The sequence below is a fragment of the Sulfitobacter sp. PM12 genome (assembly GCF_045586035.1).
GTDB lineage: Bacteria > Pseudomonadota > Alphaproteobacteria > Rhodobacterales > Rhodobacteraceae > Sulfitobacter > Sulfitobacter pontiacus.
Window position 1 is genome coordinate 1180388 of the sequence record NZ_CP151529.1, and the last position, 57671, is coordinate 1238058.

Annotated in this window: 50 protein-coding genes (2 of these 50 running past the window's edge); 27 read left to right on the top strand and 23 right to left on the bottom strand. The window is 61.9% G+C overall.

Translation table 11 applies throughout. The features are described from left to right. The 4 genes from AADW22_RS05665 to AADW22_RS05680 all read left to right on the top strand — a co-directional run. Positions 1 to 695, top strand: the 3' portion of a protein-coding gene (locus AADW22_RS05665; protein WP_037954222.1) for a D-glycerate dehydrogenase. The gene continues 292 nt to the left of window position 1, outside the view; 695 of the gene's 987 nt are visible here — the last part of the coding sequence; its start codon lies beyond the left edge, outside the window; it ends in the stop codon at positions 693 to 695. 81 nt (positions 696 to 776) lie between these two features. Next, positions 777 to 2585: a gamma-glutamyltransferase gene (gene ggt / locus AADW22_RS05670; RefSeq protein WP_407474425.1), complete on the top strand. Its 1809-nt coding sequence runs from the start codon at positions 777 to 779 to the stop codon at positions 2583 to 2585. A 30-nt stretch (positions 2586 to 2615) separates the two neighbouring features. Then, positions 2616 to 4028 carry an FAD-binding oxidoreductase gene (locus AADW22_RS05675; protein ID WP_407474426.1) on the top strand — a complete coding sequence of 471 codons (1413 nt, stop codon included), beginning with the start codon at positions 2616 to 2618 and terminating at the stop codon, positions 4026 to 4028. Positions 4029 to 4233: 205 nt separating this feature from the next. Beyond that, positions 4234 to 6726, top strand: a complete 2493-nt coding sequence (locus AADW22_RS05680) for an FAD-dependent oxidoreductase (RefSeq protein WP_407474427.1) — start codon at positions 4234 to 4236, stop codon at positions 6724 to 6726. Between the two features lie 9 nt (positions 6727 to 6735). Here AADW22_RS05680 and AADW22_RS05685 read toward each other — a convergent pair whose 3' ends face one another. From AADW22_RS05685 to xdhA, 14 genes are all read right to left on the bottom strand, one after another. Further along, positions 6736 to 7503 (bottom strand): HNH endonuclease, encoded by a 768-nt coding sequence (locus tag AADW22_RS05685; protein WP_407474428.1) that lies wholly within the window; start codon positions 7501 to 7503, stop codon positions 6736 to 6738. A gap of 90 nt (positions 7504 to 7593) precedes the next feature. After that, positions 7594 to 8376, bottom strand: coding sequence for a GH25 family lysozyme (locus AADW22_RS05690; protein ID WP_407474429.1), 783 nt, complete (start codon positions 8374 to 8376; stop codon positions 7594 to 7596). A 4-nt stretch (positions 8377 to 8380) separates the two neighbouring features. Then, entirely contained in the window at positions 8381 to 9031 is a 651-nt protein-coding gene (locus tag AADW22_RS05695) for a DUF938 domain-containing protein (protein WP_407474430.1), read from the bottom strand. Beyond that, positions 9028 to 10113, bottom strand: a complete 1086-nt coding sequence (locus tag AADW22_RS05700) for an NAD(P)/FAD-dependent oxidoreductase (protein ID WP_407474431.1) — start codon at positions 10111 to 10113, stop codon at positions 9028 to 9030. Before AADW22_RS05700 ends, AADW22_RS05695 begins: the two co-directional genes overlap by 4 nt. 104 nt (positions 10114 to 10217) lie before the next feature. Then, the gene (locus AADW22_RS05705) at positions 10218 to 10832 is read right to left on the bottom strand and encodes a glutathione S-transferase family protein (RefSeq protein WP_005852056.1); all 615 of its coding nucleotides are present in this window, start codon (positions 10830 to 10832) and stop codon (positions 10218 to 10220) included. An 87-nt stretch (positions 10833 to 10919) separates the two neighbouring features. Further along, the gene (locus AADW22_RS05710; RefSeq protein ID WP_407474432.1) at positions 10920 to 12305 is read right to left on the bottom strand and encodes a PepSY-associated TM helix domain-containing protein; all 1386 of its coding nucleotides are present in this window, start codon (positions 12303 to 12305) and stop codon (positions 10920 to 10922) included. Positions 12306 to 12373: 68 nt separating this feature from the next. Next, positions 12374 to 12739 carry a hypothetical protein gene (locus tag AADW22_RS05715; protein WP_005852060.1) on the bottom strand — a complete coding sequence of 122 codons (366 nt, stop codon included), beginning with the start codon at positions 12737 to 12739 and terminating at the stop codon, positions 12374 to 12376. Between the two features lie 132 nt (positions 12740 to 12871). Next, positions 12872 to 13945: a BMP family ABC transporter substrate-binding protein gene (locus AADW22_RS05720; RefSeq protein WP_407474433.1), complete on the bottom strand. Its 1074-nt coding sequence runs from the start codon at positions 13943 to 13945 to the stop codon at positions 12872 to 12874. A gap of 52 nt (positions 13946 to 13997) precedes the next feature. After that, positions 13998 to 14918, bottom strand: coding sequence for an ABC transporter permease (locus AADW22_RS05725; RefSeq protein WP_074635361.1), 921 nt, complete (start codon positions 14916 to 14918; stop codon positions 13998 to 14000). Then, on the bottom strand, positions 14918 to 16000 hold the full coding sequence (locus AADW22_RS05730; protein ID WP_009826323.1) for an ABC transporter permease: 1083 nt from the start codon (positions 15998 to 16000) through the stop codon (positions 14918 to 14920). The genes AADW22_RS05725 and AADW22_RS05730 overlap by 1 nt, the downstream gene beginning before the upstream one ends. A gap of 87 nt (positions 16001 to 16087) precedes the next feature. Beyond that, positions 16088 to 17608 (bottom strand): ABC transporter ATP-binding protein, encoded by a 1521-nt coding sequence (locus AADW22_RS05735; RefSeq protein ID WP_009826324.1) that lies wholly within the window; start codon positions 17606 to 17608, stop codon positions 16088 to 16090. Next, positions 17605 to 18576, bottom strand: a complete 972-nt coding sequence (xdhC, locus tag AADW22_RS05740; protein ID WP_407474434.1) for a xanthine dehydrogenase accessory protein XdhC — start codon at positions 18574 to 18576, stop codon at positions 17605 to 17607. Before xdhC ends, AADW22_RS05735 begins: the two co-directional genes overlap by 4 nt. After that, the gene (gene xdhB, locus AADW22_RS05745) at positions 18566 to 20971 is read right to left on the bottom strand and encodes a xanthine dehydrogenase molybdopterin binding subunit (protein ID WP_407474435.1); all 2406 of its coding nucleotides are present in this window, start codon (positions 20969 to 20971) and stop codon (positions 18566 to 18568) included. The genes xdhC and xdhB overlap by 11 nt, the downstream gene beginning before the upstream one ends. Then, entirely contained in the window at positions 20968 to 22386 is a 1419-nt protein-coding gene (xdhA, locus tag AADW22_RS05750) for a xanthine dehydrogenase small subunit (RefSeq protein WP_407474436.1), read from the bottom strand. The genes xdhB and xdhA overlap by 4 nt, the downstream gene beginning before the upstream one ends. A gap of 224 nt (positions 22387 to 22610) precedes the next feature. Between xdhA and dnaE the strand changes: the two genes are divergently transcribed. Then, complete coding sequence (gene dnaE, locus AADW22_RS05755; RefSeq protein WP_407474437.1) at positions 22611 to 26144, top strand: DNA polymerase III subunit alpha; 3534 nt, start codon at positions 22611 to 22613, stop codon at positions 26142 to 26144. Positions 26145 to 26189: 45 nt separating this feature from the next. Here the strand turns inward: dnaE and AADW22_RS05760 are convergent, their stop codons facing one another. Next, positions 26190 to 26384, bottom strand: coding sequence for a SlyX family protein (locus AADW22_RS05760; RefSeq protein ID WP_037943646.1), 195 nt, complete (start codon positions 26382 to 26384; stop codon positions 26190 to 26192). A gap of 158 nt (positions 26385 to 26542) precedes the next feature. Between AADW22_RS05760 and hisS the strand changes: the two genes are divergently transcribed. The 3 genes from hisS to hisG are packed head-to-tail and all read left to right on the top strand — an operon-like array spanning position 26543 to position 29816. Beyond that, entirely contained in the window at positions 26543 to 28051 is a 1509-nt protein-coding gene (gene hisS / locus AADW22_RS05765) for a histidine--tRNA ligase (protein ID WP_180828885.1), read from the top strand. Further along, positions 28051 to 29130, top strand: a complete 1080-nt coding sequence (locus AADW22_RS05770) for an ATP phosphoribosyltransferase regulatory subunit (RefSeq protein ID WP_180828887.1) — start codon at positions 28051 to 28053, stop codon at positions 29128 to 29130. Before hisS ends, AADW22_RS05770 begins: the two co-directional genes overlap by 1 nt. Continuing rightward, on the top strand, positions 29127 to 29816 hold the full coding sequence (gene hisG, locus AADW22_RS05775) for an ATP phosphoribosyltransferase (RefSeq protein ID WP_064217327.1): 690 nt from the start codon (positions 29127 to 29129) through the stop codon (positions 29814 to 29816). Before AADW22_RS05770 ends, hisG begins: the two co-directional genes overlap by 4 nt. A gap of 135 nt (positions 29817 to 29951) precedes the next feature. On the opposite strand, the gene AADW22_RS05780 is transcribed toward hisG, so the two are convergent. Further along, positions 29952 to 30383 (bottom strand): DUF1489 family protein, encoded by a 432-nt coding sequence (locus tag AADW22_RS05780; protein ID WP_005852088.1) that lies wholly within the window; start codon positions 30381 to 30383, stop codon positions 29952 to 29954. Between the two features lie 123 nt (positions 30384 to 30506). Between AADW22_RS05780 and AADW22_RS05785 the strand changes: the two genes are divergently transcribed. Then, a complete protein-coding gene (locus tag AADW22_RS05785) occupies positions 30507 to 32789 on the top strand; it encodes an adenosylcobalamin-dependent ribonucleoside-diphosphate reductase (protein ID WP_407474438.1) in 2283 nt (760 codons plus the stop codon). 185 nt (positions 32790 to 32974) lie between these two features. Here AADW22_RS05785 and AADW22_RS05790 read toward each other — a convergent pair whose 3' ends face one another. Both AADW22_RS05790 and AADW22_RS05795 read right to left on the bottom strand, forming a co-directional pair. Next, the gene (locus AADW22_RS05790; protein ID WP_407474439.1) at positions 32975 to 33754 is read right to left on the bottom strand and encodes a 3-keto-5-aminohexanoate cleavage protein; all 780 of its coding nucleotides are present in this window, start codon (positions 33752 to 33754) and stop codon (positions 32975 to 32977) included. Next, entirely contained in the window at positions 33751 to 35079 is a 1329-nt protein-coding gene (locus AADW22_RS05795) for an aspartate aminotransferase family protein (protein WP_407474440.1), read from the bottom strand. Before AADW22_RS05795 ends, AADW22_RS05790 begins: the two co-directional genes overlap by 4 nt. Before the next feature lie 174 nt (positions 35080 to 35253). Between AADW22_RS05795 and AADW22_RS05800 the strand changes: the two genes are divergently transcribed. Beyond that, positions 35254 to 36108 (top strand): MurR/RpiR family transcriptional regulator, encoded by an 855-nt coding sequence (locus AADW22_RS05800; protein WP_407474441.1) that lies wholly within the window; start codon positions 35254 to 35256, stop codon positions 36106 to 36108. Positions 36109 to 36299: 191 nt separating this feature from the next. Here the strand turns inward: AADW22_RS05800 and AADW22_RS05805 are convergent, their stop codons facing one another. Beyond that, positions 36300 to 37205 (bottom strand): LysR family transcriptional regulator, encoded by a 906-nt coding sequence (locus AADW22_RS05805; RefSeq protein WP_286699895.1) that lies wholly within the window; start codon positions 37203 to 37205, stop codon positions 36300 to 36302. A 101-nt stretch (positions 37206 to 37306) separates the two neighbouring features. Between AADW22_RS05805 and AADW22_RS05810 the strand changes: the two genes are divergently transcribed. From AADW22_RS05810 to rlmF, 7 genes are all read left to right on the top strand, one after another. Next, the gene (locus tag AADW22_RS05810) at positions 37307 to 38302 is read left to right on the top strand and encodes a zinc-binding alcohol dehydrogenase family protein (RefSeq protein WP_407474442.1); all 996 of its coding nucleotides are present in this window, start codon (positions 37307 to 37309) and stop codon (positions 38300 to 38302) included. Positions 38303 to 38463: 161 nt separating this feature from the next. Further along, entirely contained in the window at positions 38464 to 38796 is a 333-nt protein-coding gene (locus AADW22_RS05815) for a helix-turn-helix transcriptional regulator (RefSeq protein WP_005852102.1), read from the top strand. Between the two features lie 103 nt (positions 38797 to 38899). Further along, entirely contained in the window at positions 38900 to 39967 is a 1068-nt protein-coding gene (gene arsB / locus AADW22_RS05820; RefSeq protein ID WP_407474443.1) for an ACR3 family arsenite efflux transporter, read from the top strand. After that, positions 39964 to 40386, top strand: a complete 423-nt coding sequence (arsC, locus tag AADW22_RS05825; protein WP_407474444.1) for an arsenate reductase (glutaredoxin) — start codon at positions 39964 to 39966, stop codon at positions 40384 to 40386. Before arsB ends, arsC begins: the two co-directional genes overlap by 4 nt. Next, positions 40379 to 41089: an arsenical resistance protein ArsH gene (arsH, locus tag AADW22_RS05830; RefSeq protein WP_407474445.1), complete on the top strand. Its 711-nt coding sequence runs from the start codon at positions 40379 to 40381 to the stop codon at positions 41087 to 41089. The genes arsC and arsH overlap by 8 nt, the downstream gene beginning before the upstream one ends. A 182-nt stretch (positions 41090 to 41271) precedes the next feature. Continuing rightward, a complete protein-coding gene (locus AADW22_RS05835; RefSeq protein WP_081858779.1) occupies positions 41272 to 41814 on the top strand; it encodes a cytochrome b in 543 nt (180 codons plus the stop codon). Positions 41815 to 41947: 133 nt separating this feature from the next. After that, positions 41948 to 42874, top strand: coding sequence for a 23S rRNA (adenine(1618)-N(6))-methyltransferase RlmF (rlmF, locus tag AADW22_RS05840; protein ID WP_132996974.1), 927 nt, complete (start codon positions 41948 to 41950; stop codon positions 42872 to 42874). Positions 42875 to 42907: 33 nt separating this feature from the next. Here the strand turns inward: rlmF and AADW22_RS05845 are convergent, their stop codons facing one another. The 4 genes from AADW22_RS05845 to AADW22_RS05860 all read right to left on the bottom strand — a co-directional run bounded on the left by AADW22_RS05845 (position 42908) and on the right by AADW22_RS05860 (position 46683). Continuing rightward, positions 42908 to 43687: an ion channel gene (locus AADW22_RS05845; protein ID WP_132996973.1), complete on the bottom strand. Its 780-nt coding sequence runs from the start codon at positions 43685 to 43687 to the stop codon at positions 42908 to 42910. A 105-nt stretch (positions 43688 to 43792) separates the two neighbouring features. Continuing rightward, positions 43793 to 44677: a hypothetical protein gene (locus AADW22_RS05850; RefSeq protein ID WP_132996972.1), complete on the bottom strand. Its 885-nt coding sequence runs from the start codon at positions 44675 to 44677 to the stop codon at positions 43793 to 43795. Positions 44678 to 44825: 148 nt separating this feature from the next. Next, positions 44826 to 45884 carry an ABC transporter ATP-binding protein gene (locus tag AADW22_RS05855; RefSeq protein WP_005852113.1) on the bottom strand — a complete coding sequence of 353 codons (1059 nt, stop codon included), beginning with the start codon at positions 45882 to 45884 and terminating at the stop codon, positions 44826 to 44828. A 13-nt stretch (positions 45885 to 45897) separates the two neighbouring features. Continuing rightward, positions 45898 to 46683: an IclR family transcriptional regulator gene (locus AADW22_RS05860; RefSeq protein ID WP_009826389.1), complete on the bottom strand. Its 786-nt coding sequence runs from the start codon at positions 46681 to 46683 to the stop codon at positions 45898 to 45900. 177 nt (positions 46684 to 46860) lie between these two features. Here AADW22_RS05860 and AADW22_RS05865 point away from each other — a divergent pair, with 177 nt between their 5' ends. The 10 genes from AADW22_RS05865 to AADW22_RS05910 all read left to right on the top strand — a co-directional run. Continuing rightward, complete coding sequence (locus tag AADW22_RS05865; RefSeq protein WP_407474446.1) at positions 46861 to 48120, top strand: ABC transporter substrate-binding protein; 1260 nt, start codon at positions 46861 to 46863, stop codon at positions 48118 to 48120. A gap of 113 nt (positions 48121 to 48233) precedes the next feature. Next, a complete protein-coding gene (locus tag AADW22_RS05870; protein ID WP_005852117.1) occupies positions 48234 to 49166 on the top strand; it encodes a carbohydrate ABC transporter permease in 933 nt (310 codons plus the stop codon). Continuing rightward, the gene (locus tag AADW22_RS05875; RefSeq protein ID WP_407474447.1) at positions 49166 to 50014 is read left to right on the top strand and encodes a carbohydrate ABC transporter permease; all 849 of its coding nucleotides are present in this window, start codon (positions 49166 to 49168) and stop codon (positions 50012 to 50014) included. The genes AADW22_RS05870 and AADW22_RS05875 overlap by 1 nt, the downstream gene beginning before the upstream one ends. A 6-nt stretch (positions 50015 to 50020) precedes the next feature. After that, positions 50021 to 52102, top strand: coding sequence for an alpha-galactosidase (locus tag AADW22_RS05880; RefSeq protein ID WP_407474448.1), 2082 nt, complete (start codon positions 50021 to 50023; stop codon positions 52100 to 52102). Continuing rightward, positions 52099 to 53808 carry an IlvD/Edd family dehydratase gene (locus AADW22_RS05885; RefSeq protein WP_407474449.1) on the top strand — a complete coding sequence of 570 codons (1710 nt, stop codon included), beginning with the start codon at positions 52099 to 52101 and terminating at the stop codon, positions 53806 to 53808. Before AADW22_RS05880 ends, AADW22_RS05885 begins: the two co-directional genes overlap by 4 nt. Continuing rightward, complete coding sequence (locus AADW22_RS05890) at positions 53808 to 54578, top strand: SDR family NAD(P)-dependent oxidoreductase (protein WP_037943678.1); 771 nt, start codon at positions 53808 to 53810, stop codon at positions 54576 to 54578. The genes AADW22_RS05885 and AADW22_RS05890 overlap by 1 nt, the downstream gene beginning before the upstream one ends. Before the next feature lie 11 nt (positions 54579 to 54589). Continuing rightward, positions 54590 to 55504, top strand: coding sequence for a 2-dehydro-3-deoxygalactonokinase (locus tag AADW22_RS05895; protein ID WP_407474450.1), 915 nt, complete (start codon positions 54590 to 54592; stop codon positions 55502 to 55504). Continuing rightward, positions 55501 to 56109, top strand: a complete 609-nt coding sequence (locus AADW22_RS05900) for a 2-dehydro-3-deoxy-6-phosphogalactonate aldolase (protein WP_132996968.1) — start codon at positions 55501 to 55503, stop codon at positions 56107 to 56109. Before AADW22_RS05895 ends, AADW22_RS05900 begins: the two co-directional genes overlap by 4 nt. Continuing rightward, positions 56106 to 56951: an SMP-30/gluconolactonase/LRE family protein gene (locus AADW22_RS05905; RefSeq protein ID WP_407474451.1), complete on the top strand. Its 846-nt coding sequence runs from the start codon at positions 56106 to 56108 to the stop codon at positions 56949 to 56951. The genes AADW22_RS05900 and AADW22_RS05905 overlap by 4 nt, the downstream gene beginning before the upstream one ends. Positions 56952 to 56957: 6 nt before the next feature. Next, positions 56958 to 57671 carry the 5' portion of a beta-galactosidase gene (locus AADW22_RS05910; protein WP_407474452.1) on the top strand. 1188 nt of this gene lie beyond the right edge of the window, so only the first 714 of its 1902 coding nucleotides appear in the window; its start codon is at positions 56958 to 56960; the stop codon falls past the right edge of the window.

Sequence of the window (57671 nt, forward strand, 5' to 3'; positions counted from 1 at the left end):
CCAATACCCCCGGCGTGCTGACGGAAGACACCGCCGATATGACGATGGCGCTGATTCTCGCGGTCACACGGCGCATGTCCGAAGGCATGGCACAGATGCAAAAAGGCGATTGGCAGGGCTGGGCCCCGACCGCGCTGCTTGGCGGGCGCGTCAGCGGTCGCCGTTTGGGTATTCTGGGGATGGGCCGCATTGGTCAGGCCGTCGCACGGCGCGCGGCTGCCTTTGGCATGCAGGTCCACTACCACAACCGCCGCCGTCTGCGCCCCGAGATCGAAGAGAGCCTTGGCGCGACCTATTGGGAAAGCCTTGACCAGATGGTGGCCCGCATGGACGTGATGAGCATCAACTGCCCGCACACCCCCAGCACCTTCCATCTGATGAACGCCCGCCGCCTGAAGCTGATGAAGCCCGACGCGGTGATCGTAAACACCTCCCGGGGGGAGGTGATCGACGAAAACGCCCTGACGCGGATGCTGCGCGCGGGCGAGCTGCAAGGCGCAGGGCTGGACGTTTACGAACACGGCACCGACATCAACCCGCGCTTGCGCGAGCTGACCAATGTCGTGCTCTTGCCGCATATGGGGTCTGCGACGCTCGAAGGGCGGGTAGAGATGGGCGAGAAGGTCATCATCAACATCAAGACCTTCGAAGACGGGCACCGTCCGCCGGATCAGGTCGTACCCTCGATGCTTTAGGTGCAGCGCCGGTGCGGTTCAATTTGCGCTGGCGCTAAAAACAAGTAGGTTGACCCCGAGCACCGGAACGGGGAGGGGACCATGCTTGCACATCACATCGTAAAGTACATCGGGCGGACCTGCACAGCCATCGCCATAGGTGGTTTTGTAAGCGGGGCCGCTTTCGCGCAACAGGCCGCCGATAGTGTCGCGCCCGAAGGTGCCAGCCAAGGCAGCTTTACCGGCATGTCGCCGCGGATCACCGCCGCCTTCGAGGCTAAGGATGCGGGTAAACCCGTCATCGCCCGGAACTGGATGGTCGCCGCCGCCAACCCTCATGCGGTTCAGGCAGGGGCGGATGTGCTGGCACGGGGGGGCACCGCTGCCGACGCGCTGGTCGCCGTCCAAGCGATGCTGGGGCTTGTGGAGCCGCAAAGCTCTGGCCTGGGTGGCGGGGCGTTTCTGGTCTGGTATGACGCCGCATCGGGCAGGCTGACCACGCTGGACGGGCGCGAGACTGCGCCGCTGGCGGTCACGCCGCAATTGTTTCAGGACGACCAAGGTGTCCCGCTGGGGTTCTTTGACGCCGTCGTTGGCGGGCGGTCGGTCGGTACGCCGGGCACACCTGCGTTGATGGCCGCAGCGCATGAGAAATGGGGCAACCAGCCCTGGGCCGAGTTGCTGGCCCCCTCTGTCGCATTGGCCGAGAAGGGCTTTGCCGTTTCCCCACGCCTAGCAGGGCTGGTGGCTGATGACGCCGAACGGCTGGCAACGTCGGAAACGACAGCATCCTATTTCATGCCGAACGGCACGCCGGTTCAGGCAGGCGATACGCTCAAGAATCCCGATTATGCCCGCACGGTCGCGGCGATGGCTGAACGCGGGGTGGAGGCTTTCTATACCGGCGACATTGCCCGCGACATCGTGGGGGCTGTCCAAGGGGCCACCAACCCCGGTGTGCTGTCAGAGGTCGATCTTTCGATCTATCGGGTCAAGGAACGCGACGCCCTTTGCGCGCCCTATCACGGGCATGAGGTCTGTGGCATGGGGCCGCCGTCCTCTGGTGCGCTGGCCGTTGGGCAAATACTGGGGCTGCTGGAAAATGCGGACCTGAGTGCCGGACCGGCGGACGCAGATGTGCTGCGGCTGATCGGCGATGCCTCGCGGCTCGCCTTTGCGGATCGGGGGCGCTATGTGGCCGATACCGATTATGTGCCGGTGCCGGTGACCGGTATGCTCGACCCATCCTATCTGGCGGAACGCGCCAAGCTGTTGCAGGGCGACGATGCGCTGCCGGAAGTCACCGCGGGCGCGCCCGCTTTTGACCATGCCCTGAACTTTGCCGATGATATCTCTATCGAGCTGCCGTCGACCTCGCATGTGTCGATCGTGGACAGCATGGGCAATGTCGCGAGCATGACCACCACCATCGAAAACGGCTTTGGGAGCCGACTGATGGTGCGCGGGTTTTTGTTGAACAACGAGCTGACGGATTTCTCTTTCCGGTCGCATACCGATGGCGTGCCGATTGCCAATCGGGTCGAGCCGGGAAAACGCCCGCGCTCGTCGATGGCACCGACGATTGTGATGAAAGATGGCGCGCCGGTTCTGGCCGTGGGCAGCCCCGGTGGCAGCCGCATCATCGGCTATGTCGCGGGCGCAATCATCGCGCATCTGGATTGGGGAATGGATGTGCAACAGGCCACCGCACTGCCCCATGCGATCAACCGTTTCGGCCCCTACGACCTTGAGGAAGGCACCGACGCCGCCGCGATGGCCGATGCGCTGACCGGCCTTGGCTATGAGGTGAACACCCGCGCGCTGACCTCGGGGTTGCATATGATTTCGATTGGCGATGACCTGCGCGGCGGGGCTGACCCGCGCCGCGAAGGCATTGCCCTTGGCGAGTGATCGCCCATTCTGAACCAAAGGAAAGACCATATGGCACAGGCCACCGACATGCCCCGCAACGAGACCGGGATCGACACCGCTTTGGGTATCCTCAAGCAGCAATTCGGCGAACGCTTCCAGACGGGCGACGCGATCCGCGAACAGCACGGGCATACGACGACCTGGATCAGAAATCAGGCTCCCGATGCTGTGGTTTTTGCCCGCTCGACCGACGATGTCGCGGCTGTGGTGAAGGTCTGCGCCGCGCATAAGGTGCCGGTCATCGCCTTCGGCACCGGCACCTCGCTTGAAGGGCATGTGAATGCGCCCGCGGGGGGCGTGTCGATTGACGTCACGCAGATGGACGCTGTGGTCGAGGTCAACGCCGGCGATCTGGATTGCCGCGTGCAACCCGGCGTCACCCGCGAGGCATTGAACACCCATTTGCGCGATCAGGGCCTGTTCTTTCCCATTGATCCCGGGGCCAATGCCTCGCTTGGCGGGATGACGGCGACGCGGGCCTCGGGCACCAATGCGGTGCGCTATGGCACGATGAAGGACAACGTGCTGGCGGTCGAGGCGGTGATGGCCGATGGCACGGTGATCCGCACCGGCGCACGGGCGCGCAAATCATCCGCCGGATACGATCTGACGCGTCTGATGGTGGGCTCTGAAGGGACATTGGGCGTGATCACCGAAATCACGTTGAAGCTGCAAGGCATCCCCGAGGCGATCAGCTCTGCCCGCTGTTCCTTCCCCTCGGTCGAGGCGGCCTGTGAAACCGTGCAAAGCGTGATCCAATACGGGCTGCCCGTCGCACGGATAGAGCTGCTGGACGCGATGGTTGTGCGCGCGGTGAATGGCTATGCCAAACTGTCGCTGCCCGAAACGCCGATGTTGCTGCTGGAGTTTCATGGCTCTGACGCCGGTGTGGTCGAACAAACCGAGACATTCGCCGCACTCGCCGATGAAAACGGCGGCACCGACTATCAGGCGACCACCACGATGGAGGAACGCAACAAGCTGTGGCAAGCGCGCCATGATGCCTATTGGGCGATGCTGGCCCTTCGCCCGGGCTGCAAGGCGGTGGCGACCGACGTTTGTGTGCCGATCTCAAAACTCGCCGAAGCGGTCGGGCGCGCGAACGCCAAAGCAGCAGAGCTGGACCTGATCGCGCCCATCGTCGGCCACGCAGGCGATGGCAATTTCCACGCCTCGCTGCTGCTGGATATGGACGACGCGGATGAAGTCGCCCGCGCCGAAGACTTCATCAGCTGGCTCAACGATCTCGCGATCTCGATGGAGGGGACATGCACGGGGGAGCATGGCATCGGACAGGGCAAACGCCCCTATCTGGTCAAGGAACTGGGAGCGGCAGTGGGCGTCATGGGCGCGATCAAACAGGCGCTCGACCCCGATAACATTATGAACCCGGGCAAGATTCTTCCCGAATCCCTGGCGTAGTCGGGACGGCGCGGGCTGTATATCGATCCCTGCCACCGGCAGGGATGCGATGCCTCCGGCGGGGATTTTAACCATTTGGAAGCGGCCTGCGCGCGAGTTTTTCGACGTTGGTCGCATTTGTGCTGTCTTTGGTCGGCTGGGTTCTGCGTTTTGCGCGGGGACTGCTAAATGTCGCTAAGACCTATTCTGGCGGAGCATTGGATTCATGAAAACTCAAGTCAAAGCACTGGTTGTGGGCGGCGGCGCCGTTGGCACGTCGATTGCCTATCATCTGGCCCGCGCCGGATGGGACGATGTGATGCTGCTTGAGCGGGACGAGCTGACCTCGGGGTCTACATGGCACGCGGCAGGGCTGTTGCCCTATTTCAACATGTCCTATGCGACGACCCACATCCACGACTATTCGATCAAGTTCTACAAGACGCTTGAGGAAGAGACCGGCCTGAACGCGGGCTTTGCCGTGGTGGGGAACCTGCGCATGGCGCAGACGGACGAGCGCATGGACGAATACATGCTCTATGCCTCGACCGCCGAGACCTGCGGCGTGCCCTATACCTTCATGACGCCGGACGAGATCAAGGCGAAATGGCCGCTCATCAAGACCGACGATCTGAAAGGCGCGCTGTACCACCAGACGGATGGCTACATTAACCCCGCCGATGTCACCATGGCGATGGCCAAGGGCGCGCGGCAGCGGGGCGTGGCGATCGAGCGCAAGTGGCAGGCGGATGCCTTTCACTGGAATGGCGCGGCGTGGGAGGTTACCATCACCAAGATGGTCGAGAAGGGCGGGAACCTCGTCCCCTCGGACGAGCAGGTCGTGATCACCGCCGAGCATGTCGTCACCGCCAGCGGCAACCACGCGCAGCGCACCGCCAAGATGCTGGGCATCAAGATGCCTGCCATCCCGGTCGAACATACGTTTATCGTGATGGATCAGGACCCCGAGCTGGTCAAATGGCGCGCCGACGGCAATCCGGAGCATCCGGTGGTGCGCGACGCCGACAATGAATCCTACGCCCGCGAAGAGCGGGGCGGCTGGATTTTGGGCATCTACGAGCGCGGCGCGCCTGCGCGGTTCGAATATGGGGTGCCGGACAGCTTCCGGGCCGATCTGTTTCCGCTGGATCTGGACCGGATTGCGGATCAGTATATGGCGATGGCCGACCGCGTCCCGTCTTGTGCGGACTCCGGCCTCAAGGACGATTTCAACGGGCCGATCTGCTATACGCCCGACGGCAACCCGCTGGTCGGTCCGGCACCCGGCCTGCGCAATATGTGGCTGGCCGAAGGGTTCTCTTTCGGGATCACAGCTGCGGGGGGCACGGGCTACTACCTTGCGCAGATGATGGTCGAGGGCGAGGCCGAGATCGACATGGCGTCGCTGGACCCCAAACGCTATGGCGACTGGATGACCACCGAATATGCCGCGCGCAAGAACGAAGAGGCCTATGAGCACGTCTATATCCTGCACCACCCGGATGAGGAGCGCCCCGCCTGTCGGCCCTTGCGTACCTCGCCTGCCTATGACCGTCAGGCGGCCCGTGGCGCACAGTTCGGCCATGTGAACGGGTGGGAACGCCCGAACTACTTTGCGCCGCTGGGGTTCAATGACCATGACAGCCGGTCCTTCCGGCGCGGCGGCTGGTGGCAGCATGCGGTCGATGAGGCCAAGGCGATCCGCGAGGGCGTGGGCCTGATCGATGCGACCGCCTTTACCAAACATCTGGTCAAGGGGCCGGGGGCCACTGCCTTTCTGGATTGGTTCACCTGCAACAAGCTGCCCTCGGTCGGGCGCATCAACCTGACCTATGCGCTGACGATCAACGGCACCACGCGCACCGAATATACCATCGTGCGGCTCGCTCAGGATGAATACTACCTTGTGTCCGCTGGGGCCTGGACGGCCTATGACAGTGATTTCCTGCGCAAGGCCATCGCCGATAAAGCGCCCGAATTCGGGTATATCGAATGTCATGACGTGACTACGCAATGGGGTGTCTTTGCCATCGCGGGCCCCAAATCGCGCGATGTCCTGAAAGAGGTCATCAAGGATGCGGACCCCGACACGGTGCTGAGCAACAAGCGGTTCCCCTGGCTGACCATGCGCAATATCGAGCTGGGGATGGTCCCTGTCCGTGCCATCCGCGTCGCCTATACCGGAGAGCTCGGCTGGGAGCTGCACCACCCGATAGAGATGCAGAACCACCTGTTCGATCTGCTGGAGAAGGCGGGTGAGAAACACGGGATGAAACTGGTCGGCGCGCGGGCACAGAACTGGCTGCGGCAAGAGAAATCCTACCGCGCTTTCGGCAATGAACTGGGCCGCGATGCCACCCCGCTAGAGGCCGATCTGCCGCGTTTTGTCGACCTGTCCAAGGATTTCCACGGCAAGGACGCAATGCAGGCCCATGGTATCCGCAGCAAATGTGTGACCTTGCTGATCGACGGGCCCGACGACGCCGACCCTTGGGGCCGCGAAGTGCTGTATCACGGCGACACCCGCGTTGGCCGCCTGACCTCGGGCGGGTATTCGGTGGCCTTCGGTAAATCCATCGGCATGGGCTACGTCAAACCCGACATCGCGGTGGTTGGCACAAAGCTGAAGGTCAAGATGTTCGACCAGCTATGGGACGCCGAAGTGGTGGAGGACAGCCCCTATGACCCGAAAAACGCAACGATCCGTGTGGATGGGTGACGCTTGAACCTAATCGAGCGGCGGCCTGTTCTGCCGCTCGGCCATGCGCTGCCGGTGATGCTCCAGATACGCAGGGTCGGGCAGGAACCGTTCTGGTAACTGTAACCTTTCGGAGGTCCCGGTAGCTAGTTTGCGTTTAGATTCGGCGGGCAAATCATCGGCCATGATCATGCGGTAATCATCGTCAAAACTGATCAGATGTCGGTCAAAGGCGCGATCATGAAGGGCGTTCAGGCAAATGCCATTTTCGGGGTAGAATCGTTGAGCATCGTCCTCTTGCCACCCGACGATATGGCTTGCGGTCAGCAGGCGCGTATCGTCGATACTCGTTAGGGCACAGCGAGAGCGATAGTTGTTCAGGATCATCTCGCGGAAGAAGCTTTGTCCGCGCCGCTGCACAACAGTACGTTCAGTGACTTCGCATTGCTTTGCGATCCAGTTTGCCTGCCGCTGCTCGGAAAAACCGGGTGTCTGCTGGGGTGACGGCAAGATCTGCGCTTCATAGGCATTAAATACGATAGAGGGGTCTTGCCGGAACCGCGCCCAGACTTGCCGGTCCATCGCAGAAAGGTTGCCAAGCCCCCTTTGCGGCATCGTGTCATCCAGCGCGGCAAGATTGGACAGTTTCATTGCCACGGCCGATGGCGTGCGTCCGATCCGTTCTGCCATGCGGATGATCTGCGGTGTGCCGGAATGGAACTTGCCAAAAGGAAGCCGCAGATACAGTGACAAAGCCTCAGTGACCTCGTCTTCGGTCCAATTTCGACGTGTCGTCATATACCTGCCGTTTTCGTTCGGAAAACCCTGCCAGGTTCAATTTATAGTTGCAATGTCAAAGGTCTTGCCTTGCTAGATTGTAGCGGCGATCTACCGCACCTGACGCCGCACGAGCCAGTTGTCCCAACTGCTGGGGCTACCGGCATAGACGTTGATGTCGATGTCGCCGGCGGCTCCGGGGACGCGGCCGGTGCTGGTGTATTGCCAGAAGGTCCAGCGCTCGTCGGGGTATTTCTCGGACGGGTGGGCGGCGGTGGAGCGGAGCCAGAATTCAATACCGCGCAGACGTCCCATGTCATTCTGGGCATAGAACTCCGGCGTGGTGTAGACGACGGGCTGCTGCCCGTAATGCGCGCGCAGGATGCTTAGAAAGGTCTGGGCGTTGCGGCGGACGGTATCGGCGGGCGGGCGCAGGGTGCAGGTGGGGGAAAAGGGGTTCCACTCCAGATCCAGCACGGGGGGCAGCATGCCCGGCGCTTTGGGCACGTTTTCGATGAACCAGCGGGCCTGTTTCTCGGGCGTCGTGCAGAAATAATAGAAGTGGTAGGCCCCGCGGGCGACACCGGCGCGGCCGGCACCGTCCCAGTGGTTCTGGAACATCGGGTCCAGCAGATCGCCGCCTTCGGTGGCTTTGATGAAGGCGAAGTTCACGCCGGAGACGCGGGCCTCGCCCCAGTTCAGGGGCTGCTGGAAGCGCGCCACATCAATGCCGTGCACCGCATAGCGGTCGGGGCTTTGGCCGGGCCAGTCGAACGGCTTGCGGTCGCCGAAATTGGCCGCCGTCACATCCCCCACAGGGACAGAGAGTTGCGGCGCACCACAGGCCGAAAGGGTAAGGGCAGAGAGGAGGGCAAGAACGCGAAGTCGGGGCATAGGGTCACGGCTTTCGTGCGATAAAGGCCAGATTATTGGCGGGCATGTCGATCCTGTCGATCGGGCTTAGTGCAGCATCGCTGAGCCAACGCGTGATGTCGACCGTATCCTTGTACCCGATCGCAGGATCGGCGGTGCGCAGCTCGGCGTCGAATTTCGCATCTCCGTCGGAGGTGAGCACACCCTCGCGGCGGAACGGGCCATAAAGGACCAACGTGCCACCGGCGGCGAGCGCAAGCGCGGCTTCGGTGATGAGGATCTGTGCGGCCTCTGTCGGGATCAGATGCAGCAGGTTGGCGAGGAAGATCAGGTCTTGCGGTGGCAATAGCTTGTGCCAACCCGCAGCTGTTGCATCCAGCGGGGCGGCGGGGGCGACGTTGGTCAGCCCGGCCTCGGCGATATAGGCGTCGATGCTAGCGCGGCGGTCGGGGGCGGGCTCGGTCGGCTGCCAGTACAGATCGGGTAGGGCGCGGGCGAAGGCGGCGATATGCTGCCCCGTCCCGCTGGCAATCTCGAGCGCGCGACCTGTCTGAGGTGCATGGTCACGCAGCAGGTCACACAGGGCGTCTTTGTTCCGGTCGGCGGCGGGGGCGTGCAGCATGGCACCGCGGGTGGGCAGAGCGACGCTGGCGCTTGGGGGAAGCTTGGCTGTCATGCGCGCAGCCTATCGGGGCGCAGTGCCTCGACCACCGGATCGGGCAGCGACGGGGCGTTGCCGAGGGTCAGATCGGCCACCAGTTGCGAGGCGGCGGCGCTGGTCTGGAAACCGTAGCCGCCTTGTCCTGCGCTCCAGATGAAGTCGGGCTGGGCGGGATCGGGGCCCAGCACCAACGTGCGGTCCACGGCAAAGCTGCGCAGCCCCGCCCATGTTGCGATGGGTTTCGTCAGCGGCACGGCGACCATATTCTGGTACCGCTCCAGCCCTTCGGCCAGCACCATGTCGTCGGCCCATGCGTCCTGCGGTTCGGTCGCGTCCTCATCAGCGGGCGAGATCAGCAGCGCGCCCGCGTCGGGCTTGGCGTACCATGTTTCGCCCACGCCAAAGAACATCGGCCAGCGCGAGAGGTCATGCCCGCCCGGTGCCGCAATGCGGGCCATGGACCGGCGGTAAGGGGTGATGCCGATGGGGGGCACACCGGCCAGAATGGCAATCTGGTCGGCCCAAGCCCCGGCGGCGTTGACCAGTTTTGCGGCGTGATAGATGTGCGGGCCTGCGGTGACCTTCCACGTAGGGCCCGTACGGGTGATGGATGTGACGGGATGCCCGGTTTCAATCCGCCCGCCATTGCCGCGTAGCTCTTTGGCGAAATCCTGCAGCAGACGGTCGGTATCAATATCATGGGCGTCAGCGTGGTAGCCGGCAAAGGCGATGCGCTCGGCGGCCAGGATCGGCACAAGGCGCAGCGCATCGTCGGGGGTGATCTGTTCGACCCCCATATGGGCGAGATCGCTGTGAAACGCCTCTTCCTCGTGGCGGTCGGCGATGATCATCAGGCCGCGCGGGGACAGGTAGCCGCCGTCGCGCAGGTAGCCGACGGTGGCCTTGTTCAGCGCCTGCACAGAGGGCGCACCGTAATTCTCTTCGATCAGCGCGGCCGACCGGCCAGAGGCGTGATAGCCAAGCGCTTTTTCCCCTTCGATCACCGTGACTTTTGCATCACCAGACAGGCGCGCCGCGGCCGAGATGCCCGCGATGCCGCCGCCGATCACAAGGATATCGGATGTGTTTTCTGTCATAGGTCCCCCCTGTCCCTTGCACTGGTTTCGCGCAGGCCTGTCCCGCCGGCCCCAAGCTCTTTGCTTATGGGTGACATGGGCCGGTGGGACGTGCAACCGCGCGGTTAGGCATCGGTCTTGCCGCGCGCGGTGGCGCGACCATAGGCGGGGCGCGCGTGGATCATCTCGACAAAGCCAGCGAGTGCGGGATAATCCTTGGCGCGGCCCTGCTGCATCGCGATCTCTGCCGGAAAGCTGAGCATGATATCCGCCGCCGACAGCGTATCCTGCACAAAATGCCCCGAGGCCCGCACGCGGCTGTTCATGTAGCTGTAGTGGTTGTCCAGTTCAGACGCGATGCGCGGATGCAGCGGCGCACCGGCGTCGCCCAAACGGCTGACATAGAGGTTCAGCAGGATCGGCGTCATCGCGGACCCTTCGGCGAAATGCATCAGTTCAAGGTGTTGCAGATAGGCGGCGCTGTCACGATCGGGGATCATCTGCGGCGCGAAACGGGTGCAAAGCACCTCGGTGATGGCCGCGCTCTCGGCGATCAGCGTGCCGTCGATCTCGACCATGGGGGATTTGCCCAAGGGGTGCACGAGCTTTAGCTCGGGCGGGGCGAGGTTGGTCTTGGCATCGCGGGTATAGGGAATGACATCATAAGGCGCGCCGATTTCTTCGAGCAGCCACAAAATGCGATGAGAGCGGGACCGGTTAAGGTGGTGGATTTTGATCATGACGCTGATGATAGCGTGTTGCAGGCGGATGGGTAGTGGGCATGCATCCCCCGCGCCGTATTTGACAAGCGACGCGGGGGCTTGAGGTCATGTCAGACGGTGGCGCAGCGCGGGTAGGCGCGACAGGATCAACACATCGACCGCCAGCACGCTCAGCAGCACGGCCCCGGCCATGGGATAGGCCATCGACACGAACAGCCCGACCAGCACGGCACCCTGCCACAACGGCAGCTCTGACGGCATGGGCGGGGCGGAGAGGCGGCCAGCGGCGGTAGGGCGACGCTTCCACCAAAGCACCAGCGCACTGACGCAGAGGAACAGCACCGACAGGCAGACCAGCGTATTGGCCAGCACGCTCAGCAGCCCCAAGGTGCCCATGTGCAGCGCAATCCCCACCGCCATGGCTTTGCCCGCAAGCGAATAATCGGCATAGCGCACATCGGCGAGGATATTGCCGCTGTGCTGGTCGATATGCACGGTGCGGTCCGACATCGGGTCGGTGCTGTCGGTGTTCATGGAATCGCGGCTCAGCGTCCAGACGCCGGTATCGTCCTGCGGCAGGTTCATCTGATAGCGCGCGTCAAAGCCGATCTCGCGCGCCAATGCATCGATGCTGTCAATCGTGACGGCCCCTTCAATGCCCGCCTCCCCAGCCGCGCTCCCAGAGGCAGGCATCGGCGTTTGTTCCAGCGCCCAAGGCACCTCGCGGCGGTGGTGGTTCATGCTGGCATGGATGTCGTCCGAGAGGGGCACGGCATCCCATTTCTCGGCGGGGAACTGGCTCCAGGCTTGCACCATCTTGCCGCCCCAGATGCCCGCCCAGGACAGGCCCGAGATCAGGAACAGCACCAGAAAGGCCGATACCCAGATGCCCACAACGCCATGCAGTGATTTCCACATCGCACGGCCGTTGGTGAAACGTGGCACCAGCGTCCCGCGCCAGCCTGCACCACGCGGCCACCACATATAAAGCCCCGTGGCAATCAGCACCAAGGCGATCGAGGCCGCGGCTTCAATCATGCGATCACCGGTCACCCCCAGCATCAGATCACTGTGGATGCCATCCGCGAAATCATACCAGCCGGACCGACGCGGAAAGCTCTCGATCACCTTGGCCGTATAGGGATCAACCGCAACCATCACCGCATCCCCATCGTGGTCCACGCGGAACAGGGCCGCCAGATCAGGCGCGCGTGGGGCCACATATTGCACCAGCGTGCCGCCGGGCACGGCCTCGACCGCGGCTTGCGACTGTGCCGAGACTGACAGGGCGGTTTCCTGCACGGTCACCGGGGTAAATTCACCGTCGCGCCCGTCAATCCAGGCGATCCACAGCATCGCCATGCCGGTTATGGCGAGAACCGACAGAAAGGGCAGCACGAACAGCCCCGCATAGAAATGCCACCGCCATGCAGCAAAGTAGAGTTTGTTCACGCCGCCGTCGGGTTGCGTGGTTTGGGTAGGGGTCGTCATATGAGGGCTCCAAGCCTAAGGGCCTGCATCATTGGCAGGCGGAAAGAATGAACAGATGGGATAGATGTTCAGACTTGGGGCGGGGCGCGGGTTAGCCGGCTGGGGTCAGGCTTGCGTGTGTGCAGCAGCCGTTTCGCCACAAAGCGCAGGGTTTGCGTTTTCTCAAGCACGGGAACGGGCAGGCCGGTGACCGCTTCGGGCAGCGCCATGGCACCGATCAGGCGGCAGGTCTTGCAATCGGCCATATTGCCTGAGTGCGGGCTATCACCGGTGCCGCATAGGTCCGCCAGCGCGCCGCCATTGGCAACATAGGCTTGCAGCTCGGGCGACAGGTCTACGGGCGCGAAACGATGCGCAAACCCCGATGTCGCAAGCGACAGCAGCACCAGAACGGTGGCAAGCAGTTGGCAGGGGAAGGCGGGCAGAAAGCGCATGTACCTTCTGTAGGCAGCTTGGTCGCCCCGCACCAGATGCGTTTTGTCGCAAGACGGGGCACCGCGGTGATTTCGCAACAAAAAAGGCCCCGCGGATGCGAGGCCTTTGATCGTGTCAGGTCAGTGTCCGGCTTAGTTCGGAATGTCGCCCTTGATGCCTTCGACATAGAAGTTCATGCCCGCCAGCGTGCCGTCATCGGCTGTTTCGTCTTCCGCCAGGAAATCGGAACCGTCCTGCTTTTTCAGCGGGCCGGTGAACGGGTGGTAGGACCCATCCGCGATCGATGCTTTCAGCGCCAGCGCTTCTTCTTTCACGTCGGCAGGCACGGCGTCCGTAATCTCGCCGATACCAACCATGCCGGCACCGATGCCGTCCCATGTGTCTTTGCTTTCCCAGGTGCCATCCATGACCGCTTTGGTGCGGGCGATGTAATAGGGGGCCCAATCGTCAATGATCGACGAGACGCGCGGCTTGGGCGCGTATTGCGCCATGTCGGACGCCTGACCAAAGGTGATAACGTCGCCCGCTTCTTGCGCCGCCGCCTGAGGTGCTGTGGAATCGGTGTGCTGCAGGACAACATCCGCACCCTGTTCGATCAGAACCTTGGCCGCATCTGCTTCTTTGGCGGGGTCAAACCATGTGTAGGCCCAGACGATCTTGAACTCGACATCGGGGTTCACCTTCTTGGCGTGAATATAGGCCGAGTTGATGCCACGGATCACTTCGGGGATCGGGAAGGACCCGATATAGCCGATGATGTTCGATTTGGTCATCTTGCCGGCGATGTGACCCTGAATGGCGCGACCTTCGTAGAAACGCGCGGAATAGGTCGACACGTTATCGGCACGCTTGTAGCCGGTGGCGTGTTCGAATTTCACATCCGGGAATTTGCCCGCGACATTGATGGTCGGGTCCATATAGCCAAAAGACGTGGTAAAGATCAGGTCCGCGCCGTCCAGCGCCATCTGCGTCATCACACGCTCGGAATCGGGGCCCTCGGCCACGTTTTCAACAAAGACGGTTTCGACAGCGTCGCCGAATTCTTTCTCGACAGCCAGACGGCCCTGGTTGTGTTCATAGGTCCAGCCGCCATCGCCGACGGGGCCGACAAAGACAAAGCCGACTTTGGTCTTGTCTTGGGCATATGCGCCGCCCGCAAGCCCAAGCGCCAGTGCCGCGCTGGCCATAAGTGTGGTGAATTTCATAACGTAGTCCCCTGAGTAACGCGCCTTTTATCCGGCGCTTGAAGATAGGCCCCTAGTGAGAGGCGTGGAAAGTGCGGCCCAGCGATGCCGGAGCAGCGCTTTTATCCGCGGAAAGGATCACCAGCACAAGGATGGTGATGATGTAGGGCGACATTGCCAGATACTCGACCGGAATGGCAACGCCCGCGCCTTGCAGATTCAGCTGAAGCTGCGTGATACCGCCAAAAAGATAGGCACCCAGCAACAGCCGCCAGGGCTTCCAGCTGGCAAAAACCACCAGCGCAAGGGCGATCCAGCCCACACCTGCGGTCATGCCTTCTGTCCATTGGGGCACACGGATCAGGCTGATGTAGGCCCCGCCCAGACCGGCACAGGCCCCGCCGAACATGATCGCCAGCGTGCGGATGCGCACCACCTTGTAGCCAAGGGCGTGGGCCGCCTCGTGGCTTTCGCCGACAGCGCGCAGGATCAGCCCCATGCGGGTGAATTTCAGCACTGCCCAAACGGCGACGACCAGCGCAAAGCCCAAGTACAGAATAATGTCATGGGAAAAGAAGATCGGCCCGATGACGGGGATGTCATGCAGCGGGCCAAAGTTCACATCCGGCAGGCGCGGTGGTTTGATCCCGACATAGCTTTGCCCCAGCAACGCCGAAAACCCCAGCCCGAACAGCGTCAGGGCCAAGCCCGATGCGACCTGGTTGGCCAATGTGATCTGCGTCAGGAAGGCGAACAGCAGGCTCAGCAACGCGCCCCCCACGGCCGCGGCGGCAAAGCCCAACAGGGGCGATCCGGTTTCAACGGCAGTGGCAAAGCCGCAGATCGCGCCGATGATCATCATCCCTTCGACCCCAAGGTTCAGCACGCCGGATTTCTCGACCACCAACTCGCCCAAAGCGGCAAAGATCAGTGGCGTCGCCGCCACCAGAAAGCCCGCGACAAAGAGCACCGGATTGATTGCAGACAGATCCATTACGCGACCTCCGTCCGGCCAAGGCGCAGCCGGTAATGGGTGAAAAGATCAAAGGCGAGCAGGAAGAACAGCAACATCCCCTGAAACACCTGAATGGCGGCGGCAGGCAGTCCCAACTGGCTTTGCGCGATGTCGCCCCCGATATAGGTCAGCGCCATCAGCCCACCGGCCAGCAGGATACCCACCGGGTGCAACCGCCCCAGAAAGGCGACGATGATCGCGGTGAACCCGTAGCCCACGTTGAAATCGATGGTGATCTGCCCCGCAGGACCCGCGACCTCGAACATCCCTGCCAGACCGGCCAGCAAACCCGACATGCCCATGCAGAACAACACCAGCCGTGTCGGGTTCACGCCGGAAAACCGCGCCGCCCGCGGTGCCTCCCCGGTCACGCGGATGGCAAAGCCCAACCGGTGCCGCGCCAATAAGACATATGCAAAGATCACCGCGATCAGCGCGGCAACCACCCCCCAATGCATCCCCGATCCCGCGATCAACTCGCCATTATGGGCCGAGGCATATTGCTGCAGGTTGCGGCTGCCCGGAAAGCCGAAGCCTTCGGGGTTTTTCAGCAAACCAAGGCTGACAGAGGCGAGGAATTGTTCCGCAACATAGACCAGCATCAACGACACGAGAATCTCGTTCGTCCCGAATTTGACCTTGAGCACGGCAGGGATCATGGCCCAGACCCATCCGCCAAGCGCGCCTGCAAGCACCATCACCGGAAAGATAAAAACACTCTCTGCGGGGTAGAAGGCCAGACCTGCTCCGGCACCGCAAATGGCCCCCATGATGTACTGGCCCTCGGCCCCGATGTTCCAGATCCCCGCCTTGAACCCCAGCGACAGGCCAATGGCGATCAAGACCAGGGGTGCGCCTTTCACCAGCAGTTGCGGGCGATAGTAAAAGGCGAAATCGCCGAACAGCGGCTCCCAGAAAATCGTCATGATCGACGCCACAGGGTCTTTGCCAAGCACTGCGAACAGCGCGCCGCCAAAAACCATCGTGGCAATCACTGCCAGAACCGGCGTTGCATAGGAAAACGCCCGGCTGGCCTGCGGCCGTTTCTCAAGCCGCATCATGCCGCGCCCCAGTTCTTGTCATCTGCTTCATTTTGCAAGGAAAACTCCACGGGGGTGTGGGGGTGTGAAACCCCCGCAAGCGACGCGTCAAACATGCGCCACCTCCATCCCGTGGGCCCCGCCCATCATCAAGCCGATCTCGTCCACCGTCAGCCCTGCCGCGGCGCGCGGCTCCGACAGGCGGCCCTCGTTCAGCGCGGCGAAGCGGTCCGAGATTTCCATCAGCTCGTCCAGATCCTGACTGATCACGATCACCGCTGTGCCATTTTCGGCCAGATCCAGCAGCGCCTGCCGGATCGCCGCGGCGGCAGAGGCATCGACCCCCCAAGTAGGCTGATTGACCACCAACACCTGCGGATTTTGCAACACCTCGCGGCCGATGACGAATTTTTGCAGGTTCCCGCCCGACAGCGAGCGCGCGGCATTGCCGGGGCCGGGGGTGCGCACGTCGAAATCCGCGATGATACGTTCGGCAAACCGTTTGGCGGCGGGCCAGTTCAACATGCCGCGCCGCTCCAGTTTTTCGCGCACGGCACCGGTCAGCATCGCATTCTCGGTCAGGGACATATCAGGGGCGGCGGCATGGCCAAGCCGTTCCTCGGGCGCGGTCAGGATACCCAGACGGCGGCGCGCGGTGGGGCCAAGCTGGCCCACGTCCTGACCCTCGAACCCGATCATGCCAGCGGCGGTCGGCAGCTCGCCCGACAGGGCCGACAGCAATTCATCCTGCCCGTTGCCCGCCACGCCACCGATGCCCAGAATTTCGCCCGCGCGGACTTGTACCGTGATGTCACGCAGCGGCATCCCGAAGGAACTGGGCGAGGGCGCGGACAGCCCCCTCAGGTCCAGCTTGACCGCGCCGGGGGTCTTGCCTGCGCGGGTCGGCGTCTTGAGCGTGCTGCCCACCATCATTTCCGCCATATCCCGTGCCGTCGTCTCTGACGGGGTGCAATGGCCTACCACTTTACCCAAACGCAGGATCGTGGCGCTGTCACACAGGCTGCGGATCTCTTCGAGCTTGTGCGAGATATAGAGGATCGCGGTGCCCTCGGCGCTGAGCTTGCGCAGGGTTTTGAACAGGATTTCAACCTCTTGCGGGGTCAGAACGCTGGTGGGTTCATCCATGATCAACAGTTTGGGGTCTTGCAGCAGGCAGCGGATGATCTCGACCCGCTGGCGTTCACCGGCAGAAAGGTCGCCGACGATGCGGTCGGGGGCAAGCGGCAGGCCGTAGGCCTCGGACACATCGCGGATCTGCTTGCTGAGGGTGCGCAGCTTGGGCGCGTTCTCCATCCCCAGTGCGATGTTTTCGGCCACGCTCAGCGCGTCAAACAGCGAGAAATGCTGGAACACCATGCCCACACCGGCGGCGCGTGCGGCGCGGGGCTCGTGCGGGGCGAAACTGGCTCCGTGCATCTGCATCGTGCCGCTATCGGGTTTGACCAGCCCATAGATCATCTTGACCAGCGTCGACTTGCCCGCGCCGTTTTCCCCCAGCAACGCGTGGACCTCGCCCGGCGCGATCCGCAATGACACGTCATCATTGGCGACAACACCGGGGTAGGCTTTGGTCAGCCCGGAAAGCGCCAGAAGGGGCGTGTCGGTCATGCGCAGCGTTCCTTTTGTGTCAAACGAACCTGTTTATTCGTGCGGGCGGGTTCAAATTGCAAGAGTTGCGTGGCCACCCCAAGCGCAATCGCTTGAGGATGCTTGCCAAATTGCCGCGCGCCGATGGGGCAGGTGATGCGGGCGATCTGTTCGGGGGCATGGCCAAGGGCCGCCAGACGGCTGCGAAACCGCGCCCATTTCGTGTCTGACCCGATCAACCCGCCAAAGGCGAAATCGCGTTGCAGCAAGCGGTGGCAGAGCTCCAGATCGTCGTCATGGGCCGGTGTCATGATGAAATGCGCAGCGTCATATTCAGCGCTGTGCAGCGCGGCACCCCAAGGGCCATCGACGCCGCTGACTCCCTTCGGCCGATCGTCCAGATACCCGGGGCGCGGGTCGGCGAGTATGACGCGAAACTGCGGCAGCGGGGCAAGAATACGCGCCAGCGCGCTGCCGACATGGCCCGCGCCGTGAATGACCACTTGCCGCGAGGGCTGCCACAGCGGCTCTGCCAACCAGCCACCGTGCAGGGTAATGGCGAGCGGTGTCGCGCTGCCACTGGCACGGTCGATCTTGGCGCGAAAACTGTCTGCAAGGGGCGGGGCCGCCGGATCAACAGCGCGCAGGTAGATGTCGGGGTAGGTGTCGGGCAGGGCTTCGACTGTGGCGGCGTCGAAACGCTCTGTCACCACTGTCACCGCCCCGCCGCAGCATTGGTTCATCGCGGGGCCAAGGGCGGCGCGGGTCAGCTTGCTGCGCGGGCCACCTGCGAGCATAGCGGCGGCGTCGCGCATCGATTGCAGCTCAAGCTGGCCGCCGCCGATTGTACCGGATGTACCGCCCGCCCAGACCAGCATCGACGTTCCCGCCGGACGCGGGGCAGAGCCTTTGACCTGCACCAGAACGATGCGCGCCACCGTGCCATGCGCGGCAACGGCCTGCGCCAGGGCTGCGCGGTCAAAGGGCATTGCGGGCCTTCCCGATGGCGGTCAGCACTGCTTCGGCCGTGGCGGGTGTTTGCAGGTCGCCAAACCCGTCGCCACAGGCGCTCACCGCATCCGACAGCGCCATGAAGGCCGAGATGCCCAGCATCAGCGGCGGCTCCCCCACCGCTTTTGACCGGTAGATCGTCTGCGCGGGGTTGGGTTCGTCCCAAAGCGCCAGGTTGAACACATCGGGCCGATCCGAGATGGCAGGGATCTTGTAGGTCGACGGCGCATGGGTTTTCAGCGTGCCTTTGGCATCCCAGACGAGTTCCTCGGTCGTGAGCCAGCCCGCGCCCTGCACATAGCCGCCTTCGATCTGGCCGATGTCCAGCGCGGGGTTCAGCGATGCGCCCGCATCGTGCAAGATGTCCGCGCGCAAAATGCGGTTTTCGCCCGTCAGCGTGTCGATCACCACTTCGGTGACGGCTGCGCCATAGGCAAAGTAGAAGAACGGGCGGCCGCGGCCCTTGATGCGGTCCCATTCGATTTCGGGTGTCTTGTAGTAACCGGTGGACGACAGCGACACACGGTTTTCATAGGCGGAGGCGGCGGCTTGGGCAAAGCTGATCACCTCTTCCCCGATATGAACCTGACCATCGGCAAAGCGTATCTGGTCTGCGGTGGTCTGATAACGCTCGGCCAGATGGTCGGCGATGCGGTCGCGGATCGTGTCGCAGGCCGCTTGGACCGCCATGCCGTTCAGGTCCGTCCCCGAAGACGCCGCCGTGGCCGAGGTATTGGGCACCTTGCCGGTATCCGTCGCGGTGATCTTGACGACCGAGAGGTCAACGCCAAAGCGACTGGCGGCAACCTGCGCGACCTTCTGGAACAGGCCCTGACCCATTTCAGTGCCGCCGTGGTTCAGGTGGATCGACCCGTCCTGATAGACATGCACCAACGCCCCCGCCTGATTAAGGTGGGTGAGGGTGAAAGAGATGCCGAACTTGACCGGCGTCAGCGCGATGCCGCGTTTCAGAACCGGCTGTGTCGCGTTCCAGTCGGCAATGGCGGCGCGGCGGGCGGCGTAGTCTGATGTCTTGGCCAGCCGGTCGGTCAGCGCGTTGATGATACAGTCCTGCACCGGTTGGTGGTAGGGGGTGGTTTGCAGACCCGTGGGCTGGGGTGGCGTGCTTTCCTGTGGTGCGGGCGGTGCCCCGCGAGAGGCAAGATCAGCCTCGGCATCATGGGGCAGGGCGCGGTGGTCATGGGCCTGTCCGGTAGCGTCAGGCTGCATCACATCGGCGTAGAAATTGGCGCGCCGCACCGCCAGCGGATCAAACCCGAGTGACTGCGCGATATGGTCCATAACCCGTTCGATGCCCACGATCCCCTGTGGCCCGCCAAACCCGCGAAACGCGGTGGCGCTTTGCGTGTTGGTGCGCAAGCGGTGCGAGGTGATGCGGATGTTATCGAGGTGATAGGCATTATCCGCATGCAGCATCGCACGGTCGGCCACGGGCAGGGACAGGTCCATCGCCCAGCCACAGCGGGTATAATGGGTGAAATCCAGCGCCGAGATGCGGCCAGTGGCGTCAAACCCTACGGTATAGTCGATGCGGAAATCATGGCGTTTGCCTGTGACGATCATATCGTCATCACGGTCATATCGCATTTTGCAGGGGCGTCCCGTGCGGGCGGCGGCGACGGCACAGGCCACGGCGAGCGCATTGCCCTGACTTTCCTTACCACCAAAGCCACCGCCCATGCGCCGCGTCTCTACCCGCACGGCGTGCATCGGCGTGCCAAGCGCCTCTGCCACCTTATGCTGGATCTCGGTCGGGTGCTGGGTCGAGGAATGGACGACCATGTCGCCATTATCTTGCGGCAGGGCGAGGGCGGCCTGACCTTCGAGGTAGAAATGCTCTTGCCCGCCGATATTGATCGTCCCGCTCAGAGTTTGGGGGGCGGTGGTCAGCGCGGCTGTGGCATCGCCTTTTTGGTAGATGCGGGGGCCGTCTTCGAACCGAGTATCGGCGGCCAGCGCCTCTTCGATGGTCAGGATCGGGGTGGTCGGGGTGATATCCACCGCCCCAAGCCGCGCGGCGTGGCGAGCGGCAAGGTGGGTTGTAGCGATGACCATGAACACGGGCTGGCCCGCATAATGTACCGCGTCGGTGGCCAGCAGGGGTTCGTCATGGTTTGACGGCGATACGTCATTGTCAAACGGCAGATCTGCCGCCGTCAGCACCGCCACCACCCCGGGGGCAGCAGCGACATCGCGCAGGTCCATGCCGTTGAGCGTGCCCGCGGCCACCGTGCTCAGTCCAAAGGCGATGTGCAGCGTTGTGGCCGGTGTCGGGATGTCGTCAACGTAACGCGCAGCCCCCGTGACATGGAGCTTGGCTGCATCATGGGGGAGGGGTTTGGCAACGCTCATGCTGTCACCTCGTGCAGGTTCGTGGGCAGGCCGTTCACGTCATGCAGATAGCGCAGCAGCAGATTCTGGGCGGTCAGCAGGCGATACTGCGCCGAGGCGCGCATGTCGGTCATTGGCTGATAATCCAGCGCCAAGGCATCCATCGCGCGGCGGATCGTGGCCTCGTCAAAGGGTTGATTGATCAACAGTGCTTCGGTCTGGCTTGCCCGTTTCGGCGTGCCTGCCATGCCGCCAAAGGCGATGCGTGCGTCTGTGATCACATCGCCGGCGCGGGTGATATTGATACAGCCGCACAGCGCCGAGATGTCCTGATCGAAACGTTTGCTGATCTTGTAGCAGCGCAGGCTGTCATCCTTGCCGGAGGGGAGTTTCGGGACGGTGATCGCTTCGACAAATTCTCCGGGGGCGCGGTCCTGTTTGCCGTAGTCGATAAAGAAGTCTTCAAGCGGCAGGCTCCGGCGGGTGTCGCCGTGACGCAGGTGCAATGTTGCCCCCATCGCGATCAGCGCCGGAGGGCCGTCCCCAATGGGCGAGCCATTGGCGATGTTACCCCCGATGGTGGCCGCATTGCGCACCTGCGCAGAGCCATACCGCCGCAGCATCGCGCCCAAGCTGGGGTAGAGCGGGGCAAAATGCGCGGTGAACGTGGCAAGGGTGGTGGCTGCGCCGATGCGCCAGTGATCCCCGCCATCGGTGATGCCGCGCAGGTCGGGGATCTGGTTGAGAAACACGACCGGCCCCAGGTCGCGGAATTGTTTGGTGACCCAGAGGCCGACATCCGTTGCCCCCGCAATCAGGGTCGCGTCGGGGTGATCGGCGTACCAGCGGGCCAGTTCATCCGTGGTCGTGGGGCGCGAGGTCGCAGGGGGCTGTCCGCCCCCGTCCGGCTGCGCCGGCCCCCCCGAGGATTTAGGGCCATCTGGAAGTTTGAGGTTGCGCAGGTGGGCGGGCACGGGGGCGGCCTCGGCGGCTTTGGCGGCGCGGATGATGGGCGCGTAGCCGGTGCAGCGGCACAGGTTGCCGGCGAGCTGCGTGTCGTGATCCGCGGCCCCGTTGAGATGGTCGGTGGCCATGGTGACGGCAAAGCCCGGCGTGCAAAAGCCGCATTGGCTGCCGTGGTGGTCGATCATGGTCTGCTGCACGGGGTGCAGGCTGCCGTCAGACGCCGATAGCCCTTCGACGGTGGTGACGGATTTGCCGTTGATCTGGGGCAGGAACAGGATGCAGCCGTTCAGGGCGCGGTGGCCCTGGTCGTCGCTGATCATGACGGAACAGGCGCCACAATCGCCTTCATTGCAGCCTTCCTTGGTGCCGGTCAGGTGTCGGGTTTCGCGTAGCCAGTCCAGTAGCGTCATGGTGGGGGAGACGCCGGTCAGTGACACGACTTCCCCGTTGAGGAGAAAAGTGATGTCCATAGGGTTCGTTCCGCCGCGGTACCTCAGCCCGTGATCTGCGCGGCGTTCGATGCGACGTAGAACGCGGCGCGGGCAAATGTTGAACGAGGCTAGGCGGGGGCAAGGGGGCTTGGCAAGAGATTTCGTGGCGTCCTGCGCTCTAGGGCGTGTCGTGTTGCTGGAAAAACAGGCGCGGGGTGCCGGTGGGACTGGTGACTGCGGGTGGGCTTGGGTAAGTTGACCCCATGGCACAAGCACCCCGATTCATTCACCTGCGCACGCACTCCGAGTATTCGTTGTTGGAAGGGGCGTTGCGGCTGAAAAAGCTGCCTGATCTGTGCAAGGGGGCCGATATGCCGGCGCTGGCCCTGACGGATACCAACAACATGTTCGCCGCGTTGGAATTCTCGGTCGCCATGGCGGGGGCCGGTGTGCAACCGATCATCGGCTGTCAGGTGGATCTGGCCTATGTGAAGGTGCAACCGGGGGAAAAGCCGCGCGATCCGGCCCCTGTGGTTTTGCTGGCCCAATCCGAGGCCGGGTATGAAAACCTGATGAAGCTGAACTCCTGCCTTTATATCGACAAGGGCGGGGCGTTGCCGCAGGTCACCTTGGAGGAGCTGGAGGCGCTGAACGGTGGGCTGATCTGTCTGACAGGCGGGGCAGGCGGCCCCGTGGGGCAGCTGTTGCAGGGCGGTCAACGCCCCGCGGCAGAGGCATTGATGGCACGGCTGCACGGGGCCTTTGCCGACCGGCTTTACGTCGAGTTGCAGCGCCACCCCGGCGAGGATGGCCAGCCCGTAGCCGAACAGCTGACCGAACGGGGCTTTGTCGAGATGGCCTATGACATGGGCATCCCTTTGGTCGCGACGAATGACGTCTATTTCCCCAAGGCCGATATGTACGAGGCCCATGACGCGCTGATCTGTATCGCGGATGGGGCCTATGTCGATCAGCAGCACGAACGCCGCCGGCTGACCGCGCAGCATTACTTCAAATCGCAGGCTGAGATGGTGACGCTGTTTGCCGATCTGCCCGAAGCCATCGAGAACACGGTCGAGATCGCCAAGCGCTGTGCGTTTATGGCCTATCGCCGTGATCCGATCCTGCCGAAGTTTGCGGATGACGAGATCGAAGAGCTCAAGCGGCAGGCGCATGAGGGGCTCAAAAACCGGCTCAAGGTGATCCCCCATGCCACCACCGTCGAAGAATATGAAAAGCGGCTGGATTTCGAGCTGGGCATCATCGAGGGCATGGGGTTCCCCGGCTATTTTCTGATCGTTGCCGATTTTATCAAATGGGCGAAAGACAATAATATTCCCGTCGGGCCGGGACGGGGCTCGGGCGCGGGTAGTCTGGTGGCCTATGCGCTGACGATTACCGATCTGGACCCGCTACGCTATCAACTGCTGTTTGAACGGTTCCTGAACCCCGAACGGGTATCGATGCCCGACTTTGACATCGACTTTTGCATGGATCGCCGGGAAGAGGTGATCCAGTATGTGCAGCGCAAATATGGGCGCGACAAGGTGGGGCAGATCATCACCTTCGGGGCGCTTTTGTCCAAGGCGGCGGTGCGTGACATCGGGCGGGTGTTGCAGATGCCCTACGGACAGGTGGATCGTCTATCCAAGATGATCCCTGTCGAGGGCGTGAAACCTGTCAGCATCGAAAAGGCACTGGCGGATGAACCACGCCTGCGCGAGGAGGCCAAGAACGAGGAAGTTGTCGCGCGGCTGTTGAACTATGGCCAGCAGGTCGAGGGGCTGTTGCGCAACGCATCGACCCACGCGGCGGGGGTTGTGATCGGGGACCGGCCGCTGGACGCGCTGGTGCCGCTTTATCAAGACCCTCGGTCCGATATGCCCGCGACGCAGTTCAACATGAAATGGGTCGAACAGGCTGGTCTGGTCAAGTTCGACTTTCTGGGCCTCAAGACCCTGACCGTCATCCAGAACGCGGTAGATCAGATCAAATCCTCGGGCCGTCACCTGCATGTGGACGCCGACGGGACAGAGCTGTTCGAGCCGCCCGAGGGGCTGATCGACGATATCGCCACCATCCCGCTGGACGACGAGGCCTCTTACAAGCTTTATGCCAGTGCCAAGACGGTGGCGGTGTTCCAGGTGGAATCCAGCGGCATGATGGATGCGCTCAAACGGATGAAGCCGACCTGTATCGAAGACATCGTCGCCTTGGTCGCGCTGTACCGGCCCGGCCCGATGGAGAATATTCCGGTCTATTGCGAGGTCAAGAACGGCCAGCGCGAACGGGAATCCGTGCATCCCTCGATTGACCACATCCTGGAGGAAACACAGGGGATTATTGTTTACCAGGAACAGGTTATGCAGATCGCGCAGGTCATGGCGGGCTACAGCCTTGGCGGCGCTGACCTGCTGCGCCGTGCGATGGGTAAGAAGATCGCCGAGGAAATGGCCAAGGAACGCCCCAAGTTCGAAAAGGGTGCGATGGCCAACGGGGTCGATAAGAAAAAGGCGTCTGAGGTTTTCGACCTTCTGGAAAAATTCGCCAACTACGGTTTCAACAAATCCCACGCCGCCGCCTATGCGGTGGTCAGCTATCAGACCGCATGGCTCAAGGCGAACCATCCGGTCGAGTTCATGGCCGGCGTGATGAACTGTGATATCCATCTGACCGACAAGCTGGCGGTCTATTTCGAAGAGGTCCGCAAACGGCTGGAACTGCCGTGGGTGCCACCTTGCGTGAACCGCAGTGATGCGACGTTCAAGGTGGTCGAGGGCGCGTTGGTCTATGCTTTGGGCGCGCTGAAAAACGTCGGGGTGGAGGCAATGAAGCTGATCACCGAAGGCCGCAAAGTTGACGGTGTGGACAAGCCCTTTGCCACGCTCTTTGATCTGGCGCGGCGGGTTGATCTGAAACGGGTGGGGAAACGTCCGCTGGAAATGCTGGCCCGCTCCGGTGCGTTCGACCAGCTGGACAACAACCGCCGCCGCGTCTGGCAGTCGCTGGACGGGTTGGTCAGCTATTCCGCCGCAATCCACGAGCAGAAAGCCTCTAATCAGGTGTCGCTGTTTGGCGAGGCGGGGGATGACTTGCCAGAGCCGCGCATCGTGCCTTGCGACGATTGGGAGGCCGCCGAGCGCCTGACCGAAGAGTTCAAGGCCGTAGGCTTCTATCTGTCGGGCCACCCGCTGGACGATTACATGGGGCCGATGAAACGCAAATCCGCTACGGGCGGTGTGCCGTTCCTGACGCTGGACGAGCTGACCGAGAAAGTCTCGGTCAAAGGGGCGATGAACGCCCGTCTGGCAGGGATCGTCGCCGGACGGCAGGAACGTAAATCAGCGCGCGGCAACCGCTTTGCTTTTGCACAACTGTCGGACCCGACGGGCGCTTACGAGGTGACGCTGTTCTCGGATACGCTGGAACTGGCGCGCGACCACCTTGAAACAGGATCTAAGGTCGTGGTCATGGTCGAGGCGACGATGGAAAGCGACCAGTTGAAACTGCTGGGCCGGTCGGTGGTGCCGATCGACACGGTGGTCGAGGATGCGGGCAATATGGGGCTGCGGATCTTTGTGGATGACGCGGGCGCTATTCAGGCGGTCGCCGATGTGTTGGCCGGTGCCCGATCCGCGGCGCGCAGCGCGGGCAAGGGGCCGGTGCAACTGTGCCTGATGGACCCGACCCTGCCCGGCGAGGTGGAGGTCGATCTTTGCGCCGAATACCCTGTCACCCCCAAGATCAAGGGCGCGATCCGGTCCCTGACCGGCGTGATGGAGGTAGAGGAAATCTGACGCGGCCCAATGGGGCGGCGGCAGCTTCCTGGATGAGGCATCCGATCAATAGTGCGGCGGGCGTTCGTTGCCGATGACAACCCCGTCGGAGCCCGCTGCCTCGCGTTCGCCCTCGCGCTGCATCAGCATATGAACCCGCCGTGTCAGGGTCGCGATCTCTGTCTCCTGACGGGCGACGACATCGGACAGGTCATCCACCGTACGGATCAGATGGGCCATTTGTTCTTCGAGCTTATCCATATGGGCACCTTGCAGCTTGCGCGTTTGCCGTCCTCCTAACAGGTTGTATGGCGTTCGATAAGGGGGGATGCGTGCCGCAGCGGGGCCGCGTCGCTTGCCCTTGGCGGGGGGTTGGGCTAGACGCGAAGCGCGATATTCAGCCCACAGGATGTGATCCAATGGCCAAGCCAAAAAAGACCCCCCGCCCCAAGGCCGAAACGCCAAAGGGGTTTCGTGACTATTTCGGTGCAGAAGTAACACAGCGTGCCGAGATGCTGCATAAGATTGCGCAGGTCTATCATCGCTATGGCTTTGACGCGCTGGAAAGCTCCGGGGTCGAGACGGTGCAGGCTTTGGGCAAGTTCCTTCCCGATGTTGATCGCCCCAATGAGGGCGTCTTCGCGTGGCAAGAGGATGCAGAGGCGGACAAGCCCGGCGACTGGCTGGCCCTGCGCTATGACCTGACAGCACCGCTGGCTCGCGTCTATGCTCAACACCGCAACGATCTGCCCACGCCCTATCGGCGCTATGCGATGGGGCCGGTCTGGCGCAACGAAAAGCCGGGGCCAGGGCGTTTCCGCCAGTTCTATCAATGCGATGCCGATACGGTCGGCGCACCGTCGGTCGCGGCGGATGCAGAGATCTGCGCGATGCTGGCCGATTGTCTGGAAGAAGTCGGGATTGACCGCGGGGACTACATCGTGCGGGTAAACAACCGCAAGGTGCTTAACGGTGTGATGGAGGTCGCAGGCGTACTCGACCCTGCCAACCCCGACAATTTCGCCCACGAGCGCGGCATCGTGCTGCGTGCGATTGACAAGCTCGACCGGCTGGGACTGGACGGCGTACGCGCATTGCTGGGCGCGGGCCGCAAGGATGACAGCGGCGACTTTACCGATGGGGCAGGGCTGAGCGATGCTCAGGCCGATGTGGTCATGGGCTTTATGCAAGCCAAACGCGACAGCGGTGCGGAAACCGTCGCGCGGCTGCGTGAACTGGTCGCGGGTTCCGAGACCGGCGCGCAGGGCGTGGACGAGCTGGAAACCATCGCCGATCTGATGGCGGCCGGTGGCTACGGCGCTGACCGCGTGGAGATCGACCCCTCTGTCGTGCGCGGTCTTGGCTATTACACCGGTCCGGTGTTCGAGGCGGAACTGACCTTCGAAATCCAGGACGAAAAAGGCCGGCCCCGCAACTTTGGCTCTGTCGCAGGGGGTGGGCGCTACGACGATCTGGTCAAGCGCTTCACCGGTCAGGAAGTCCCTGCAACGGGCGTCTCTATCGGCGTCGACCGGCTGCTTGCCGCACTGCAGGCCAAGGGCCGGATGTCGGCGCAGGCCGAAGGGCCCGTGGTGGTGACCGTGATGGATAAGGCGCGCATGTCCGACTATCAGGCGATGGTCGCTGAACTGCGTCAGGCAGGCATCCGGGCCGAGGTTTATCTCGGCAACCCAAAGAACTTTGGCAACCAGCTGAAATATGCAGACCGCCGCGCCAGCCCGGTGGCGGTGATCGCGGGCGGGGATGAATTCGACAAGGGTATGATCCAGATCAAGGACCTGATCTTGGGCGCGAAAATCGCTGAAAGCGCCACGCTGGAGGAATGGAAAGACCGCCCCAGCCAATATGAAGTGGCGCGTGGGGATCTTGTCTCTAAAGTGCGCGAGATACTGGAGCTGAACCGCTGATGGCTACACGATCCGACATCCTCGCCAAAGCCGCAAGCCTGCGCGCCTTGTTCGAGGCACAGGGGGCCGCGGTGGTGGAACCCCCGATCCTGCAACCCGCCGAGACCCTGCTGGACCTTTATGGCGAAGACATCCGCGCGCGCGCCTATGTCACCTCGGATGCGATGCGGGGCGAACAGATGCTGCGCCCCGATTATACCTTGCCCGTGGTGCAGATGCATATGGCCCATGGGGCGGACCCGGCACGCTACACCTACGCGGGCGAAGTGTTCCGCCGTCAGGAACGTGATCCCAACCGCGCCAATGAATATATTCAGGCGGGCTACGAAGTCTTTGACCGTGGCGATCCCGCGGCAGCCGATGCCGAAGTCTTTGCCCTGATCCAGGGCGCGTTGGAGGGGCTTCCGGTCACTGCCGTGACGGGGGATATCGGTATCTTGATGGCTGCGGTTGCGGGGCTGGATACATCGGCATCGCGCAAGGCGGCATTGATGCGGCACATCTGGCGGCCCCGCCGGTTCCGTGCGCTGCTTGACCGCTATGCTGGCAAAACGCCGATGCCCGCGACGCGCGCGGCGCTCTTGGCCAGTGACGGTGCGATCACCGCACCACTGATCGGCCTGCGCAGTCTGGACGAGATTGAAACACGCATCGCCGCCTTGCGCGCCGACGCCACCGAACCGGCCCTGTCGCGGACGCAGGTGTCCTTGCTGCTGGCGCTGCTGGATGTGCGTGAAACCATGCCCAATGCGATCAGCCAGTTGCATGACCTTGCCGTCGATATGCCCGCGATCTCTGATGCGGTGGACCGTGTCGCGGCGCGGGAAAAGGCGCTTGCCGCCCGCGGTGTCGATACCGGTAACCTGATGTTCGAAGCCAGCTTTGGCCGCGTGTCGATGGAATATTATGACGGGTTCGTCTTCGGCTTCCGCGCGGCGACACGGCCCGACCTGCCCACCATCGCCACAGGCGGACGCTATGACGCGCTGACACGGCGGCTAGGGCAGGGCGGGGAAATTCCCGCGGTGGGGGGCGTCATGCGCCCCGGGCTGATGCTGGAACTGGAGGCAGGCCAATGACGATCAAACTCGGTGTGCCCTCCAAAGGGCGTCTGATGGAGAAAACCTTTGAATGGTTTGCCGCGCGCGGGATCACCTTGCAGCGCACGGGCTCTGAACGTGAATACGCGGGGGCCGTCGAAGGCATCGACGGCGTGTCGTTGATCCTGCTCTCTGCGGGCGAAATCCCCCGCGAGTTGGCCGCTGGCCGTATCCATCTGGGCGTCACCGGCACCGATCTGGTGCAAGAGAAACTGGCGCTGTGGGATCAGCTTGTCGCCCCGGTAGAAGAGCTCGCCTTCGGGCATGCCGATCTGATCATTGCTGTGCCTCAGGCCTGGATCGATGTTGATACGCTCGATGATCTGGATGCCGCCGCCTCGGCCTTCCGCGACAAGCACGGGTTCCGCCTGCGCATCGCGACGAAATACCACCGGCTGGTGCGGGAATTCCTGCGCAGCACCGGTGTCGCGGATTATGCGCTGGTCGACAGCCAGGGGGCGACCGAAGGCACGATCAAGAATGAAACCGCAGAGGCCATCGCCGACATCACCTCGAGCGGGGAGACATTGCGCGCCAACCACCTCAAGATCCTGTCCGACGGGCTGATCCTGCGGTCACAGGCGACGCTTTGGCGCAGCCGGATGGCAGAGATGGATGATGCGGATCGCGCGACGATGACGGCCCTGCTGGCGCGGCTGTCCTGACGCGCATGCGCGCGGCATCCTGCGGATGCGCCTCCGGCGGGAGTTTAAGGGCAAAATGAAGAGGCACGCGCGGTCCTGCTTCATTTTGCCAAGTAAACTCAAATCCCGCGGGGGATGCGCGCGCAGGGGCTGCTGCTAGAGCACGCCGATCTCGGCCAGCGCGCGGTTCAACTCTATGGGCAGGGGCTCTTCGTGGTCGCGGCCTTCGGGCAGATCGGCAGGAGCATCCTGCGGCGCAAGGTAGCGCCACCCCTGAAACGGGCGTTTGAGGCTGCCTTGCACGCGGATGATCTTGGGGTCCAGCACGATCGCGCAGCGGCGCACACCGTCCGCGCCCGATGTCTCGTCCAGACGCAGGATTTTCTGACGACACTGGATCACACCTTTGATAACCCAGAAGATCGACCCGCCGTTCAGAATCTCGGGTTCGCGTTTGGGCCACATGCGCGTCACGTGACGGGGAAAACCGTCCTCGGTTTGCACGCGTTTTTTTTCCTGCCATGCGGCCAGGTCATCGACGGTTTCCGTGCCGACGGACAACTTGATGAGATGTATATGATTTTTCACAGAATCCTCCGTCGCTGCTACAGCATCATGTATTCTAATACACACTTTCTTCAACCTGTTGTGCTTGCGCTTTGATTTGGGGTATGGTGAACACCTTCCCAAACAGCCCTCAAGGAATCGAATATGTCACGATTTGCCGCCCCCATTGCCGAACAGATTTGGGACATGAAATACCGTTTTAAAGATGCCGACGGCACGCCGCGCGATGTGACGGTAGAAGACAGCTGGCGGCGAATCGCCCGTGATCTGGCACAGGTCGAAAAAGCACCGGAAAAATGGGAAGAGGCATTTTACGAAGCGCTGGAGGATTTCAAATTCCTCCCCGCGGGCCGCATCACTGCCGGGGCAGGTACTGCGCGCCGTGTGACATTGTTCAACTGTTTCGTCATGGGCACCGTGCCTGACAGCATGGCCGGCATCTTCGACATGCTCAAAGAAGCCGCTGTGACCATGCAGCAGGGGGGCGGGATCGGCTATGACTTTTCCACCATCCGGCCCCGTGGCGCGGATGTGCTGGGGGTCTCTGCTGACGCCTCCGGCCCGTTGAGCTTTATGGATGTCTGGGATGCGATGTGTCGGACGATCATGTCCGCCGGGTCGCGCCGTGGCGCGATGATGGCCACAATGCGCTGTGACCACCCTGATGTCGAAGACTTCATCGCCGCGAAATCCGACCCCGCGCGGCTGCGGATGTTCAACATGTCCGTGTTGATCACAGACCCTTTCATGGATGCGGTCAAGGCCGATGCCAGCTGGGATCTACAGTTCAACGGCAAGGTCTACCGCACCGTTCAGGCCCGTGATCTGTGGAACCGGATCATGAAAGCCACGTACGAGTTCGCCGAGCCCGGTGTGATCTTTATCGATCGCATCAACGAGGCCAACAACCTGAGCTATTGCGAAACCATCGCCGCCACAAACCCCTGTGGGGAACAGCCGCTGCCGCCCTATGGTGCCTGTTTGCTGGGGTCGATCAATATGGCGCGGATGGTATCCGACCCGTTTGGCGACAACCCTCAGCTGGATGTCGAGGCGCTGAACAAGCTGGTCGCGACCGCTGTACGCATGATGGACAACGTCGTTGACGTGTCGAAATTCCCGCTTGACGAACAGCAGGCAGAGGCGAAAGCCAAGCGCCGCATCGGTCTGGGTGTCACCGGTCTGGCGGATGCCTTGTTGATGGTCGGGCTGCGCTATGGCTCGGACGCGGCGGCAGAGCAGACCGAGGCATGGCTCCAGGCGATTGCGCGGGCGGCCTATCTGGCCTCCGTCGATCTGGCGAAGGAAAAGGGGGCCTTCCCGCTGTTCGAGGCAGACGCCTATCTGGCTTCCGGCACCATGCAGCAGATGGATGATGACGTGCGCGACGCCATTGCCGAAAACGGCATCCGCAACGCGCTTTTGACCTCGATCGCGCCCACAGGCACCATCAGCCTTTATGCAGGCAACGTCAGCTCGGGGATCGAGCCGGTCTTTGCCTATGCCTACACCCGCAAGGTTCTGCAAAAGGATGGCAGCCGTACCGAGGAAGAAGTCGTCGATTACGCCGTACAGATGTGGCGCGATCTGAAGGGCGACGCGCCTTTGCCCGACTATTTCGTTAATGCACAGACGCTGGCCCCTCTGGATCACGTCAAGATGCAGGCCGCGGCACAGAAATGGGTCGATAGCAGCATCTCGAAAACCATCAACTGCCCCGAAGACATCAGCTTTGACGCGTTCAAGGATGTTTATATGGCCGCTTGGGATCAAGGCTGCAAAGGCTGCACGACCTATCGTCCGAATGACGTGACCGGATCGGTTCTGTCGGTATCGGAAAGTGCCGATACAGCCCCGGGCGAGGTTGCAGCCCAAGCCACCGCAGAGGAAGGCGGCGAGGTCGTTTATATGTCCGATCCGCTGGACCGCCCGGAAGAGCTTGAGGGCTCCACCTACAAGATCAAATGGCCCGACAGCGAGCATGCGCTGTATATCACCATTAACGATGTGGTGATCGGCGGGCATCGGCGTCCGTTCGAGGTCTTTATTAACTCCAAGAACATGGAGCATTTTGCCTGGACGGTCGCGCTTACCCGCATGATCTCTGCCGTGTTCCGTCGCGGGGGCGATGTGTCCTTTGTCGTCGAAGAGCTGAAGGCCGTCTTTGACCCGCGCGGCGGCGCCTGGATGCGCGGCAAATACATCCCGTCGATGCTGGCCGCCATCGGGGGCGTGATCGAACAACACCTGATCGCCACCGGTTTTATCGCGGGCGAAGGGCAGGGGCTGAAATCCGACCCGCAAGCCAAGGTCGTCGGCCTGGACGCCCCCCGCGGCAAAGCCTGCAGCAGCTGCGGCCAATACGATCTGCGCATGGTCGAAGGCTGCATGACCTGCGGCAGCTGCGGCCATAGTAAGTGTGGCTGATTGGAGTTGTGGGGTGAGGTTTCAAAACCTCACCCGTATTCCTCAAACCACTGCGTCCAATTTTCGGATCCCCAAGATCTGCAGATGAATGCACACTTAAGGCTGCACGACTGTGTGTGATGTTGCTTCGAGTCAGCGATCAACACCCTCACCGAACCCGCTTCACTTGCGTTTCACGATAACGGTCACGCAAATCCAGCGCGCTTTGCCTGTGTCACCAGTTCCGTGACCCTCTCGGCATTGTTTGCCGCGACCTGTCCGTCTGTGTTCAAGCGGTTGTTCTCGAACCCGATCCGGGTCTTGCCGCCGTGGCGCATGGTCTCGATCAGGCAGGCGGTTTCTTGGGGGCCGAAGGCGCAGGCGGCCCAGTCTGCGTCCGGCAAGGCCGATTTTAGCCTTTGTGCCAGTGCTGCGACTTCCGTGGGTGTGCTGGTCTGGCCGTTGGTATAACGCCCCAGAACGATCAGGGTCTTCAGCCTGTCGCGGGGGACATCGCCTTGTGCGACAAGCCGGGCAAGATGGGCGATATCCGCGGTGTCATAGAGGATGTGTTGAACGTCGATCATCGCTTCGGCGCACATGGCAAAGAACCGTCGGGTGGCGGCATTCTCTTGATCGGCCGTGATCTCGCGCAGCGCGACCGACACGGCGCGCGGTTTCAGGGTTTCGACCAGATGGCGTTGTTCTGCGGGGGTAAAGCGGCCCGCGGCCTCGCTGGTGATCTGAACATAGAGGTCAGGGGCGCGCTGGCCGAGCTCGCTCAGAAGCTCGGCATAAAGCCCGACGTCCAGAACATGCCGTTGCTCGGTATCGCGCACATGCGCATGAAGGCCATCGGCACCCGCAGCATGGCAGGCCAGCGCGCAGGCGACCGTCTCTTCTATGGTGACGGGGAGGGCAGGGTGATCCGCCTTGGTCAGCCGCGCCCCATTCGGCGCGACCATAAATCTGGGCAATGCGGTCATGCGGCAAGCGCCTTGTCGATGGCCGTTGATAGCTTGCCCACCAGCTCATCAATCTGTGCGTCCTCGATGACAAACGGCGGCGCGAGCAGCACGTGGTCGCCATATTGGCCATCGATTGTGCCAGACATCGGATAGCAGATCAGGCCGGCGGCAAAGGCCTCCTTCTTGATCCGCGCGGCGAGGCCACGGGACGGATCGAATGGTGCTTTGGTGCTGCGGTCGGCAACCAGTTCGATCCCGCGGAACAACCCGCGCCCGCGAATATCGCCAATGTTGTCATGATCGCCGAACTGCGCCTTTAGTGCTGCGTCCAGCTTGTCGCCCTGGGTGGTGACATGGGACAGCAGGTCGCGGTCAAGGATTTCGCTAAGCACGGCATTGGCCGCCGTGGCCGCCATGGCGTGGCCCATATAGGTGTGGCCATGCTGGAAGAAACCGGTGCCCGCTGCAATCGCATCATAAATGGCAGCTGAGGTCAGCAGCGCGCCGATCGGTTGATAGCCCGCCCCAAGTCCTTTGGCGATGGTGATCATGTCCGGGGCGACGCCGTCCTCGGTGCAGGCGAACAGGTTGCCGGTACGGCCCATGCCACACATCACCTCGTCCAGGATCAGCAGCACGCCATATTGGTCGCAAATCTCGCGGATGCGCTTGAGATATCCCGGCACGGCAGGAACCGCGCCAGAGGTCGCACCCACCACAGGCTCCGCGAGGAAGGCCATCACCGTATCAGGGCCAAGCCGCAGGATTTCGGTTTCCAGCTCATTCGCCACGCGCAGGCCGTAGGCCTCTTGCGTTTCGCCGTCCTGCCGGTCGCGGTACTCATAGCAGGGGCTGATATGGGTGGTGTCGGCAAGCAGGGGCGCGAACTGGGTACGACGCCACGCATTCCCCCCAGCTGCCAAAGCGCCCAATGTATTCCCGTGATAGCTTTGGCGCCGGGCAATGACGCGGTGGCGCTTGGGCTGCCCGATTTCCAGAAAATACTGCCGCGCGAGCTTGATCGATGCCTCGACCGCTTCGGAGCCCCCAGAGACGAGATACACCCGATCAATGCCCGCAGGCGCGTTCTCGACCAAGCGATCGGCCAAACGCTCTGCCGGATCAGAGGTGAAGAAGCCGGTGTGCGCGAAGGCAAGCTGGTCAATCTGGGCATGCAGGGCGGCGCGGACAGCCTGATTTGAGTGCCCCAGGCAGGAAACAGCAGCGCCGCCCGAACCATCAAGATATCTACGTCCGTCCGCATCGATCAGATAGCAGCCGTCCCCCTTGGTGGCGACCGGCAGCGCGCCTTTGGTGGATCTGCCGAAGATATGACTTTTCATGACTGTAGTCCTTGCTTGAAGACGCGCTTTGGGTGACGTGACATCAGCACTTGTCTGCGCGGTGATGCGTTTGTATTATTTTATTGCTATATATTAAGCAAATGTATTTTTGCTGTGCATTGGATGTGACAGCGGCGTGAACGCCGGCACGCATAAACAGAAGGTAAGGGTTTGATGAGCAACGATGAAACGCTGAAAGACCGCTTGTCACAGGTAAGTGCGCAAGGAACGCCCGCGCTTCGGTCCTTTGCGCGGTGGCTTCTGGATAACCTTTCGGTCGTGGCCTTTAGCTCGATTCGCGGGCTGGCCAAGCAGGCAGGGGTCAATCCAAATACCGTGACCCGTATGGCGAAGGAGCTTGGCTATACCAGCTTTGACGCCTTCCGCACGGATGTGCAGGCAACGATCCAGACACCTGCGCCAAACTACGGCGCGCGTGCCCAGACATTAAGGCATGAACATCGCGACAGCGCGTTTGCCGCGCTCATGGAGGCGCATGGTGAAAACACGGCGATGCTTTTCTCGGCAGATATTCTGGACACGTTGAATGCGTGCATCGACCCGTTGCTCGGGGCGCGCAAAGTCTATGTGGTCGGCGTGCGCAGTTGCTATGCGATCGCGCATTATTTCTCGTATGTGGGCGGCATGGCGTTTCCGAATTTCGTAGACGTGCCGACCCTGCCGGGGGGCATTGTCGATGTACTGTCTCAGGCCACGTCCGAGGATATTATCGTCGGGATCACCTATGAACATTACGCGGCAGAGGTGGTTCAGGCCTGCCAGATCGCCCAGTCCCGCGGCGCGCGGGTTCTGGCGCTGACGGACAGTCATGCCTCCCCGATCGCGGTTGGCGCTTGGAAAGTGGTACCGCTGCCCATGGCCGGACCTCATTTCCTGCCGTCGCTCAATTCGGCGTTTCTAGCGGTAGAGATGCTGCTGGTCGGAATGGCCGCGCGTTCAGATGACACGGCAGAGCGGGTATCGAATTTTGAGGGCCGTATCCGGCAGTATGGCGGCTACGACGTGTGAGGTGTCTTGCGCGGATGAAAATCATCCGGCAGGCCCAATGCCACGGCAGAGCCACCGGTGATCAACCCCGTGGACCGCAGGTCGCTTTCGTCCAGCGCGACGATGAACGCATAGGATAGGCGTTGTGCCAGTCCGCGACATGAGTGACGGTTATACCGATAACGGGCGTGTAGTGGGCGCGGGTCTGGCTGCTACGCGCCCCATTCTGCATGTGACCCAAGATGCGCGATGAGAAAGTCGATCAGGATGCGCGTCTTGGGGGTAAGCACGTTTGAGCGCGGGTACATCAACCACAAGACCGAACTGTCGTTCAGCTTCCATTCCGGCACGACACGGATCAACCGGCCCGAGCGCAGCTCGTCCGAGACGCTCCAGAGCGAATTGATCGACAGACCGGCCCCCGCAAGGGTGGCCTCACGCTGTGCGTCACCATCGTCAACGATAGTCCGGCAGATCATCTGGGCTGGGTCAAGCGGCGCGGTTTCGCCCTCTGGGCCGATCAATTCGCGCGGCTCAAGGTCGATCCATGCCAGAAACCGATGCCCCCGAAGCTCTGCCGGTGACTGCGGTACGCCGTGTTCCTCAAGATATGCAGGAGAGGCACAAAGAACGCGGGTATCATCCGCCAGCTTGCGCCCTTTGAGGCTGCTGTCGGTTAGGGGGGCCGCGCGCAATGCAAGGTCAAAACTGCCCTCGATCGCGTCAAACCGTGCGTCAGACAGGCGAAGTTCGAGCGTAAGGTCGGGGAACGCCGCGTGAAACTGCGGCAGAAGCGGCATGATGTGGCGCTGCGCGAAACTGCTTGGCGCGGCAAATCGGATGGTGCCCTTGGGGCTGGTTTCATGGCTGCCAAGAACGGCCTTCGCGGCCTCTGCCTGCGCCAGAATCTCCCGCGCGTAGGGAAGGAAGTCGGACCCTTCGAGCGACAGCGACACTTTGCGGGTGGTCCGTCGCAGCAGCTCTACGCCAAGCTCTTGTTCCAGTTTGGCAAGGCGGGCGCTGGCGACCGCAGGGGCAAGACCCAGATTCCGTCCGGCAGCAGAGATATTCAGCCGGTCGGCGGCCATCACAAAAAGGCGCAGGTTGTCAGTATCCACCGCTATTATCTCCGCTATCCGAATAATCAAATCGGAAAAATGCCGGTTTTCTACCGTTTCACAAGACCTATTTTTCAGCGACACAATGAAGGAACAAAGAAATGAAAGCCATTGGCTATAGCGCGGCGGGCCCTGCGGACACGCTCGATATGATTGAAATCGACCGGCCCGCGGTGGGGCCGCGTGATCTGCTGGTCGCGGTGAAAGGTATCTCGGTCAATCCGGTCGACGTGAAGCTGCGCGCAGCCGCTCAACCCGAGGGCGCGGCGCGCGTTCTGGGCTTTGACGCGGCAGGCGTCGTGGCCGAGGTGGGCGCGTCGGTCACCGGTTATAAGACCGGCGATGAGGTCTTTTATGCGGGCGACGTCACGCGCGCGGGCACCAATGCGGAATTCCATGCCGTCGATGAACGGATCGTCGGGCGCAAGCCGGCCAGCCTCGACTTTACCGAAGCGGCGGGGCTGCCGCTGACCTCGATCACCGCGTGGGAGATGCTGTTCGACGCATTCCGCCTGACCGAAGGGGGCGGCGCGGGGCAAAGCTTGCTGGTGATCGGTGGCGCTGGCGGTGTCGGCTCTATCCTCATCCAGTTGGCCAAAGCGCTGACCGGGCTTACCGTCATTGCGACGGCCTCTCGGCCCGAGACGCAGGATTGGGTGCGCAAGATGGGGGCGGATCACGTGGTTGACCATCGCGGTGACCTAGCCGCGCAGCTGGCAGAGTTGGGCCAGACCCCAAGCTATGTCGCCGCGTTGACGGCCACGGATCAGCATTGGCCCGCAATCATCGACTTGATCGCGCCCCGCGGCCAGATCGCGCTGATTGACGACCCCGAGGCGCTGGATATCAAGGCGGCTAAACCCAAGGCGTTGAGCATCCATTGGGAATTCATGTTCACCCGTTCGATGTTCGCGACCGACGATATGGATGCCCAGCAAGACCTGCTGAACCGCGTCGCAGCGATGATCGACGCAGGCACATTGCAGTCGACAGTTACCGAGCGCGGCGAGGCGCTGACCGTCGAGGCGCTGCGCGCGGCGCATCTGCGGCAAGAAAGCGGTCGCGTGATTGGCAAGCAGGTGCTTGGCGGACTTTAAGTAATAGAAATCACGCGGGGGCGTCGTGCCATGTTCACGCCACGCCCCCGCGTCCCTTGCGCCTTTGAAGGGGCGCGTAGATTGCCCATAGGTTCGCGCAAGCGCAACGGGTTGCTCATCAGGGCTTGACCTGCGTCTAATAAATCAATAATTCCCGATATATGGATAAGAATCACGCTCTCGACGCTTTTGCGGCGCTCAGTCAGGTCACCCGCCTTGATGTCTTCCGTCTTCTCATCACAGCCGGAGAAGGGGGGATGTCGGCAGGCGATATCGGCGACACTTTGGGGGTGCGACAGAATACGATGTCGACCAACCTCGCGATTTTGGCACGTTCGGGCCTTATTCGCAGCAAGCGCGAAGGGCGAAGCATTCGTTACTTTGCCGATATGGAGGGGCTGCGCGGTTTGCTCGCCTTTCTGATGGAGGATTGCTGCGGCGGGCGCCCGGAACTCTGCCAGCCCATCATAAACGAGCTCGCCTGCCCCTGTTAGGCGCGCATGGGGGAGGTGCCGCATTGGTCCTGTAACATTCCTGTGCTGACATCGGGCAACCACATATTCACGGCCAAGGGGCTGCAATTTTTGAAGGTTCGACATGACTGATACGACACTTCCCGCGGCGGCGGGTCTGGGCACGTTTGAAAAATGGCTGTCCGTCTGGGTGGCGCTGGCGATTGGCGCGGGGCTGCTGCTTGGCAATCTGTTTCCGACTGCGTTTGGTATGCTTGCCGGGCTTGAGGTGGCGTCGGTGAACCTGCCCGTTGCGGTGCTGATCTGGGCGATGGTGTTCCCGATGATGGTCGGTGTGGATTTCGGAGCCTTGCGTCAGGTGGGGGACAAGCCGAAAGGGTTGGTTGTCACGGTGGTGGTGAACTGGCTGATCAAGCCCTTCACCATGGCCGCCCTTGGCGTGTTGTTCTTTTACTACTTTTTCGCAGGTCTGATCCCGCCGGATGACGCGCAGGCCTATCTTGCGGGCGTTATCCTGTTGGGGGCCGCACCCTGTACCGCGATGGTGTTTGTCTGGTCGAACCTGACGCGGGGGGATGCGACCTATACGCTGGTGCAGGTGAGCGTGAACGACGTCATCATGGTGTTCGCCTTCGCGCCCATCGTTGCCTTCTTGCTGGGGGCCACGGATATCGTCGTGCCCTGGGATACGTTGCTGTTATCCGTGGGGCTTTACGTGATGCTGCCGCTTTTGGTGGGCTATCTGACGCGCCAGCGGCTGATTGCGCAAGGCGGCGAAGCGGCGGTGGATCGGTTCAAGACGGGTGTGCAGCCGTTTTCGATCATCGGTCTGCTTGTGACGGTGGTCTTGCTTTTCGCGTTTCAGGGCGAGGTGATCCTGGACCGACCGCTGGTGATTGCCCTGATCGCTGTGCCGCTTCTGATCCAGTCCTACGGGATATTCTTTCTGGCCTATGGGGTCGCGCGGGCCTGGGGTATCCCCTTCAACGTAGCGGCCCCCTGCGCCTTGATCGGCACCTCCAACTTTTTCGAGCTGGCGGTCGCGGTTGCGATCAGCCTTTTCGGGCTCGGGTCCGGTGCGGCATTGGCGACGGTGGTCGGTGTCTTGGTCGAAGTGCCTGTCATGCTGTCGCTTGTCGCTTTTGCAAACAGAACCCGCCATTGGTTCCCTGCCTCGGAGGGGTCATCATGAGTGTTGTCATTCACCACAACCCCGATTGCGGCACGTCCCGCAATGTGCTGGCCATCATAAAAGCATCGGGCGTGGAGCCCGTTGTGATCCCCTATCTTGATACCGGCTGGACGCGCGGACAGCTTCTGGGGCTTTTCGCGGCGGCGGGTCTGACACCGCGCAGCGCTTTGCGGGTAAAGCGATCTCCGGCAGAGGCATTGGGGCTGCTGGATCCCGACGTGGACGACGAAGCCCTTTTGGCCGCCATGCTGGAACACCCCATTCTGGTCAATCGCCCCATTGTCTGCACACCCAAAGGCGTCCGGCTGTGCCGCCCAAGCGAGGCCGTGTTGGACTTGCTTGACCACCTCCCACAGGGGCCGCTGACCAAGGAAGACGGCACTTTACTGATTGACGCGGAAGGAAACAGAGTTGCCTGATACCCCGAACCTTGATGACACCCATTTCAAAGCCATTGATGCGGCGCGTCTGCTTGAGCCCACAGCAGACGCGGACCGCCCGCGTATCCTGTTGCTTTACGGATCATTGCGGGACCGGTCGTTCAGCCGGCTCATGACAGAGGAAGCCGCGCGCATTCTGACACGGCTGGGGGCCGAGACGCGTACCTATTCGCCGTCTGGCCTGCCGCTGCCGGATGATGCCGACGCCAGTCACCCCAAAGTGCAGGAGCTGCGCGATCTGGTCACATGGTCGGACGGGATGGTCTGGTGTTCACCCGAACGCCACGGGGCCATGACCGGCATCATGAAAACCCAGATCGACTGGATTCCGCTGTCCTTGGGCGGTGTGCGCCCGACGCAGGGCAAAACGCTGGCCGTCATGCAGGTCAGCGGGGGGTCGCAAAGCTTTAACGCCGTGAACCAGCTGCGCATTCTTGGGCGTTGGATGCGGTTGCTCACGATCCCGAACCAGTCCTCCACCCCCAAAGCCTTTCTGGAGTTTGACGACGCGGATCGGATGAAGCCATCGCCGTTCTATGATCGGGTCGTTGATGTCATGGAAGAGCTGGTGAAGTTCACGGTGCTGACCAAAGACAGGAAAGACTACCTGCTGGATCGCTATAGCGAGCGGAAGGAAAGCGCCGCCGAGCTGTCGAAGCGCGTGAACCAGAAGTCGATCTGACCGATTTGTCGACCGCAGGGGCAGAAATATCCGTATGTTGAACGGGACGCGGCTTGAATGATTTGCGCGACAGCTGCGCTGGATGGTCTGTTAAAGCTTCATCCAGCGCAGTTGTCTGCCTAAGGCGACCGCGCAGACGCTGTAATTAACGATCGTGATATCGCCAGAGACAGGGGCATTTTGTGACACAACTATCTGATACACCAACCCGTTACGGCACCGTAAGCCGGCTGCTTCACTGGGGCATGGCCGCATTGTTTGCGGCGCAGTTTATCTCCGCCGCGGCGCATTGGGCGCTTCCGCGAGAGAACACCCTGCGCGAGCTTCTTTGGGGCTACCATACGACGCTGGGGGTGACGCTGTTTGGGCTAATCTTGGTGCGTGGTCTGTGGGGGCTGGCGAACATCCAACGGCGGCCTACGAATGCCGGTTTGATGGGGCAGGCGGCTGTCGCGGGTCATGTGGTTCTATATGCCTTGATGGTGATCGTCCCGGGCGTACGGCTCTTGGCCGCAGCGGGCGGCACCCGTGGGCTAAGCTATTTCGGGGTGCAGATATTTTCTCCCCAAACCGCCGAGGTCGCCTGGATGCAAGCGCCCGCGGAATGGCACGGAGAGCTGGGCTGGATCCTTGCCCTTGTTGTGCTTGGCCATATCTTCATGGCAGTCGTTTGGCATCGCCTGATCCAGCGTGATGATGTCCTGTCCACGATGGCGGGGCGGTAAGACGCTGAAAATAGGTAGCTTGGGTTTTTCCCGAGACCAACGGCCGCGTCTTCGGTTTTACTATGGGGCCTTCAGGGGGTAAGACAGGCCAACGGCCTGGCTGCTTTTCACCACTTTCAACAAAGGCTTTCCCATGGCCACCAAAACCAACCTGCACCCCCGCAACCTCCACAACGAGGGGTATGACTTCGCGCGCCTGATTGCGGCCCTCCCCGAGCTAGGACCGTTTACGACCCCCAATCCAGCGGGGCAAACCACCATCGATTTTCGGGACGTGGCGGCTGTGCGTATGCTCAATCGGGCGCTGCTCAAGGCGGACTACGGCATTGATTTCTGGGACATCCCGCCGAACTACCTTTGCCCGCCCATTCCGGGGCGCGTCGATTATATCCACCATCTGGCCGATCTGCTTGCGCGCAGCAACAACAACGAGATTCCGCGCGGGCCGCAGATCAAGGCGTTGGACATCGGCACCGGCGCAAGCCTAGTGTACCCGCTGACGGGGCAAAGCGCCTATGGCTGGCAGTTTACCGGTGTCGATATCGACCCTGTTGCCATCAAGTCTGCGCAACAGATTGCAAAGGCCAACGCGCTGGACGTGGACCTGCGGCTGCAAGAGAACCGCGAGGATATTTTCGACGGGGTGATCCATCCTGACGACCGTTTCCACGTCACCCTGTGCAACCCGCCCTTTCATGCCTCGATGGAAAGGGCGACGAAGGGCACGCAACGGAAATGGGCGAACCTTGGCAAAGGGCGTTCAGGCAAGCTCAATTTCGGCGGGCAAAACGCCGAGCTCTGGTGCCCCGGCGGCGAGATCAGGTTCATCGCCAGCATGGTCGACCAAAGCCGCGCGATTGCGGGGCAATGTCTGTGGTTTACGTCGCTTGTGTCAAAAAAGGACAACGTGCAGACGCTGTATAAAATCCTGAAAAAGGCCAAGGTCGCCAACTGCGATGTGGTCGAGATGGCGCAGGGGCAAAAAACCAGCCGGTTCATCGCCTGGACATTCATCAAGAAAGATCAGCGTGCGTCCTTTATGAAGGGATCCGCGCGCTAGAACAGCCACGCGCGTGTCTGATACCCCGCGGCATTAACCGCCCGTATCGCCCTTCGTCTCGATCTTGAGCGTGGTGCCGCAGTGTTTACAGTGAACGGCGTCTGTCTCGTGACGGTTCAGGCCACATTCGGGGCAGGTGTGCTTGATCTTGGAGGGTTGGAAAATCGTCCGCGCCAATTGCACGAACAGCGCGACCCCGACCACCATGATGAACACCGACAGCAGTTTGCCACCCGTTGTCGTCATCGTGATGTCGCCAAAACCCGTTGTCGTCAGCGTCGCCACTGTAAAGTACAGTGCATCGACATAGCCCGCGACGCCCGCGTCCTCTTCAAAGGTCAGCACAAACACCAGCGATGTAATGACAAAGATGAACACCAGCAGGTTGACCGCCGCAAGGATCGCGTCCTCGTGTTTGCGGAAAAACGCGCTTTCTCGCCGCAGGTCGTGCAGCAGGTGATAGGCATGGATCAGCCGCAAACCGCGCAAGACCCGCAGGAACGCAAAGCTTTCGGCCATAAGCGGTGCCAGCACCAGCGATATCACCACGACCAGATCGGCAAGGGTGTAGATGCGCGTCAGCTCTTTGCGCAGGTTCGTAGAGATCCAAAGACGCGCGGCAAGGTCGAACAGGATGAACAGGCCAAAGAACGCATTGACCGCCGTAATCACCGGCGTGGACGGCAACGCGGCGGTCGCGATGAAATAGATGATCGTCAGTGAATCAAACAGGATCAACCCATAACGAAACCGCCGCGAGCGCGTGGTTTGTCCATCGTATAAAGCTTTAATCGTACTGCGTAGACTGTTCATTGATTGGACATACCGCTTCCCTCAGGGTCGTCATCGTCAACAACCGCTGAGGGTCAAGATGGCGCAAGGCGCGCCAATATCAATGGTTTGCGTAGGCCGGCAGGATTATTCCGGCGTGGTCTCGTCCGTCCGGGCCAAGCGGCGCACAAAGCTGACGCCCGTTTGACGGCGCAGCATGCGTCGGGATTTATGCTTTAGGCCGACTTCTTCCAGCACCTTGGGGTTGCGGTAATGCACCGTGAAGATATCGCGATCTTCGGGCAGGGGCTCCCCCCGTATCTTGCCGCCCAGGATATAATGTTGCTCTTCCGCCAGCGGGTTCCATGTCAGGCCCGCACGGCGGATGGCGACAGGAAGGCTCATCTGATCAAGATAAGGGCGTCGCTTTTCCAGCGTGTCGATCTCGTCAATCCGTCGGGCCGTCTCGTACCAGACATCGGCAAACCGGCCCTGTGGTCCTTCGGCTTCGGGGAAAAGGACGAAACCGGACGAGAAATAGGGCACTTTGGGGCGGCGCGACTGGCGCATCAGATACACACGCTCTTCCGGGATCTCCATATCGAAGGCCCCGTAGATCAGGTCCCAGATGTCTTTCTGCGCCCAATACATACTGGCCGCGACAGAGCAGGAAACATGGCCGGATTTGACGATATTGTCGATTGTATTGGGGCGGATAAACAAGACGTCGGAATCCACAAAGGCGGAAAACTCGCTCTCGCGGGGCTGCATCGCGGCGATGATCTTGTTGCCGTGGGGATAGGGCTCGCGCCACATGCCTTCCGTTTTCATCGGGCGCAGCTCCGCCCCCATTTTCTCGTGTGCGATGAACACCGAAGGGTGGACGTCGTTCATGCGATGTTCGGGCACATAGCCGATGCAGGCCACGTCTTCGGAAAACTGCTCGCGGATAGAGGCAAGCAGGCTACAGGCCATGATGTCGTAAGAGGGCGGTTCCACGATATAGGTGAGCGTAAGTCTTGGTTTCGCCATTAATCTGCTTCCCTATCTACGGTGCCCGTCCCGCCCGGGCGGTCGGCTCCGGCGGGACTGTCGCGCAAGGCTCGCTTGCACGCCCCAACTGTTTTTCAGGAATGTCTGGTTCTGTCTAGGTTTACGTGACCGATGACCCGCCTGCGCCTTAGCGCAGACGTTGTTCCGTGTTGGCGTCAAACAGCATCGCCCGCTCGGGCGGGATTTTCACGCCAACCTGCGCCCCTTCACGAGACCGGTCGTCGCCGCGTTCCTCGACGATGATCTTGGCACCGGTGTCGGACAGCAGATGAACATAGGACACGCCGCCAAGAGCCTCGGTCATTTCGACGGTAAAGCCTTTGCCTTGGGGGTCAATTTCGATGTGTTCCGGCCGGATGCCGAGGGTGATGTCGCGGCCGTCTTCGGGTGGGGTCACGGGCAGGGCATAGCTGCCGTCCAACCCGTCCAGCACGACCTTGCCGCCGCTGGTGGTGCCATCCAGAAAGTTCATCGCGGGCGAACCGATGAAGCCGGCCACAAAGCGGTTGTCAGGATCGCGGTACAGGTCAAGCGGAGCGCCGACCTGTTCGATCCGGCCCTTGCGCAGCACCACGATCTTATCGGCGAGGGTCATCGCCTCTACCTGATCGTGGGTGACATAGACCATCGTCGCCCCGATTTCCTTATGCAGGCGGGCGATCTCGACGCGCATTTCGACGCGCAACTCGGCGTCGAGGTTGGATAGCGGTTCGTCGAACAGAAAGACTTCGGGGCCGCGTACGATGGCGCGCCCGATAGATACGCGTTGCCGCTGGCCCCCCGACAGGGCGGCGGGCTTGCGGTCAAGATACTCTTCCAGCTTCAGGATCCGCGTCGCCTCGGCCACCTTCTGGGCGATCTCGGCTTTGGGGTGGCCGTTCATTTTCAGGCCGAACCCCATGTTGTCGCGCACGGTCATATGCGGATACAGCGCGTAGGTCTGGAACACCATCGCGACCCCGCGCTCTGCCGGGTCCATGCGGGTCACATCCCGGTCGCCGATGCTCATGCTGCCTTCGGTGGTTTCTTCCAGCCCGGCAATCATGCGCAGCAAGGTCGACTTGCCGCAGCCTGACGGGCCGACAAAAACGCAAAACTCGCCATTTTCGATTTCAAGGTCGATCCCGTGTATCACCTGAACACCGCCATAGCGTTTCACGACATCTTTCATGACGACACCGGCCATATACGACTTCCTTTTATGAGGGGACAGAGGGGGACTGCCAGGATTGCGCCTCGGCCCCGATGCGGGTGGCACACTCAAGCAGGGCAGGGCGAAACGCATTCAGACCGTCCAGCGTATGACGGTGTGTTGCGGTTGCAATGGATACGGCACCCACGACGCGGCCCGCGTCGGTTAGAATGGGGGCGGCGATGCTGATGATGCCGGCCTCGTGTTCCTCGCGGTCAAAGGCGATGCCCTCAGCGCGGATCTGTTCCAGCTCGCGCACAAGGGTTTCGGTGCTGGTATGGGTCGCGTCGGTATATTTCAAAAACGCCTGCTGCTGTAGCGCCTGCGCCTGTGCCTCGGGTTCAAGATGCGCGAGAATCGCCTTGCCGACTCCTGTGCAATAGGCCGGGGCGACCTGACCGGTGCGCGCCAACGTGGCAAAGCGGCTGCTGGCCTGACGCTTGTCGACGAACACGACCTGACCGTTGTCGATCTGCGCAAGGTGGATCGCCTCGCGCAGGCGTTCGCCGAGGGCGCTGATATAGGGGGCGGCAATCGGTGCAAGCGAGGCTTGCGACCATGCGGAATGGGCAAGGCTGACCAGACGGATGCCCGGCGCATAGGTCTGCTGATCCTTGTCATAGCTTAGCATACGTTGACTGGTGAGCGTCTGAAGCAGCCGGTACAGCGTCGGTTTTGGAAACTCCGATGTCTCCAGCAATTCGCGCATGCGGACGGGGCGGCCCATTGCTGTCACCTGATCCAGCACGCTCAGCGCCTTTGCAACAGTCCCGTCGCTGTTCACCACATTCATATCGTTCTCCGTCCCTCAGGGCGCTGCATCCTGTGGGGTCTTTTGACTGACCCATCCCCCATGCGGCGCACCAAACTGTTGACAAGGCTAGCGAGCCTGATCTTATATATCAATATACAAAACTAAGTTTCAAATAATGAGACAGTTTTGGATTGCGGAAGCATCAGGGAGGATACCATGCATTCCATTCTCAAGAGGTCACTCGCGGCTGTTGTCGCTGCGGGGTTTTCAACATCGTTTGCTGTCGCGGACGAAAGTCAGCTTTCAGGGGAGCTCAAGATCACCTCTGACATGTCGAACCCCGCGCCGCGCGCGGTGATGGAGAGCTTGGCAGCTGGTTTCGGAGAGCTGCATCCGGACGTCGATATCGAACTGACGATCGTCGACCGCGAAGCGTGGAAGACGCAGATCCGGAACGCCTTGGGGGCGAACCCGCCCGATGTGGTCAACTGGTATGCCGCGAACCGCATGGGCCCTTATGTCTCTGCCGGGTTGTTCGAAGACATCTCTGATATGTACGCCAACGGTGATCTGCCCGGGCTTGATGCTGTCAAAGGTGCGCTGACCATCGACGGCAAGCAATATGGCGTGCCCTATACCTACTATCAGTGGGGCATGTACTACCGCGAAGATATCTTCAAGGAACTGGGACTGACCGAGCCTGAAACCTTTGAACAAGAGCTTGCGAACTGCGAAAAGATCGTTGCCTCGGGCCGTGCGTGCTATGCCATCGGGACCAAGTTCCTGTGGACCGCTGGCGGCTGGTTCGACTATCTGAACATGCGCACCAACGGCTTCGACTTCCACATGGAACTCGCCCGTGGCGAGGTGCCCTGGACCGATCCGCGCGTCCGCGAAACCTTTGCCAACTGGCGCAAGATCATCGACATGGGTGGCTATGTCGCCGATCACCAATCCTATTCCTGGCAGGAAGCGTTGAACTTCATGATCGAAGGCGATGCGGTGGCCTATCTGATGGGGAACTTCGCCGTTGCCGCGATGCGCGAAGGCGGCCTGGACGACAGCCAGATCGACTTCTACCAGTTCCCGAAGATCGCGGATGTGCCACAGGGCGAGGATGCCCCGACCGACACGTTCCACATCCCGTCAGGCGCCAAGAACAAGGAAAACGCCCGCGCGTTCCTTCAGTATGTGACATCGGCTGATGTGCAGACCAAGATCAATGCAGGCGACGCCTTGGGGCAGCTGCCCATCAACTCTGAATCCTCGGTCGATAAGGACGAGTTCCTCGAGCAGGGGTTCGAGATGCTGAACACCAGCGCCAAAGGCGGTGTGGCCCAGTTCTTTGACCGCGACTTCAGCGCCGAGATGGCCAGCGTCGGCATGGAGGGGTTGCAGGAATTCATGGTGGTTCCGGACAACCTTGACGACATCCTCGAGCGTCTCGAAGAAACGCGTCAGCGCATCTACGAATAACGCTAAAGCGTCGCGTCCTCCCGCATCGGGGGGGCGCAACCCACCGCCTCAATCCATTCGCAAGCCCGCCGACGGCCGGTTTTCGCATGTGTTGATTTACCGGAGACCACGGCATGGCTGCAACAACACCGCCCCCCGCGCGCAGTTGGTACAAACGCAACGAGATCGCGCTGACGCCGTGGCTTTTCCTGCTACCGGCGATGCTGTTCTTTGCGGTCTATGTGATCATTCCCATCGGCCAAAGCGTCGCGATCAGTTTCTACCAGTGGGACGGACTGGGGGAGAAGACCTTTGTCGGCACCGCGAACTATGAAAGGTTGCTGGGGATCGGCGACCAGAAGATGGACCGCAAGTTCGAGATCTCGTTCTGGAACAACCTCAAATGGCTGGTGCTGTATTTGCTGGCGGTGCCTGCGGGGCTGTTCATCGCCTTGTTCCTGAACCAGACCGTGCGCGGCATCCGTATCTACAAGTCTTTGTTCTTCTTTCCTTTTGTCATCTCCCAGGTGGTCGTCGGGCTGGTGTTTTCGTGGTTCTACCTGCCACGCGAAGGGCTGCTGAACGCGATGCTGGCGATTTTCGGGGCAGGGCCGGTGAATATCCTGGGCGATCCGTCTACGGCAACCTACGGGATCATCGCGGCGGGGCTGTGGCCGCAGACGGCCTATTGCATGATCCTTTATCTAACGGGTCTGAATGCGGTGGACCCGGAACAGATCGAGGCCGCGCGACTGGACGGGGCCAAGGGGCGCAAGATGCTGTGGTACATTATCCTGCCGCAGCTCAAGCCCGCGACGTTCATCGCCTTTGTCGTCACCATCATCGGCGCGCTGCGGTCGTTTGACCTGATCAGCGTCATGACCAACGGCGGCCCCTTCGGATCGACCCGCGTGCTGTCGTTCTACATGTTCGAAGAAGCGCTGTCCGAGTTCGGCTTCCGCATGGGCTACGGCTCTGCCATCGCGGTGATCCTGTTCCTCATCATGCTCGGGTTCATCGCCTATTTCCTCTATGCCATGTGGCGCGAAGAGCGGGAGGCTCGCTGATGTTCCCTACACCGATCGCCAAACAATCGCGCAGCCGCCAGCTGACCTATCAGACGTTGCTGCCCGTCGCGCTGATCCTGTGGCTCTTGCCGCTGATCGCGGTGGCGCTGTTCTCTATCAAGCCGGGGTCGGATTTCGCCGCCGGGAACTACTGGGGATGGCCGTCCAGCTTCGAGGGGCTGACGAACTACGGCAAGGTCTTCTTTGAAAGCAATATGCCGCGCTATCTGATGAACTCGATCTTTATCACGCTGCCCACTGTGCTGGGGGCGATTGCGCTGTCCAGCATGGCGGGGTTCGCCTTGGGGATCTACAAGTTCAAGGGCAACCTGCTGATCTTCTTCATGTTCATCGCGGGTAACTTTGTCCCGTTCCAGATCCTGATGGTGCCCGTGCGCGACCTGACCATATCGCTGGGGATGTATGACAGCATTCAGGGGTTGGTCCTGTTTCACGTGGCGTTCCAGACAGGCTTTTGCACGCTCTTCATGCGCAACTTCATCCGCGCATTGCCGTTCCCCTTGATCGAGGCCGCCCGCGTCGAAGGCGTGGCCGAGTGGCGCATCTTCTTCTTTGTCGTGCTGCCACTGATGAAGCCCGCGCTGGCTGCGCTGGCGGTATTGGTCTTTACCTTCATCTGGAACGATTATTTCTGGGCGGTCGTGCTGACCCAAGGGCCAAGCGCGCAACCTGTCACCGCGGGCATCACCGAATTCAACTCGCAGTTCCGCGCAGCCTATCACCTGATGAGCGCGGGATCGATCGTCGCCGCCTTTCCGCCGGTCGCGATGTTCTTTCTGATGCAAAAACACTTCATCGCCGGTCTCACGCTTGGCGCAGTAAAGTAGAGAGTTATGACACAGACCTACCGCCTTGATGACGGGCACCAGACGCTTGTTCTGGCCTCTGCGCACGACCGCTTGCCGCAGGTGGTCTATTGGGGCAGCCCGCTGCCGGACGGCGAAAATCTGGAAGAGATCTGCGCCGCCCATGCCATCGACGTGACCGGCGGCATGCTGGACGAGACCCCTGATCTGTCGCTGTGCCCCGAAGCCGGGCGTAGCTTTCCGGGGCAGGCGGGGATCGCGGTTGCGCGCGCCGATGGCACGCCGCTGCGCCCCGTGTTTCACCTGCGCAACGTGGTGCAGGATGCAGGGCTGCGGTTCGTCTGCGCGGCACCGGACGAGGGGCTGACGCTGACCTTGGACTTTGCGGTTGATGCGGGAACCGGCGTGATCACCTGCCAGACGACACTGGAGGCCGCGCAGCCCGTGCGCCTGCACTGGCTTGCCGCGCCGGTCATGCCCGCGCCGCAGCCGAGTACAGAGATGATCGACGTCTCGGGCCGATGGTGCGGTGAATTCCAGTTGAACCGCACCCCGTGGCGGGCAGGCATCCACGCGCGCGACAACCGCACGGGTCGCACGGGCCACGAACACTTCCCCGGATTGCTGATCCCGACCACGGGGGCCACGAACACCCAAGGGACGTGCTACGGGTTCCACTATGGCTGGTCGGGCGGTCATACGATGATCGCCGAAGAGCTTCAGGACGGGCGGCGGCAGGTGCAATGGGGCCATGCGGCTGGCACCCAGGACGCCCCCGCGACACGGTTTCAGACGGCACCGCTTTACCTGACCTACTCAGACACCGGCCTGAACGGCTGTGCCGTCAGCTTTCAGCGTCATCTGCGCGACCGCATCGTGACATGGCCCAAGCCCGACGCCCCGCGCCCCGTCCACTATAACTGTTGGGAAGCGGTGTATTTCGACCACGACTGGTCTGTCCTGACCGATATCGCCAACCGTGCTGCCGCTTTGGGAGCAGAGCGTTTCGTGCTGGATGACGGCTGGTTCGGACAGCGCGACGACGACACCAGCAGTCTGGGCGACTGGATCATCGATCCGCGCAAATACCCCAAGGGGCTGACCCCGCTGATCGACCATGTTCAGGGCTTGGGGATGCATTTCGGCCTCTGGTTCGAGCCCGAGATGATCTCGCGCGATAGTGACCTCTACCGCGCCCACCCCGATTGGATTCTGGGCCCGCAGGACCAGATAGAGGGGCGTCAGCAGCTCGTGCTGAACATGGCGCTGCCGCAGGTCCAAGATCTGCTCTACGACCGTATCGCCACGGTGCTGCGCGACAATGCCATCGACTATATCAAATGGGACCATAACCGCGTGTTGCCCGCACCCGACGCGGCGCAGACACGGGGCGTCTATGCGCTGCTGGACCGGTTACGCGCCGATTTCCCGCTGGTCGAGATTGAAAGCTGCGCGTCAGGCGGAGGGCGGATCGATTTCGGGATCATGGCGCGGACCCAGAGGGTCTGGCTGTCGGATAGCAACGACGCGCTGGAACGGCTTCGCATCCAGCATGACGCTGCCTTGTTCCTGCCCGCTGCCGTGACCGGCAGCCATGTCGGGCCCCGCCACTGCCACACCTCTGGCCGCACGCTGGACATCAGCTTTCGCGCTTGGGTCGCCGCGCAGCGCCACATGGGGTTCGAGATGGACCCGCGCGAGCTGGACGCCCGCGAAACCGATGTGCTGAAACAGGTCACGCAGTGGTGGAAGGACAATCGCGGATGGATGCGCACCGCGGATATCCTGCGGCTCGACAGCGCTGATCCGGCGGTGATCGCAGAGCAGCAACAGGCCACCGATGGGATGCGTTTCGTGGTGTTCGCAGGCAAGGCCGCGACCTCGGCCCAGATCTCACCGCGCCCGCTGCGGCTGACCGCACTTGCCCCGCAAGCGCGCTACCGGATCACGCTGGCAAACCGCGACGAGGCGGTCGCGCTGTCACGGGGCGATGCCGCGCTCAAGACCCGCGATCTGGTGCTGTCGGGCCAGTACCTCATGAACCATGGCGTGACCCTGCCATGGTCGTTCCCTGAACGCATGTGGGTCATTGAAGGAACACGGCTATGACAAAAGAGAAACGCAACCGCGCTTGGTACGGCAAGAATGATCGGGACGGGTTCATTCACCGCAGCTGGATGAAAAATCAGGGCTTTCCCGACCACGCGTTTGATGGCCGCCCCATTATCGGTATCTGCAATACATGGTCCGAACTGACCCCGTGCAATTCCGGTCTGCGCGATCTGGCCGAAGGGGTGAAGCGCGGCGTGTGGGAGGCAGGGGGCTTTCCGGTCGAATTTCCGGTGATGAGCCTTGGCGAGACCCAGATGAAGCCGACCGCCATGCTGTTTCGCAACCTGCTGGCGATGGACGTCGAAGAAAGCATTCGCGCCTATGGTATCGATGGGGTGGTTCTGCTGGGCGGCTGTGACAAGACCACGCCGGGTCAGCTGATGGGCGCGGCAAGCGTCGATCTGCCGACGATCGTTGTCAGCTCCGGCCCGATGCTGAACGGCAAGTGGAAGGGCAAGGACATCGGCTCTGGCACGGATGTGTGGAAGTTCTCGGAAGATGTGCGCGCGGGCGAGATGACCTTGCAGGATTTCATGGCCGCTGAATCCGGCATGAGCCGGTCCAAGGGCGTATGTATGACGATGGGCACGGCCTCTACGATGGCAAGCGTGGTAGAGGCGATGGGGATGTCACTGCCCACCAACGCCGCGCTGCCTGCCGTTGATGCGCGCCGCATGGCGCTGGCGCATCTGACCGGCAAGCGCATCGTCGAGATGGTCGAGGAAGATATCAAGCTGTCGCAAGTCGTTACCCGCGCCTCTATCGAGAACGCTATTCTGGCCAATGCCGCTGTCGGCGGGTCGACCAATGCCGTGATCCATCTGCTGGCCATCGCGGGCCGCGTCGGCATCGACCTGACGCTCGATGATTTCGAGCTTGGGTCGGATATCCCGCTGCTGGTCAACTGCATGCCCTCGGGTAGATATCTGATGGAGGACTTCTGCTATGCGGGCGGGATGCCCGTGGTGCTGTCTCATCTGCGCGACAAGCTGCGGCCCGCGCAGACCGTCATGGGCGGGGATATCCTTGCCTATGCCGAAGGGGCTGAATGCTACAACGAGGATGTGATCCGCCCGCTGGATAATCCGCTACGCCCTGCGGCCGGGTTGAAGGTCCTACGCGGCAATATCGCGCCCAACGGGGCGATCGTGAAACCCTCGGCGGCGACGGACGCCTTGCTGGAACACGAGGGCGAGGCATATGTCTTCGAGAATATCGAGGATATGAAAGCCAATATCGACCGCGAGGATCTGCCGGTGACCGCGGATACGGTTCTTGTGCTCAAGGGCTGCGGCCCAAAGGGGTACCCCGGTATGCCCGAAGTCGGCAATATGCCGATCCCCGCGCGTCTGGTCAAAGAAGGCGTGCGCGACATGGTCCGGGTGTCCGACGCGCGTATGTCCGGCACCGCCTATGGCACCGTGATCCTGCACGTCAGCCCTGAATCCAACGCAGGCGGCAATCTGGGGCTGGTACAGACCGGCGACCGTATCCGGCTGTCGGTGGGGCAGGGCACATTGGACGTGCTTGTCTCTGACGAGGTGCTGGCAGAGCGCCGCGCTGCCTGGGTACCCGAACCGCCCCGATACGACCGCGGCTATGCCAAGCTCTATACCGAGACGGTATTGCAGGCAGACAAAGGCGCGGACCTTGATTTTCTGGTGGGTAAAGACACCCGCCCCGTCACACGGGAGAGCCACTGATGACCCTGAACGCAACATTTCCCGATCTGCGCGGCCGGTCGGTATTCATCACCGGCGGCGGCGCGGGGATCGGTGCCTTTCTGACCGACGGGTTTCTGGCGCAGGGGGCCAAGGTCAGCTTTGTCCAACGCAGCGACGCCACTGCGTTTTGCAATGAGATGGAAGAAAAACACGGCCAGCGCCCCTTTGCGCAGACCTGCGATATCTCGGATATTGCGGCACTTCGGTCCAGTCTGGCCGCAGCCGCCGATGAACATGGCCCTGTCACGGTTCTGGTGAACAACGCCGCCAATGATGCCCGCCACACCGCCGAAGAGGTCACCGAAGACTTCTGGGACCAGTCGCAGGCGATCAACCTCAAGTCCTATTTCTTCGCCTGTCAGGCCGTGGTCGCAGGGATGCGCGCCGCGGGCGGCGGGGCCGTGGTGAACATGAGCTCGATCTCGTATATGATGGGAAATGCTGGCTATCCTGCCTATACGACCGCCAACGCCGGCATCAACGGGATGACCCGTTCGCTGGCGCGGGAATTCGGGCCGGACAAGATCCGCTTTAACGCGCTGGCACCGGGGTGGGTGTTGACGGAAAAACAGATCGAACAATGGGTCACGCCCGAAGCACTGGCGGCGCATATTGACCGGCAATGCCTTAAGGATACGTTGAAGCCGCAAGACATCGTGGATGCGGTGCTGTTTTTATCCTCTGCCTCCAGCCGCATGATGACGGGGCAGTTGATGGCCGTCGATGGCGGCGTCGTGGTCACCGGATAGGAAGGGATACCGTGCAACACTACGCTGAATGGATCGCTGTCGATTGGGGCACGTCAAACCTGCGGGTCTGGATGATGGGGGCTGATGGCAAGCCTTTTGCCTCTGACAGGTCTGACAAGGGGATGGGGGGGCTGACGCAGGACGGGTTCGAACCTGCCTTGCTTTCATTGATAGACCCCTACCTAAATCCGGACCATGTGACCCCTGTGATCTGCGCGGGTATGGTGGGCGCCCGCGAAGGCTGGCGCGAGGCCCCCTACGTCGCCACGCCCTGCGCGCCTCCGGATGCGCGGGCGGCGGTTGCGGTAAAGGCCCATGACCCGCGGATCGCGGTCCACATCCTGCCCGGCGTGAAACAGATGGCTGCCCCTGACGTGATGCGCGGCGAGGAAACCCAGATCGCAGGGGTGCTGCACAGTCAGCCGGCGTTTGACGGCATCCTCTGTCTGCCCGGCACCCACACCAAATGGGTCCACATCAGCGCGGGCGAGATCGTGAGCTTCCAGACCTGCATGACCGGCGAGATCTTCGCGCTGCTGGCCAGCCAGTCGGTCCTGCGCCATTCGGTCACCACGGCAGAGTGGGACGAGGACAGCTTTATCGACGGCGTCACGCAGGCGATGGACAGCCCGCAAAGCTTCGCCTCCAGACTGTTTGGCCTGCGTGCAGGGGGGCTGTTGCAGGGCACACCTGCAGGGTCGGCGCGGGCGCGGCTGTCAGGGCTGCTTGTGGGGCTAGAGCTGGCCGGCACGCGCCCCTATTGGCTGGGCCGCCATGTCGCCATTCTGGGCGCAGACAGCGTCGCCGCGCATTACCGGTGCGCATTGGCCGCACAGAGTGTGCAGGCCGAAACACTGGATAACGCGGGTCTGACGCTGGCGGGCCTGACCTCTGCCTATCGTTCATTGAAAGGGGCCCTTGTATGAGCCGCAATATCATCGCCATTCTGCGTGGCATCCAGCCGCATGAGGCCGCCGACATCTGCGCCGCCTTGATCGACGCAGGCATCACCCGCATCGAGGTGCCGCTGAATTCGCCAGAACCGCTGAAATCCATCGAAACGATGGCCCAAACCTATGGGGCCGACGCGTTGATCGGCGCGGGCACGGTGTTGGACGTTGAAAACGTCGCGGCGGTGGCGGCTGTGGGGGGGCGGATGATTGTCTCTCCGAATGCGGACCCTTCTGTTATCACGGCAAGCAAGGCGGCGGGCATGATGTCCTATCCCGGTGTGATGACGCCCACGGAATGTTTTGCCGCGCTTAAGGCCGGGGCCGATGGGCTCAAGCTGTTTCCGTCGTTCCTGCTGGGGGTCGAAGGGCTCAAGGCGATCAGGGCGGTGCTTCCGGCGCAGACCGAAACCTATGCGGTTGGCGGCGTCGGTCCGTCGAATTTTGCGGAATGGCTTGCGGCTGGGGTGACGGGCTTCGGCCTTGGGTCCAGCCTGTATAAACCGGGGCAAAGCGCGGCGGATGTGGCACAAAGCGCGCGCGCGGCGGTAAGCGCCTATGACAAGGCGACCCTCTCTTGAACGCGACACTCTTTGATGCGCGGACGTGCGCGTTGGGCGAGGGGCCGCTGTGGCACCCCGAACGCGGCCAGCTGTTCTGGTTCGACATCCTCGGCAAAACCCTGATGTCGCGGCAGGGCGACAAAACGCTGTCGTGGCGGTTTGACGAATGCGTCTCTGCCGCGGGGTGGATCGATAGGGATACCCTGCTTGTCGCGTCCGAAACCGCGCTGTGGCGGTTCGACCTAAACGGAGGGGAGCGTTCCCTCGTCGTGCCACTCGAGGCGGATCAGCCGCTGACCCGGTCAAACGACGGGCGCGCCGACCCGTGGGGTGGTTTCTGGATCGGGACAATGGGCTTCAACGCAGAGCGGGGGGCGGGGGCGATCTACCGCTACTATAAAGGCGCGCTCCGACAGCTTTTCGCGGAGATTACCATTTCGAACGCGATCTGCTTTTCGCCCGATCGACGATTTGCCTATTACACCGACACGCCCACGCGCCAGATCATGCGCGTGCCCCTTGATGCGACAGAAGGCTGGCCCTCGGGACCGCCAGAGGTGTTTGTCGATCTTAAAAAAGACAAGCGTAACCCCGACGGCGCGGTTGTCGATAGCGACGGCTGCCTGTGGAACGCGCAATGGGGGGCCGCGCAGGTCGCCCGCTACAGCCCCGATGGCACCTTGTTGCAGACCGTTGATGTTCCAGCAGCGCAGGCCACCTGTCCGGCCTTTGGCGGTTCGGATCTGCGGACGCTCTTTGTCACCTCAGCCGCGCAGGGCCGCGACGGGGCGGAGGATGGCCAGACCTTCCAGCTTGCCTCGGACGTGCGAGGCCAGCGGGAACACCGGATAATTTTGTGAGGCGTGATGAAACGAACCCTAGGGACTTGCTATTACCCTGAACAATGGCCCGAAGAGATGTGGGAAACCGACGCCCGCCGCATGGTCGAAGCGGGCCTGACATGGGTGCGCATCGGCGAGTTTTCATGGAGCAAACTAGAACCGCAACCCGGCCAGTATGACTGGGCGTGGCTGGACCGCGCGATCGAGGTTTTGGGGGCTGCCGGTCTGCGGGTTGTGCTGGGCACCCCCACCGCAACCCCGCCCCGCTGGATGCTGAAACGCCACCCCGACATGCTTGCCGTGGATATTGAAGGGCGTCCGCGCAAGTTCGGTTCGCGCAGGCACTACTGTTTCAGCCACGAAGGCTATCAGCAGGAATGCGTCACGATTGCCACGTTGATGGCCAAACGCTATGGCGCGAACCCCCATGTGGCGGCGTGGCAGATCGACAATGAATACGGCTGCCACGACACGGTGATCTCGTATAGTGATGCGGCAGCCCATGCTTTTCGGGGCTGGCTGGAACAACGCTACGGTACCCCCGCCGCGCTGAATGCCGCGTGGGGGAATACGTTCTGGTCGATGGACTACGACAGTTTCGACGACATCGACCCGCCCAATCTGACCGTGACCGAAGCCAACCCTGCGCATCGTCTGGCGTTCCGGCGGTTCAGCTCGGATCAGGTAGTGGCATTCAACCGGCTTCAGCTTGACGTGATCCGCCAGCACAGCGCCGCC

Bases quoted from the DNA above. Each gene is read 5' to 3' on its own strand.
- AADW22_RS05760 (WP_037943646.1), bottom strand. From the start codon at position 26,384: ATGGATAAGCTCGAAGAACAAATGGCCCATCTGATCCGTACGGTGGAT.
- AADW22_RS05790 (WP_407474439.1), bottom strand. From the start codon at position 33,754: ATGACCGCATTGCCCAGATTTATGGTCGCGCCGAATGGGGCGCGGCTG.
- AADW22_RS05715 (WP_005852060.1), bottom strand. From the start codon at position 12,739: ATGCGCTTTCTGCCCGCCTTCCCCTGCCAACTGCTTGCCACCGTTCTG.
- AADW22_RS05800 (WP_407474441.1), top strand. From the start codon at position 35,254: ATGAGCAACGATGAAACGCTGAAAGACCGCTTGTCACAGGTAAGTGCG.
- hisS (WP_180828885.1), top strand. From the start codon at position 26,543: ATGGCCAAGCCAAAAAAGACCCCCCGCCCCAAGGCCGAAACGCCAAAG.
- AADW22_RS05690 (WP_407474429.1), bottom strand. From the start codon at position 8,376: ATGCCCCGACTTCGCGTTCTTGCCCTCCTCTCTGCCCTTACCCTTTCG.
- AADW22_RS05785 (WP_407474438.1), top strand. From the start codon at position 30,507: ATGTCACGATTTGCCGCCCCCATTGCCGAACAGATTTGGGACATGAAA.
- AADW22_RS05695 (WP_407474430.1), bottom strand. From the start codon at position 9,031: ATGACAGCCAAGCTTCCCCCAAGCGCCAGCGTCGCTCTGCCCACCCGC.
- AADW22_RS05815 (WP_005852102.1), top strand. From the start codon at position 38,464: ATGGATAAGAATCACGCTCTCGACGCTTTTGCGGCGCTCAGTCAGGTC.
- AADW22_RS05850 (WP_132996972.1), bottom strand. From the start codon at position 44,677: ATGGCGAAACCAAGACTTACGCTCACCTATATCGTGGAACCGCCCTCT.
- AADW22_RS05675 (WP_407474426.1), top strand. From the start codon at position 2,616: ATGGCACAGGCCACCGACATGCCCCGCAACGAGACCGGGATCGACACC.
- AADW22_RS05795 (WP_407474440.1), bottom strand. From the start codon at position 35,079: ATGAAAAGTCATATCTTCGGCAGATCCACCAAAGGCGCGCTGCCGGTC.
- AADW22_RS05870 (WP_005852117.1), top strand. From the start codon at position 48,234: ATGGCTGCAACAACACCGCCCCCCGCGCGCAGTTGGTACAAACGCAAC.
- AADW22_RS05700 (WP_407474431.1), bottom strand. From the start codon at position 10,113: ATGACAGAAAACACATCCGATATCCTTGTGATCGGCGGCGGCATCGCG.
- AADW22_RS05730 (WP_009826323.1), bottom strand. From the start codon at position 16,000: ATGATGCGGCTTGAGAAACGGCCGCAGGCCAGCCGGGCGTTTTCCTAT.
- AADW22_RS05855 (WP_005852113.1), bottom strand. From the start codon at position 45,884: ATGGCCGGTGTCGTCATGAAAGATGTCGTGAAACGCTATGGCGGTGTT.
- AADW22_RS05885 (WP_407474449.1), top strand. From the start codon at position 52,099: ATGACAAAAGAGAAACGCAACCGCGCTTGGTACGGCAAGAATGATCGG.
- AADW22_RS05725 (WP_074635361.1), bottom strand. From the start codon at position 14,918: ATGGATCTGTCTGCAATCAATCCGGTGCTCTTTGTCGCGGGCTTTCTG.
- AADW22_RS05720 (WP_407474433.1), bottom strand. From the start codon at position 13,945: ATGAAATTCACCACACTTATGGCCAGCGCGGCACTGGCGCTTGGGCTT.
- AADW22_RS05865 (WP_407474446.1), top strand. From the start codon at position 46,861: ATGCATTCCATTCTCAAGAGGTCACTCGCGGCTGTTGTCGCTGCGGGG.
- AADW22_RS05710 (WP_407474432.1), bottom strand. From the start codon at position 12,305: ATGACGACCCCTACCCAAACCACGCAACCCGACGGCGGCGTGAACAAA.
- dnaE (WP_407474437.1), top strand. From the start codon at position 22,611: ATGGCACAAGCACCCCGATTCATTCACCTGCGCACGCACTCCGAGTAT.
- AADW22_RS05810 (WP_407474442.1), top strand. From the start codon at position 37,307: ATGAAAGCCATTGGCTATAGCGCGGCGGGCCCTGCGGACACGCTCGAT.
- xdhA (WP_407474436.1), bottom strand. From the start codon at position 22,386: ATGGACATCACTTTTCTCCTCAACGGGGAAGTCGTGTCACTGACCGGC.
- AADW22_RS05680 (WP_407474427.1), top strand. From the start codon at position 4,234: ATGAAAACTCAAGTCAAAGCACTGGTTGTGGGCGGCGGCGCCGTTGGC.
- AADW22_RS05860 (WP_009826389.1), bottom strand. From the start codon at position 46,683: ATGAATGTGGTGAACAGCGACGGGACTGTTGCAAAGGCGCTGAGCGTG.
- xdhB (WP_407474435.1), bottom strand. From the start codon at position 20,971: ATGAGCGTTGCCAAACCCCTCCCCCATGATGCAGCCAAGCTCCATGTC.
- arsC (WP_407474444.1), top strand. From the start codon at position 39,964: ATGAGTGTTGTCATTCACCACAACCCCGATTGCGGCACGTCCCGCAAT.
- rlmF (WP_132996974.1), top strand. From the start codon at position 41,948: ATGGCCACCAAAACCAACCTGCACCCCCGCAACCTCCACAACGAGGGG.
- AADW22_RS05770 (WP_180828887.1), top strand. From the start codon at position 28,051: ATGGCTACACGATCCGACATCCTCGCCAAAGCCGCAAGCCTGCGCGCC.
- AADW22_RS05845 (WP_132996973.1), bottom strand. From the start codon at position 43,687: ATGAACAGTCTACGCAGTACGATTAAAGCTTTATACGATGGACAAACC.
- AADW22_RS05875 (WP_407474447.1), top strand. From the start codon at position 49,166: ATGTTCCCTACACCGATCGCCAAACAATCGCGCAGCCGCCAGCTGACC.
- hisG (WP_064217327.1), top strand. From the start codon at position 29,127: ATGACGATCAAACTCGGTGTGCCCTCCAAAGGGCGTCTGATGGAGAAA.
- AADW22_RS05890 (WP_037943678.1), top strand. From the start codon at position 53,808: ATGACCCTGAACGCAACATTTCCCGATCTGCGCGGCCGGTCGGTATTC.
- AADW22_RS05735 (WP_009826324.1), bottom strand. From the start codon at position 17,608: ATGACCGACACGCCCCTTCTGGCGCTTTCCGGGCTGACCAAAGCCTAC.
- AADW22_RS05685 (WP_407474428.1), bottom strand. From the start codon at position 7,503: ATGACGACACGTCGAAATTGGACCGAAGACGAGGTCACTGAGGCTTTG.
- AADW22_RS05900 (WP_132996968.1), top strand. From the start codon at position 55,501: ATGAGCCGCAATATCATCGCCATTCTGCGTGGCATCCAGCCGCATGAG.
- arsB (WP_407474443.1), top strand. From the start codon at position 38,900: ATGACTGATACGACACTTCCCGCGGCGGCGGGTCTGGGCACGTTTGAA.
- xdhC (WP_407474434.1), bottom strand. From the start codon at position 18,576: ATGCCCTTTGACCGCGCAGCCCTGGCGCAGGCCGTTGCCGCGCATGGC.
- AADW22_RS05880 (WP_407474448.1), top strand. From the start codon at position 50,021: ATGACACAGACCTACCGCCTTGATGACGGGCACCAGACGCTTGTTCTG.
- ggt (WP_407474425.1), top strand. From the start codon at position 777: ATGCTTGCACATCACATCGTAAAGTACATCGGGCGGACCTGCACAGCC.
- AADW22_RS05705 (WP_005852056.1), bottom strand. From the start codon at position 10,832: ATGATCAAAATCCACCACCTTAACCGGTCCCGCTCTCATCGCATTTTG.